Raw genomic sequence first — 57,671 nt, forward strand, 5'->3', positions numbered from 1 at the left:
GTCTGCGTAAGGTAACGCCCGACACTATCCGCATTGGCGAACGGTATGAGAATAATCGCGCAGCCCTTACCGCAATGGCTCAGGGCGCGGCGCCATTCAGCAGGTTCTGCTGCATCAATAGCAGGTCCGCAATATCCAAAGCGCCATTGCCGTCGATATCACCCAACTCCGTCTCAACAGCCGTCGGCTGGATCACGCCGTTGATCATCTGCGTCATGAGCAGTAGGTCGCCCGCGTTCACGAGGTTGTCCGGGTTGCCCCGTGGTGCAAGATCCCCTAACTTCGTGCACTCAGCACACAGCGTCCAACCCGCCGCTACAGGGTCGAAGCCGGTACCGGTGAAGTTGGTGTAGAAGTAAGTGGCCGCACCTATCGTGGTGTCAAGGCCGATAGCGTTCGTCAGGTCTGCCAGTATGAGAATTGCGTTTGAAAGATCCGCGCCCGTGAGGTCTTCTTCTGCGAGGTCTGCTCGCGTCAGGTCCACACCCCTGCCGACGATGTAGTTGTTGGCAATAGAGTATCGATACGGTAGCTTCACGCCGAGGGCACTCTTCAGCTGCCCCGAAACACCAACCAGCGTGGGCCCAAAATAGTAATCGTCCTCGTCCTCGTCCTCGGACAGGTCGGCATCGGTCAGGTCCGCCCCTGCCATTTTAGCGTTCGCCAATACCGTTCCACGCAGATCTGCCCTTATGAGGATCGCGTCGCTCAGGTCTGCGTCCATCAGTAACGCGCGCCGCAGGTCTGCGTCGGTCAGGTCTATGCTGCGCAGATCTGCGTCTCGCAGATCTGCGGGGCCCCGATTACCATCGAAATCGAATGAGAGATCCACGCCAGGGCCTACGATATAGCCGTTGACGACCGAGTATCCCGCCGGAAGCATCAGCCCCGTCGTACCAGTGAGCTCCCCCGCCGAAAGGCCAATCAGCGTCGCGCTGCTCAGGTCTACGTTGGTCAGCTCCCAACCCCAGAGGTCCGCACCGCTCAAGTCGACATCCGGGCCGGCGATGTAGCCGTTGATGAAGTGGTATTCTGGCGGCAGGTCCAGATTCCAAAAAATATCGCGGCTTAATCGCCCCGAAACGCCTGTAAGAGTGGCATCACTGAGGGCAAAGTACACGCCATCCGCGCCAGCGCCGGTCAGGTCTGCTCCCGTTAGGTCGACACCTATGCCCACGATGTAGTTGTTGGCGACCGAGTATCCATCCGGCAGCTGCAAGCCGACGGCACTGTGTAACTGTCCCGAGACGCCAAAGAGGAGAAGAGGCGGGCAGCAGGGACCATCCTCCTCCGACAGGTCGGCACCGGTCAGGTCTGCACCTGCGAGGTTCGCGTTCGTCATGTCGGCGCCGCGCAGGTCAACGTTCAGTAGGAGCGCGTCGGTCAGGTCAGCACCTATCAAGAGTGCGCCCCGCAAATCTGCGTCGGTCAGGTCTATGCTGCTCAGATCTGCGTCCCTCAGATCTGCGGGGGCCCGGTCCCCATCTAAATCGAATGAGAGATCCACGCCAGGGCCTACGATGTAGCCGTTGACGACCGAGTATCCCGCTGGAAGCATCAGCCCCGTCGTACCAGTGAGCTCCCCCGCCGAAAGGCCAATCAGCGTCGCGCTGCTCAGGTCCAGGTTGGTCAGCTCCCAACCCCAGAGGTCCGCACCGCTCAAGTCGACATCCGGGCCGGCGATGTAGCCGTTGATGAAGTGGTATTCTGGCGGCAGGTCCAGATTCCAAAAAATATCGCGGCTTAATCGCCCCGAAACGCCTGTAAGAGTGGCATCGCCGAGGCTAAAGTACACGCCATCCGCGCCAGCGCCGGTCAGGTCTGCTCCCGTTAGGTCGACACCTATGCCCACGATGTAGTTGTTGGCGACCGAGTATCCATCCGGCAGCTGCAAGCCGACGGCACTGTGTAACTGTCCCGAGACGCCAAAGAGGAGAAGAGGCGGGCAGCAGGGACCATCCTCCTCCGACAGGTCGGCACCGGTCAGGTCTGCACCTGCGAGGTTCGCGTTCGTCATGTCGGCGCCGCGCAGGTCGGCATTCACGAGGACCGCGGCGCTTAGCTCTGCACCTGTCAAGAATGCGCCCCGCAGGTCTGTATCTGTCAGGTTGGCGCCTGTCAGGTCGACACCGGGGCCCACTATGTAGTTGTTCCTGATAATGTAACCATCGGGAAGTGTCATCCCGGAAGCAGCCGACAGCTGTCCCGATACGCCGTTGAGAGTGCCTTCGGTGAGGCCTGCGAGGTCTGCATCCGAGAGATCTGCACCCGACAAGTCAGCGCCCGGTCCCACGATGTTTCCATTCACGTTGAAATCACCCGCCCGAAGCGTGTTAAAGGTAAGCGGGTCGTAACCAAGAGCCGTGTTGGCCAGCTCGGCACCGTCGAGGAGTGTGTCGCCGTCAGTATCCGGATTGTTCGGGAGGGTGCCCGCCGCCTGCTCCTGCAGATGGGTCAGAAGATCGAAGTCGGTATTCAGGGCCGATTCGTTAGTTCCGATCGGGTCGAAGCCGTATTGTAGCTCCCAGCCGTCCAGGAGGTTGTCTCCGTCTGTGTCCGGATTTTTCGGCAGGGTACCCGCCGCTTGCTCCTGCAGATTGGTCAGAAGATCGGAGTCGGTATCGAGAGCTGATTCATTAGTCCCGATGGGGTCGAAGCCGTATTGCACCTCCCATCCGTCCAGCAGGTTGTCGTTATCGGTATCATTGTCGGTCGGGTCGGTGCCGTAGACGCTGACTTCATCGCAATCGGACAAGCCATCGAAGTCGCCGGATTGGCTGGTGGCATTGGGGCCAAGCCAGACATCCTTCAGCGCGATGTCATCGCCGCCGGCGGATGACTCATTGATGCGGATTTTGGTAATACCCTCGGTCGAGACAAAACCCGCGAAAGCGCCGAACGCGCTATAGCCGGGCAGACCGCCCGTAAACAGCAAGGTGTTCCCAACGCCATACACCTGAATGTTCTCGCCCGACTCGGCCGTGTTGCCGACGATGTAGAAACCCACGGCGCGCGGAAGCCCATAGGCCGGATTGAATTGCAGCTCGAAATCGTCATTTTCGTGGTTGTTCACATCGCCCACCGAGAGCGCATTCGGCGTGAATACCAGGCCTGAGCCCTCTGTATCATTGAAGGTGAAGCCTGCGCCTGACTCCACCGTCTGCAAGTACACGCTCTGACAAAGCCCGGTCTTGTTCTTGTCAAAGCCGAGGGTCCTTCCCAGTTGCTCATTGTCCCCAACGATACCGGCGACCTGATCGGCCTCTTGGATATTGGTTTGGACAGTTTGAAACTGGATCCAGGAGCCCACTTCAGCCTCTGCTGCCGTCTTCCAGACTGAATCACTGTTGTAGTAGTCGGTTCCCGCATGCGCCGTGCTCGGCAGCATCGCCAGGCAAGCCGCCGCGACGAGCAGTCTCGATGTGGCCCAGCAAACATCCGTATAACGCAATTGAGCTTCCATTTCTTTAACTCTACTTATTAAGGCTAAGTTGGCAGTATGAGGCTATGAAAACCTGCAAGCGTCGCCGAGTCCGGCTTGGCGTCCCCGCCGCACATCATTTCCTACGCAGTCTTACTCTACTACACATTCAACATGCACCAGCGCGATATCGAAGATCTTCTTGCTGGCAGGAGAGAATTACCAATTCTTCAGGTCCCCCATAAAAAAACCCCGCAGGGCTCTCGCACTGCGGGGTTCTTATGTCACGGCATCAGGTGCCGTGGGTGTGTATCAGGCGCGTTGGCGGCGCTTAACAGCAAGCAGTCCGAAAATAGCAGAGCCGAACAGCAGGAAAGCGCCCGGAAGTGGCACGACAGCGAGTTGACCGCGAATTTCGCCACCAGCGTATTCTTCAGTGTGGACGTTGATGTAGAGGTCTCCGGCAGCCAGCGCAGCCAGAACGCTACCCAGATCATCCACAACGCCAGCAGACGTCATGCTGAACATGCCGAAGGCAGGTATCGCCAAAGACGTTCTGTCGCTCGCTACATTGATTACGATTCCGCCGTTAGAGCCGACAGGAGCTTCGTGAATATGAATGCCACCGACAGCATCGGCCTTGATCTCAAAGACGTCAATGCCGTCAACGTCGAGCATGAATTCATAGCCACCGGTGACATCATCGATAGTGAAAGTTGCAGTACCGGTCGCCGCGGAATCGTTGGGGGGTACTTCCTGCAGGCCATCCAAAGATGCGGTCGCCGTGATCATGGCTGCCATGGCAGGTGAGGTGATGACTACCAGAAGTAGTGATAAAGCGATATTACGAATCATGATGTTAGTCCTACTGATTACGTGTGCAGAACCCTGTACGCTTGGCTGTTACTGCCCCAAGCGGCCTGAATTCCCCACAAACTGTGAGCGTTGTCACATTTTAGACCATTGCGTGCTGTTGTCCAGCAGGCTGTTGTGAGTTAGGCAGAGAATGAGACAAGACGGTCCAAAAAAGAGACAAGAAAGAAGGCAGTTTTTCTAGAAGATGCCTGCGAATGATCGCTAACTTAACTACCCGACATCCATAGAATAGGATTTTGCCCAGTTAAGTCGCTGGTTTGGGTAGATTCGATGGCTGAAAACTGACAGGTGCCAACGATTTCGGTCCAATATCATTTCTTGTACTGTCTGGCTCTGCCGTCTTTTCAACTTGTGCCATCGTGATATTGAAGACCTTTTGAGTTGAACCGGCACGGCGGCGTCAGTAACCCTGATTCTGCAAGTATTCATTTGGCAGAGCGCTTTCGGTGCGTTGAGTGGAGGCAAGCCGATAGAAATTGCTCATTGTCGCTATCTATGTTTTATTTTGCGGTCTGAAAAAACCCAATAGAGTGAAGTGATGGCTGCCTCGGAAACTGTCGAACATAAAGAATTCAGAGAATACTGCAGAGCCTGGCTGCAGGAGAACCGGCCGGCTGCAACTGTTATACCGTTGCCCCAGGCAGCCTACGAGGTCACCCACGAAGATCACAAGCATTACCTGGTGGACTGGCAGGCTAAATGCTATGAGGCTGGTTTGATCGCGACCGATGTCGACAAAATCTATGGCGGCCACGGTCATTCAGGATTGCAGCAGATTGCCAGCAGCGAGGTAAGGCGCGCTAAAGTGCCATACTTTATCAATTGGATTGGCCTGGGTATGGCGGCCCCCACCTTGCTGGCGCATGGCACCGAGTCGCAGAAGCAAACCTACCTGCCGCCAATATTTTCTGCGCAAGAAATCTGGTGCCAGGGTTTCAGCGAGCCCGGAGCGGGCTCTGATCTTGTCAGCCTGCAGACCAGTGCTGTTAAAGAGGGCGATAATTGGATAGTGAATGGCAGTAAAGTCTGGACCAGCCTAGGCCAGCTCGCCAAATGGATGCTGTTGCTGGCGCGCACCGATAAGAATGACAAGTACAATGGCATTACCTATTTTGTTGCACCTATGGACATCCCCGGGGTCACCGTGCGACCGATTCACAAGATGACCGGTGAGTCTGGTTTCAATGAGGTTTTCCTTGAAGACGTGGTCATCCCCGATCACATGCGCATTGACGAGGTCGGCGCAGGCTGGAAAGTGGCCATGTCTACGCTCACCAGCGAGCGCGGTGCAGCGGCGGGGGTGGGCGCCATTGCCAGTAGTGAGTCGCCCTATGCGGCGATCGAAACACTGATTGCTCTGGCTAAGGAGAAACAACGCAATGGACGCCCGATTTGGGATGACCCGGTGTGGCGTGATCGGTTGGTCAAGCTCTACGAGCGCATTGACGCAATGTCACAGAACTACCGCCGTGCAGGTGTTAAAGAACTCAATGGCGGCGCCATGCGTATTCCGCTGCAGGGTAAGCTTAACGGCAGTGAGATAGGCCAGGACCTGCATCAGGTGGCGCTGGGCATGCTCGGTATGGAGGCCAGCCTTTACGTTGGGGATCCCAATGCGATTGACGATGGCCGCTGGGCCCTGGGCTATATGAACAGTTATACCGGTACCATCTCTGGGGGTAGCAGTGAAATTCAACGCAATATTCTGGGCGAACGCGTGCTCGGAATGCCGAAAACCAAGTAGGGAGGAGTACCTATGCCACAGCCCGCAGATTTTGGATTCGGTGAAGAGCAGGCGATGCTCAAGGATTCAGCGCGCCGTTTTATGGAAGACAAACAGCCGTTGCTGGCGCTAAGAAAAGTGATAGCGGGCACGGAAGATCCCTATTTCGGCAAGGAGCGGCCGGGCAGTTATGACAGGGAGGCGTGGAAAGAGATGGTGGCTCTGGGATGGAGCGCACTGGCGGTGCCTGAAGCTGCCGGCGGCGTGGGGATGAACCTGGTGAGCGCGGTTGCCGTTGCCGAGGAAGTGGGTCGGGCGGCCATGCCAACGCCGCTGACATCCACTTTGCAGACCATATTTGTGCTGCGAGAAGCGGCGACTGCCGCTGCAGAAAATTGGCTGCAGCAGATATCCGAAGGCAAAAGTGGCACGCTTGCCTTATACGGGAAAGACGGTTCACATGAGCTCGATCAGAGCGACGTGACGGCGGTGGACGGCCGGCTCAATGGCACGTCCTTTTACGTGCAGGATTTGCAAAAGGTCGACTTTCTGGTAGTTGCCGCCAGAGAGGGTGATACGGTCAAGTTGTATGCGCTTGAACTCAGCGCTGAAGGTGTGCAGCTCGACTTTGACCGCATTGTTGATCTAACCCGCGACCAGGGCCGGGTTACTTTCAATAATGTGGCGGCAGAATGCATTGCAGAGGACGGCGCAGCGACGTTGCAGGCAGCCCTGCCTGCTACCTTGACGCTAGTCGCCGCTGATATGGCCGGCGCCAGTGAATGGCTGCTGCAGGCAACGGCAGAGTACGCTCAGATACGCACCCAGTTCGACCGCCCCATTGGTTTTTTCCAGGCAGTGAAGCACCCGGTGGTCAATATGATGATCCTGGCAGATCAGACCCGTTCATTGGTCTACGCAGCGGCCTGCGCCTATGACACCGCGCCGGCCACCGCGCACAGGGCAGCCCATCTTGCCAAGTCCAGCGCCTCTGATACTGCGGAGTTCTGCGCCAATCGTGCCACCCAGCTGCACGGTGGTATTGGCTTTACCTGGGAGCACGATGTGCAGATTTACCACAAGCGCCTGATCCACTCTCAGCACTTGTATGGGGATGGAGTCTGGCAGCGGGAGCAAGCTTCCAAGTATCTGTGATGTTGATCTACCCAACACGAGATTACTGGCCCCTAAACACAAGCCCGGTGTCAACTCTGGCACCGCCAGGTCAGGTGACCTGGTCGCGCCGCGTGAGCAGTGTGATCGTGGAAATTACAGTTGCCACTATCAGTCCACTTTCATCTAGCATATCGAACTCAGCGGTGTATTCACTGCGTCCCTCGCTCTCCAATTGAGCTAGCAACCTGGCAATAGTGTCATCACTCAGCTGATACTCTGCAAAGACATCGGTGTAGGCCGGTTTCAAAAAATTGAGATGCATGCTCCTGACGATCGGGAAATGCCGCTGGTCATCGATAATGGTTGAGCCACACATAGCGGCACCCGCTTCGGCCAGCACCGACAGTGCGCCAAGGTACATACTACCCACGTGGTTTTCGTTACTGGCGAGCGGCATTCGCGACTTGCCGAAGCCATAGCCCACTGATTCCGCGCGAACACCACAGCGCTTCATGAATTCGATATTCTCCATACGCGACTGAAAGATCTCTATGGAAAGTTCCTGCATACCAGCGGCACTCCTCGATAAAATATGGCTCGGGCTGTTTGTACGTCAGATAACGCAGCCGCATGGCAATTAGCATGCCACACGATATCAGGGAATACGATTGGCTTAGTAGCTCAGGTTGCAATCCTCCGGTTAGGGTCACAAACTAGCAACCATAATGCCTTTCAGGTCTAAAGCCAGAGAAACCCAACGATGAAACAGAACACACTATTGACGATCGTATGCTGTCTTACAGTCGCCTTATTTGGTTGTGCGGGGCAGCGAGCCGAGGTTTCACCCAGCCAGCTGGCTGACCAGGTTTTCAGTGCCGCTGCTATTGTTACCATGGATGATGGCGCACCCGATGCGGAAATGGTGGCAGTCAAGGCGGGTAGAATTCTGGCGGTGGGTAGTCGCGAGGAAATTGCTCCCTATATCGATACTGAAACTAAGATCATTGATCTGGGTTCTGCCACTCTGGTGCCGGGTTTTATCGACCCCCATAGTCATTTTTCCCATGCGGCGGGGGCTGCAAGTTGGGCCAATATCGCTGGCGCCCCTGTGGGAACGATGGCGAGCATTGCCGACATTATAGAAGAAATGAAGTTGCAGCAGCAGCGTAATCAGTCTGGACCAGGGGAATGGGTGGTTGGCTTTGGCTACGACGCAGATACGCTCAGCGATGGCCGCCATATAAACCGCGACGACCTGGACGCAGCTTTCCCCGACAACCCGGTGCTCTTGATTCACGTCTCCTTCCACGGAGGGGTGCTCAACAGCCAGGGCTTTGCTCAAATCAACTACGATGAAAATACGCCAACGCCAGAAGGCGGTATTATTGTGCGCCGTCCAAACAGCAACGAGCCTTTGGGGCTGTTAATGGAGACCGCCTGGTTTCCGGCGATCAGCGTGTTGCCGCGGCCACAGGGTGAGGCGCGTTTCGCCAATCTTGTTAAAGCACAGCAGCACTATGCAGCCAATGGAGTCACTACCGCGCAAGATGGACTGGTAGGTTATGAAGAATTCGAGCTGCTGAAAGAGGCTGCTGCCCGCAACGATCTGTTTCTGGATTTGGTCGCGCTGGGTTCATACGCCGAGGTTCCAAAATTTGCCGCCGAGCACACTGAATACAAAGGCTACCAAAATCGACTGAAGCTCGGCGGAATCAAAATCATTAGCGACGGGTCGCCACAGGGAAAAACCGCTTTTTTTAGCGAACCGTATCTGACGGGTGGGCCCGGCGGTGAACAGAACTGGCGCGGAGAGCCCATGATGCCGGTAGAGCAATTCGATGCTGTGCTAGGTGCCGTTTACGCTGCGGATATGCAGGCTTTTGTCCATGCCAATGCGGACGCGGCGATTGATATGCTGCTGAGTGCACACCGGACTCATAAGGCCAATACGGCAGAGGATAGTCGTACCGTCGTTATTCACTCTCAGTTTGTGCGCCAGGATCAGCTACAGGCCTACGCCAAATTTGGCATGGTACCGGCCTTTTTTAGCAATCATGCCTATTACTGGGGCGATGTACATGTGGAAAATCTCGGTGTAGAACGAGCTCATTTTTTGTCTCCGATGCGGTCGGCCACGGAGTTGGGACTTCATTTTACTAATCACAGCGACTACATGGTAACCCCTCTGAACCCAATGTTTACGGTTTGGTCGGCGGTTAACCGGCTCTCCCGCAGCGGCCAGGTGATTGGCAGCAATGAGCGCGTCACACCGCTGCAGGCACTCAAGGCGATTACGCTTGACGCAGCCTTTCAGTATTTTGAAGAGGATCAAAAGGGCTCTATCACAGTTGGCAAACTGGCGGATTTTGCAGTATTGAACGCGAACCCATTGACCGTAGAGCCGATGGACATTAAGGACATTCAAGTCCTGTCTACCTACAAGGAAGGGCAACAAATATACGCTCGCTAGTCTGTCGCGGGGGTTCCCAAGTTAACCCGATGGAACACCATCTCACCAGTCACGGCGGAGGCATTTCAGAGCAGCAAACTACTTAAACTGTCAGCTTTTTTTACACTATATTCGCTATCCGCGCCAAACATCGGCGTGAGACGAGAGAACCATTTCACAGTCTGACATTTTGGCTTGCTCGCTCTATCCGAAACTGGGAACCAGATCACAGCAGGCCATTTCTGAAGCATTGAATGGGTCAGCTTTCTTTACAGTCTGCGCCAAGCCCTTCAACCGCACTATATCCCTGCCTAGGTCTTAAAGGTGCTCGTGTGCTTGGCGGGCTCAATACTGGGAACCAGGTCACGGCTTGCACCATAAGATTGGCTGGTGGCGGCTAGATTCGCAATGTGGCCCTACTCTTGCATTAGCTGGTGTGTCGACGGATTTCCAACCAGGTGGTCCGCGGTTTCACTGGCGATCCTTTACGGATTGATCAGTGCGAGTATGGAGCTTGAGTAATGTTGTTTGTTGAGAGTCTGAATAAGTGTCTTCCACGACAATGGTTGGCAGTGCTGTTACTGGCTTTACCGATTTCGGCCACTGCCATGCCCATTAATGGCGCCATTGGTTTTGGGGGATTGTTCTCAACTACTGGCGGCACGGGAGTCGAGTTTAGCGACGCCACGGGTTTGGATGTGAGTTTCGCGCTAGTCGCGGCAGCGAGCGGAGATTATCTTCCGGCGCTGGGAAGCAGTGCGACCTTTAATGCCTTGGTTTTTATTCCAACGACTACACCTATTGCGCCGCTATGGACAATCAATGTGGGCGCCATCACTTATAGCTTTAGTTTGCTGGATGTGAGTCTGATGTTTCGGGACTCAGATCAAATCAACCTGACTGGCAGCGGTTTCGTTAGCGCGACAGGGTTTGACGATACCCCAGGGCAATGGACGTTTTCTGGCGAGCAGGGCAGTAGTTTTTCCACGTTCTCTTCGATTACCGAGTCCAACGCGGTCCCAACCCCCGCCACTTTACTATTGCTGATTGCAGGTCTGGCAGGTATTGGGTTTTCTCGACGTCGCTTCGGTTGAGCGAGCCTTCGAGGCTGGCAGGTTTGACACTTTTTTAGAACCTTGCTGGGCAAAAATCTGTAAGAGCCTATGAGATTCAGGAGATGGCGCTAAGCGCACCATCGGATAACCACGCTTAGGCAACACTTAACCCATTCATGGAAAGTCATAATGAAAACTGTAAATGTAGTCAAGAAAATCAGTTCTGTTGTCCTGTCGTTGATGATGGGCGCAGGGATTTCCCTGTCGGTCTCTGCTGCACAAATAAGCGCTGGCAGCGAAATGGCCTTTTTTGGCACCTATGTCCCCACGGGCGGTACAGATTTGACCAGCGCCACTGGCCTTGCGTTTCCAGCACCGGTAACCATCGCCGCCGGTGCTAACGATTTTGCGTTCGCCGCCAGTAGTCTGGCCAGTTTTTCCGGCTTCGGTTTCAATCCGGCCACAGCGGGTCCGGTTCTCACGTTTTCCAACGGCGGCGCGTTTACGGCGGCAAATATTGTCACGGACGTACAAACCGCTCAGTCACTTGATTTGACGCTTGTCGGTACCTGGAGCCTGAATGGGTTCGACGATACAATCGGCAGCCTGATTTTTACAGCTGACGCCCTGGGCGGCTTATACACTTTTTCAGCGGCTGGTACCGTGGCCAACCCGGCAGTAGTGCCGCTTCCCGGTGCCATGCTGTTCTTTGCTTCGGCCTTGGCCGGGTTGGGGGTTTTACGTCGTCCTGCAGCTAAAACACAACGCTGAGCACGAAACCGCTTAGGCGTACTGACAAGGTAAGTTTTCAACTGCGTTAGAATCGGTGGGTGAACGCATTCAAGCGTCACCGATTGCCACCCGATATCATTTCTTGTGCCGTCTGGCGCTACCCAAGTAGTCACCATGTTGGCGCACACCATTATCGTAGTCTTAACTTCGGAGCGTTCGGTGAGCGGAGTAGGGCGGTGGCTTAAGACTCGTGCGCTAGAATCTCCTGGTTCCTCAGCGTTAGCTTTTTAGAACCATCCCAATGGCTTCATCCCAGACTCTGTGAATGTGCTGAAGGAGCGGTTCGTTCCGCCCCAAGACGATTGAATCGCGCCCCCTCTCAAATCCTTGCTGGCACTCGGCTGCAGCAACAAAATCTTCGCCGCGCAGAAGATCGTTCGCGAACTGCGCGCCTTGAGCATGAAGGGCACGCTCTTCTTCGTTAGCGGGCCCGGTTAACATGTAACTGAAATGCACGCGTGCCTCGCCCGGATGTGAGCCGGGGTCAATCCGTATCATTTGAGACGTTGCGGCCCCCTGTACCAGAACGCAACTGGGGAACAGAAAGTACACAACCGTGCCGTCGAAACAATCTGGCCATTGGTCTTCTGGTAAGTCGCGCAGCTCCTCGATCGACCGCATAGGAAAAGCCCAGCGACAATGACGCCCGAAAAGATCGAAAGATGCATTCCCCAAAGCAAACGGATGCAGTGACTGCTTGTGGAGAAAAGGAAAGTGATATCCCTCGAAGTTCACATCGACCACGAGTTTCCAATTCGCAGCGACGGGAAATTCGCGCGTCTCAAGGTGCTCGTAATTCTCAAACGGGTAAGCAAGCGCGGGGGCGACTGAGTCGAGGTGCCCGTCCACTTCAACGCCGGCTTGCAGTCCGATAGTGACTAGTCCTTTCATCTCGCTGATGGGGAGCGGTTTGAGCCCGAGCGTCGCCTCGTCAATACCATCAAAATGTTCAGCACCGGGTCGGGCAATAAGCTTGCCCGTCTGGTCGTAGCACCAGGCGTGGTAACTGCACTTGAAACGATGTGCCTCGCCCGCTCCATGTGCCACGCAGGCACCGCGATGCGCACAGGCATTGAGGAACGCCCTGAGTATATCGTCCTCGTCACGTACTAACAGCACAGGAACGTCTGCGACTGTGCGGGTTAAATAGTGACCGCGTTTAATTTCACTGCCGTAGGCGACCACATGAGGAGTTCTCGCAAAGAGCTCTCGATCTCGCTCAAAGCGCTCGGCTTCGACAAACATGCTGCTCGATAGCCGCTGCGGTGATGGAGCGCACTCGAGGTTCTTAACCGCAATGAGGTCCAGTACGCGCCTGGTTGTATCAATTGTATCTTCTCGGTTCATAGCTCTTCTTACGTCTGCATTTTTAACATCTGGGCTTCAGCCCTGTGAGGGGTACTGACCAGTTAACTGGTCAGTACCCTTTATTGGTCTACCTTTATGCTAGCCGGCGCGCTCCATGCGCAGCGGCAAGAGCAGTAAAATGGCTATCGCGAGAACGCCCGCGAACCCTTGCAGCAATAGCGTGTAGCTGCCGGTAGTGTCGACAACTCTGCCGACGATGACAAAGCTCGGCATCACAATCAGTGTGATGACCGGTCCCATCATACCCATGGCTCGCCCGAAGCTGCTGACACCGAATACCTGTGCCAGCATGGAGGCCCACACAGGAAGCATACCGCCAGCGGCCAGTCCAATTGAAGCGCAGGCCGCAAGCATGCCTGTATATTCCGGTTTGGTCGACAGCATCAGAAAGCCCACCGCCACCAAAACGTGGGCGATGCCAAGGCCAAACTTGAGGCTGAACTTGTCGGCTGCAATACCAAAAATGATTTTGCCTGTAAGACCGGCGACGGCAATGGTCATCAGCAGGCTAGAGGCTTGTCCATCGCTGCGCCCCAGGCTTGTTGCGTAAGGGGTTAGATTGGCGAGGATGGCCCCGTAGGTGGCCAGTAATAGGCCCAGGCTTGCTGCGATCAGCCAGAAAGCAGGCTGCCGCAGAATGTCCATTGTTTGCATAGCTTGCTCGTCCGGCAGGGCGGTTGGCTGTGGGCTGTCTAGCCCTTCGGCCTGCAAGCCTTTGTCTTCCGGCTTGCCGTAAATGGTCCACCACATGATAGGTATCAGGACCAGCACAATGGAGGCGGCGAAGTTTTGCAGCGCGCCGCGCCAGCCAAAGTCTGCAATCCACCATGTGAACAGGACTGGAAGCAACATGCCGCCCACAGAGGTTCCGATGGCCGAAAACCCCAGCGCTTTTCCGCGGGATGCGGTAAACCAGCGCGAGATGGCTGCATTGGCGGGCATGGGGCCTACAAATGCATTGCCCAACCCAACAAAGGCGCCAAAAATAACGCTAAACATGGTGATGCTGCTGGCCTGTGCGAGCAGCCACATACCCGCTGCATAAATGCCCGCGCCGCCGATCATCAACCAACGTACCGGGTAGCGATCTATCATGGCCCCGGCGAGAGGGCTCATAAACATACCCACGAGTGTGCACAGTGTCATGCTGTACATCACCTGTTCCAGGCTCGCCCCGAACTCATTGCGCAGGGGCATGACCAGCAGGCTGAACGTGTAGGAAAAAAACCCAATAACAAAGAGTTGGGCAACGGCAGCACCACCCACTACTTTCCAGCCAAAGAACATGTGATTTCACTCAGGTCGCCAGTTAATGTTGCAGTCTACGTTGCTCTGGATATGACGGACAGGTATTTAGCGGCCACTGGATGGATTTGCCTTGTCTCAGTTACGCAACTTGGCAGAACCGCGTGGGCAAGTCCCGAAATTGCCCTGAACTTGCCAGCAGCAAGTCGCAGCCTGATCACGCCAGAGCCATAACGGTAGCGATGCTGTAGAATGGCGCGTGACTGGCGTCGACCATTCCCTGGCATAATCAGACGTGCTGATATCCGGTTATGCCTGTACTTATTTTATCGTTGGAGATACCTGTGGCTATGAATAGTGGTGCCAATTTTCGCTGGTGTCGGTTTGCCGGCTGCATATTGTTTGCATGCGCATTAAACCCCGTAGCAGATTCAATGGCGGAGTTTGAATCTGGCGCGACCGAGCGGCCCAGGGTCGGTCTGGTGTTGGCAGGGGGCGGGGCCAAGGGCGGCGCTCATGTGGGTGTGCTCAAAGTGCTCGAGGAGATACAGGTACCCATTGATTGTATTGCCGGTACCAGTATGGGTGCCTTGGTTGGGGCGGGTTATGCCTCCGGTATTCCCGCGGCTGAGCTGGAGGAGTTTGTCACCGGTATTGATTGGAAGTTGATCGTGGGTGGGCAGGGCAGGCGCAAACTGGAGCCTATTGAACAGAAGCGCTCCGGGGTGACGTATAGTAACAATCTGGAGCTGGGCATCAAGGACGGAGCAGTCATGTTCCCCGGTGGTTTTGTCAGTACCAGTTCGATTGAGGACTTACTGCGCAGTTACGTCGCTCAGTCGCGTATGCAGCCCGATTTTGACCGACTGCCGATTCCGTTTCGAGCGGTGGCAACCGACATGGTTACCGGCGATATGGTCATTATCAAGCAGGGTGATCTCGCTACGGCTATGCGCGCGAGTATGGCCATCCCGGGTGCGTTCGCGCCGGTGATCACAGACACTCAGGTTTTGTCTGACGGTGGTATGGTGCGCAACATCCCGGTGGATGTTGCCCGCGATTTGTGTGCGGATCTGGTTATTGTGGTCAATCTGGTTGAGCCGGCAGTTGATGCATCACAGCTGCAGAGCGCCACGCAATTGGTCGGGCGCAGTATGGATGTGATGATTCGTGCCAACGAGGAACTGCAGCTGAACTCACTTGGCGCCGGCGATATTCGTATTGATGTGCATATGGGTGATATTGGAACCGCCGATTTCGAGAAAATCCCGGCCACCATACCTCTGGGCGAAGCTGCCGCTAGAGCGGTTGCCGACCAGCTAAGCGCGCTCGCGGTGCCGAAGGCACAATACCTGGCCTGGCGTGGTACGGTCACCTCAGGTCAGGAGATAAAGGCGCAACTGGCTGGTGTTCGTTTTGATGGGCTGGAGCGGGTCAATCCAGATTTTCTGGCCCAGCGCTCCCAAGTACGTGCCGGTGATACGGTTGATACGCAGGCTATTAGCGACGAAGCTCAGCGCATGTCTGCCCTTCAGGAATTTGAGTCGGTGGAGTATCGGCTGGAGGGCGACCCTGAGAATCCGACACTGGTGTGGCTGCCCAAGGAAAAGCGCGTAGGACCCAATTATCTGGAATTTGACCTCGGCTTATACGCTTCTGAAAAGGGAGACCTTGCGTTTTCTGTCTACGCTCAGCACAAGCGGACGTGGCTTAACGCGCTGGGCGCCCAATGGCGCAATGAGCTGCAGCTCGGCTACGACAGCTTTATATCTTCCCGTTTTTACCAGCCTTTGGAAGTCTCTCAGACTTTATTTGTGGAGCCACGACTGGCGTTAAGCAGGTCGACGGAGGACCTGTTCACCGATGGAGACCGGGTGGCCGTTTACCGTTTCGGGGATCTTGAAGGCGGCGCCGATCTGGGCCTCAATTTGGGCAACCTGAGCCAGGTTCGCCTCGGCTACTTGTATGCCAAGCGCGATATCAATGTTTCCACAGGTAATCCCGTTTTGCCTGAGGAGAAGGTGACAGATGCCGGTGTCCAATTCTCTTTCACCCTCGACAGCCGTGACAATTCTTTTAATCCGACCAGTGGCGTTGCTCTGGCACTGGAATTCTCGCAAAGCGATGAGTCTATGGGTGCAGATCGTGACTGGGAGCGACTGGAAGTAGGCGCGGCGACGGCCTTGCCGGTACGTAATGATGTTATCTGGTTGTCGGCGGCGGGCGGTACCAGTCTTGGTGGTGATCTGCCCGGAGATCGCTACTTCAAAATCGGCGGCCCGGGCAGTTTTCCCGGTTATCAGTTGGGAGAGGTCAGAACCGAGGAATACTGGACTGTGTCCACGAGCTATTTGTGGCAGGTGAAGGAGATTCTGTCGGTTCGCGGGCAGGCGTTGTATGCCGGTCTGGGGTTGCAGGCAGGCGAGTTTAACAACAGGCTCGATCTGGTTGATGACGGTGTTGTCTATGGTGGCTCGGTTTACTTTACCGGTCGGACTCCGGTTGGGCCTTTGACCGTTGGCGTGGGTGCCACTACGACCGACACCTACAGTCTATGGTTGGCTGTGGGTAGGCCCATTGGGCAGGGCACGATTCTGGAGCGAGGCATTTTTCGTTAGATCGCTGCCAGCAGGTCACTGTAGCGGTAGAGCCGCCCCTCGGGTATCTGTAGGCGGCAGTGATCACTGACCGTCCAAGCAGGGGTTAGCAATCTGCGCGAGTCACGAGGAGACTTAACCATATGGATTCTGCCTTAACGCCAGAGAAAGAAGCTTTACGCCCCTCGCGGGTGGATTCCGACATCATGATCCTCGATGTTCAGACTATCAAGGACCTTGAAATTTTCCACACGGATGGAGAAGGTGCGAGCCTCTTCCAGCTTTGTAATCTTGCGCAATCTGAAGGTGGTGCGAGGGCTCTGCGCAGGCGAATGGAACGTCCCTGGTCCAATGCCGCGCGTATCACCGCAACACAGGAATCCATTACCTTCATTCTCGCGCATCGGCAAGCTTTCAGGAAGCTACCCCCCGCTTATCTTGCTGGCCGAGCTGAGCATTATGCTGAAGAAATTTTGCCGAGCGTGACACAGGAAAATGTACTGGAGTTTGGCCTTGGTGCCCTTTCACTATGGGCCAATAACAACAGGCACTATTCTGCGATTGTGTACGGGGTTCAGATCTCCTGCAAACTCATTGTTGCGCTACGGAGTTTCGCTAAACAGCTCGAACTGGCATCGCCTGTTGGTGAGTTGGCGCCTCTATTGGAGGAAATGAGTGCACTGCTCGACCTTCCAAGACTGTTGCAGATTTCTGATGATGATACTGGGCGACGGCTCTGGAAGGTGCTGCGCCTTGATCAGGTGTTCAGGCTACACGAGAAGGGAACGATGGTCCGTTTGCTGCAGCTTGTCTCCGAGATCGACGCGCTCGTAGCGATGGCGGATGCTACCGACAAGAATGGATTTATTTTGCCGAATATCGAGAAGGGGCCGCTTCGAGTTCATGCCGAGGGACTGGTTCACCCATTTGTACAGAACGCAGTTGCCAATCCGGTAGAGCTTAATCAGAAGCGCCGAGTGTTGTTCCTGACTGGGCCCAACATGGCCGGTAAGACGACTTATCTGCGTGCCTTTGCCGCGGCATGTTACTTTGCGCATTTAGGCATGGGTGTGCCGGCTAGAAATTTTAGCTTTGTTCCAGCGCAACGGCTGTTTAGCTCGATTTCTCTAAGTGATGACCTGAGTAGCGGTATCAGCTATTTCCGTGCTGAAGCATTGCGAATCAGGGCTGTCGCACAAGCAGTTGCAGAAGGCTACCGGGTCGTGGCGATCATGGACGAACCTTTCAAGGGGACGAATGTGAAGGACGCATTTGATGCATCGTTAGCCGTTCTGGAACGTTTTGCGGCCAAGGAAGATTGCCTGTTTATGTTCTCATCGCATCTGATCGAACTGAGTGAGCAGCTGAGCATCACCGATGAGATTGACTGCCGTAATTTTGAAGCGGAAGAGGGTGAGGGGCGTCTTCGCTTCGACTACCTGTTGCGTAGGGGCGTTTCGACTCAGAGACTTGGTATGCGGGTATTGCACGAAGAGGGTGTATTTGACTTGCTGGATGGACATTCAAAGGGGGAGAAGAGTGAGTGATGATAAGTTGAGTCGCCCAACCGGTAGTGAAAAGCTAAGAAGTTACCGCGTGGCGCATCGCGAGCTCATTCCCGAAGCGATACGCAACACCAGCTACTATGAAAATAACCGGGCGGTTTCGCTGCGGGCCATTTCCGTGAGGCTATGGCCATTGCACAATTGAGTCAGGGTGATGACTGCGCCTTTGGCAGAGGTAGTTCGGTGTTGTAGACCACCTGTTTGAGGGCAAAGCTCGATTGTATATTTGCCACCCCTGGAATGCGCGTAAGTTTGTCGGCGAGAAAGCGTTCATAGGCTTGTAAATCAGGCGCCACGACTCGCACCAGATAATCTGAACTACCGGTCATCAGGTAACACTCCATCACTTCGGGATATGAACTAATCCGTTGCTCAAACTCCTCTAGTCCCATACGTTCCTGGCGGACTAATGACACGTTAACGAAAATGGAAATAGGCAACCCGACCGCGCTGGCGTCCACGATGCCCGCATAGCGCTTGATGACACCTTCTCTTTCCAGCGCCTTGACGCGCCGCAAGCAGGGAGAGGGCGACAGGCCGACGATTTCGGCCAGATCAATATTGCTGATGCGGGCATTGTTCTGGATGTGGTGAAGAATCTGGTAGTCTGTTCGATCTAGCTTCATTTGGCATATCAGTCTAATATTTCAGAGAATATATACTTATAATTGCTAAATGTCCCCAATCATTGGGCATATTTGCAATCGATAACTCGGCTTGATCTCTATACTAGGGGTATCTAAACAGTTTCCAGCCCCCCCTGGATCGAGTGAGTAAAAGTATGTCAGAACAGCCATTTCCGGGCTATATAGATGAGTTGGCAGAAGATCGCAATGAGTGGATCGAGTCGCTGGAAAACATCTACCGCGAATATGGAGAAGCGGGGGTGCGCGATATTCTGCGTTCCTTGCAAAACCATGTACTAACGCGCGGTATTGCGCTCAGTGAGGCAACTCTGAATACACCCTATGTAAATACCATTCCTCCCTCTGAGCAGGCGCCATACCCGGGCAATATTGCGTTGGAGAAACGGATCGAAAACATCATTCGCTGGAACGCGATGGCGATGGTGTTACAGGCGGTGGATCAAGGCAGGGGTGTCGGTGGGCATATTGCCACCTATGCGTCGGCTGCCACCATGCTGGAAGTGGGTTTTCAGCACTTCTTCAGGAGTCGCTCGGAGGACTATGGTGGTGATCTGGTGATGCCGCAGCCTCATGCCGCGCCGGGTATCTATGCGCGGGCATTTCTCGAAGGCAGATTCGACGGCAAACGCTTGGCTAATTACCGCCGTGAACTGGCAGATGGAGGTGGTTTGTCCTCCTATCCCCATCCGCGTTCCATGCCCGATTTCTGGCAGTTACCTAATGCCAGCATGGGCCTCTCCACGCCCACTGCCATCTATCAGGCGCGGTTTGCCAAGTACCTGGAAAACAGAGGGTTGAAGCCACGTACCGGGGGGAAGATATGGTGCTATGTCGGCGATGGCGAGTCCGACGAGCCGGAAGTACTGGGTACTATTAATATTGCCGCGCGGGACAAGCTCGACAATCTGGTACTGATCGTGAATTGTAACTTGCAGCGCCTGGATGGCCCGGTGCGGGGTAACGGCAAAATCATTCAGGAGTTGGAGCGTTCGTTCCGTGGCGCCGATTGGAATGTGATCAAGGTTATTTGGGGCAGCGGCTGGGATGGTTTGTTGGCCCAGGATACTGAGGGCATTCTGCGTCAACGCATGGAAGATTGTGTGGATGGAGATTACCAGCGCTATTCCATTATGGCTGGGGATGCCCAACGTGAGCATTGGGTCGACGGTGACCCGGCGCTGGAGCAGATGATGAATTCGCTGACCAACGAAGAGCTAAGAGAGATCAAGCGCGGAGGCCAGGACCCGAAGAAAATTTTTGCCGCTTACCAGCGCGCTGCAACAGCGCAGGACAAGCCCACGGTTATTCTGATTAAAACCGTAAAGGGCGACGGCATGGGTGAATCTGCTCAGGGCCGCAACACCGCTCACCAGAAGAAAAACCTCAATGCCGAAGAGCGCCTGCAACTGGCCTCGGATTATGCGATTCCATTATCAGAATCTGAAATCAAGGCAGCGGCCTTTTACCGGCCCGCCGAAGACAGTGCAGAAATGGTCTATTTACAGCAGCAGCGTGAAAACTTGGGTGGCTACCTGCCGCAACGAACTGTCGAGTGTCCGCCGCTGCAGGCGCCAAGCCTGGATACCCTCAGAACATTTCTGCAGGGCACTGGAGAGCGTGAGGCATCTACCACTATGGCAGTGGTACGAATGCTGGGGGTGTTAATGAAGGATGCTGAGCTGGGGAAATATATCGTGCCGATTGTGCCTGATGAGGCACGCACCTTTGGAATGGACGGCCTATTCAAGGTTAATGGAATTTATTCCCCCGAGGGTCAGAATTACACTCCGGTCGATGCCGAAAGTCTGCTGTCATACCGAGAGGCTACCGACGGACAGATTTTGCAGGAGGGCATTTGCGAAACCGGTGCCATGGCATCATTTTTGGCGGCGGGTACCGCCTATGCGGTGCATGGCGTGCCCACCATACCCTTTTACATATTTTATTCTATGTTCGGTTTTCAGCGCGTCGGCGATATGATTTGGTCCTGCGCCGATATGATGTGTCGTGGTTTTCTGCTGGGTGGCACTGCCGGTCGTACTACGCTTAACGGAGAAGGCCTGCAGCATCAAGATGGACACTCTCATGTGCTCGCCAGCACCGTGCCCAACCTTAAGAGCTATGACCCTGCCTTTGCCTATGAGCTGGCGATAATTGTGCGCGATGGCATTTATCGTATGTATGAACTGCAAGAGAATATTTTCTATTACCTGACAGTCTACAACGAGAACCATGTCATGCCCGCCATGGCTAGCGACACAGGCGTTGACGAGGGCGTCTTGCGCGGCGCCTATTGTTGGCAGCGCAGTACAGCGTCGGGGCCAGAAGTGCATTTGCTGGCCAGCGGTTCGATTATGCAGCAGGCTATTGCTGCGGCGCAGCATCTGCAGCAATTGGGTTACGCGGCGCATATCTGGAGCATAACCAGCTATACGGAGCTAGCTCGTGAGGCTGAAGCTTGCGAGCGCTATAACCGTTTACACCCTTTGGCGCAGCAGCAGGTGCCCTACATCCAACAATTATTTGCTGATGTTTCCGCGCCGGTTGTTGCCGTCTCTGATTATATGAAGGCATTACCTAATAGTATTGCGCGTTGGATGCCGCCGACTTATACGGTGCTTGGTACCGATGGATATGGTTTGAGCGAGTCGCGAGCAGCGTTGCGTGATCATTTTGAAATATGCCAGCGCCATATTGTGCAAGCAACGCTGGTGTCGCTGCACGAAATGGGGTCGCTGTCTGATGCTGAGTTGAAGCAAGCGATGCGCAGTCTCGACATAGATGCTGATAAACCAGACCCTGCTCTGCGTTGAAAAATCTGCGATAGATATGTCAGTACCGCTCTGAGAGATCTATGGAGGCTCGGTCTTGTAGCAGAGGTAGCGATGGTGCAATCTAGGCCTATGACTCAGAGCCTATTTTTTTTGTTGTTACATCTATTGGCGGTAGGGGCGGTTGTAGTTCGTATCCTGCTACGACCGCATCGAGAGCCGGCCGCTCGCCTTGCCTGGTTAGCGGTGGTAGGGTCTTTGCCAGTGCTTGGCGTCCTGGCCTATCTGCTGCTGGGTGAGACCAATATAGGGCGACGCAATCGCAACTCTATGGATAAAGCAATCGAGGAGCTTCCGCAGCCGATCACCGTGGATGACCCTCTCGTGCAAGTGCCTCCAAATTATATGCATTTGTTTCGTGTCGGAACATCGATCAGCGGTTTCCGGCCGGTAGCGGGCAATCACGCGGAGCTGATGGCTGACTCCAACGCTACCATCCAGCATATGGTCGCCGATATTGACGCTGCCACGGAGCAGGTTAACCTGCTGTTTTACATCTGGCTTACGGATAACAACGGCAGCAGGATGGCGGAAGCACTCAAGCGCGCGGCCGGCCGGGGAGTGACTTGTCGTGCCATGGTGGACGCTCTGGGTTCCCGTGCGTTGTTGAGATCGCGTTTGTGGCGCGAAATGGCTGAGTCTGGTGTAAAAACAGCCGTGGCGTTGCCTCTGGGTAATCCTCTGCTACGACCTCTGCAGGGCCGCATAGACCTGCGCAATCATCGCAAGATTCTGGTAATCGATGGCCGGGTGACTTTCTGCGGCAGCCAGAATTGCGCCGACCCTGAATTTCGGGTCAAGGCAAAGTACGCACCTTGGGTGGATTCAGTGATTCGTCTAACCGGGCCTGTCGTGCGCCAAAACCAGTTGCTCTTCGCCACCGACTGGATGACTTACACGGGAGAAGACCTGCATGCTCACAGTGAGCAAACAACTCCTGCGTTAGCCGGTAATACTGTAGCCCAGGTCGTGGCGAGCGGCCCGACCCTTCGGCATTCGGCAATGTCGGAGATGTTTGAGTCACTGATCTTCGGTGCCCGCGAAGAATTGGTGATTTCTACCCCCTACTATGTGCCCGACCAATCGATGCAGAGCGCTCTATGTGCTGCGGCTTATCGTGGCGTCCACACTACGCTCATATTGCCAGCGAGAAACGATTCGATTGAAGTGGCGGCCGCCAGCCGCAGTTATTATGCCGATTTGCTCGATGCGGGGGTGGAACTGCTTGAGTATGAGGGTGGCCTGTTGCACAGCAAGACATTGACCCTGGATGGCCAGATTACTCTGATTGGCTCGGCTAACATGGATCGGCGTAGCTTTGACCTGAATTATGAGAACAATATATTGCTGTATGACCCAGAGCTCACACGAACTATTCGAGAACGTCAGCAGGTTTATATAGATAGTTCGATAGTAGTGTCAAAACAGGCAGTAGAAAACTGGTCTCTCGGCCGACGATTGTGGAACAATTCAATCGCCATCTTGGGGCCGGTACTATAACGCTAGCGCCTTTAAGTGGCGTGCATTTTACGGGACCGTCAAGTTAAGTTGTGAATTTCGGTGGCAGCGGGGGACGAGCACATACAAACGCCACCGATTCTCTCCTTAGATCATCAGTGAGCGGTCGTACACTACTGTTGATTCAATCTTAGCCATGGCCGCTGTGTATGCCTTTTTCAATACAGGCAGGCACCTGGTTCGCGCTAACGACTACCGTGACCTTAGGTCGGTGCGCTTACAGAATGTGGCAGGGCGGTTGCTTGATCTTCAAGTAATGACTTCAGCGGTTTTCTGAAGTTAGTTTGGTAGTACTCCGACAGAGGGCTTGGAGAACAGGAAATAGTTTTTAAACTTCTGCCTAACATAGGCTGATGCCAGATTCTTCAGTGCCTGTCTGGAGTGCAGCCAGCCCACAGAGTAATTTAGCTCGTCAATAATGCGTGGCCTGACCTCCTTCAAACCTATGCGTTCTCCCAGTGCTAAAAGAGACGGGCGACGAAAGTAAGTTAGATGCTCCAGCGGCTGATAGGGCATAGGTGAGTAGTCACTATAGCGATTCTTTTCATGCCAGTTGATGGAATGCTTGCCTCGCTCCACCCAACGACAAAAAGGTACGCTGACCTTTAAAAATCCCGTAGGCTCGAGTACCGAAGCAAGATATTTCCCCGTCTGCAGCGGTGATGGTATGTGCTCAAAAACCTGCTCTGTATTGATAAAATGAAAGTGCTCATGAGCTATGTCTCCGTACGAGAGCATTTGGATGCCGGACTCCCGCGCCGCCTGCTGTCGATTATCCGCGAGGTCATAGCCGAAGACACGGCAGCCGCACGCCTGCATCGCGCGGGCAAATACACCCGTGCCAAGACCGTAATCCAGAACCTTCAGTTCGCGGGGATAGCGCTTGCCGGTCTGGTTTATGAGTAACTTGGTCAGGCGCATGGCTTCGCTCAGCTTATGAGTGTGTTCTGCAAAACTCTGAAATTGCCAATGCTCTCCGCTTTGGCCATTCAAATACTTGAGTTTTTGAGACGTGCCTACTGATGGCCGACCTATCCATTGTGCATAGATTTCAGCAGCGAACGCTGATGTTGGCGCAAAGCGCTGGTATATCGCCTGACAATTTTGACAGGAATCGAGTGCGTAGGGGGTATTGCCAACGCGGCTAGCCCAGTCTGCCCTGCTGAACAACTCTTCCAGTCGGTAGTACTCAAATAAAAAAGTGCAAACGTCACCGCTTGAGTAGGGTAACTCCAAAATCGCGGTTACTTTTCCGCCATCACACACCGGGCAGCTGTCTCTTTGATCGAATAAGCTCATTCATAAATGCTACAGGCTAATGGGCTACTAAGGAACAACATGTTCTGATTGAGAAGCCGAGTCGAGGTGCTGACAGGGGTTTGCGTTAGTTAGGCAGGCGCAGCGATTCCTGAAAGTTCATGCTGCCATCAGTAATCCGTTTAATCTTGGTAGGCATCTGGCTCGAGCGCAGCATTACCTGAATCTTGGAGTCATTGCGCTCAATGAGTGGAGTAGGGCGATTGTCTGGACGAAGAGGTCAGATTTCTCTGGCCCTAAAAAAAGTTAACTTGTCAGAGCCATCTTCAGGCTTACGCGGCTCCGAGTTCGAAGAGGTTCGCGGGGTGTGGACTCGCGTAGGGCGAGATTGCGTAGTTCTGGCGGATTTCTTCCACGCTGAGGTTCCATGAGTCTTCCCAGTGAATGCCTATCATGGGTGAAGTCTCGCGCCCGTGCACCCATGCGGTGAGCACGGCATCCATCAAGATTGGAAAACCGATTGCCGGACTTAAGGCAGCAACCCCCGTCATCACCGCCATCAAACTGCCCGAGTAGCTATGACCGAACTGCGCCAGCTGAAATGCAGCGATCGCGAATTCGTGAAGAACTGTTGTCTCGTATCCCGCGACTAGATGCCATAGATCATGGGTCTGCAGATTGCGCGCGTTGAGGAAGTCGAGAGGGGGTGGGAGCTTAGACAAACCGAGTGCATGACCGTCGAGCACCTCAAGATCGAATCCGTTGTCGACGATCAGGTCGTGATATTGCCTTCCTATCGAGCCGAGCGGACACGCAGCCAGGGTCGCTAGTTTGAAGCCGGGTGGAGTCGAACGCCCGGCGATCTCCTTTACTCCTGGATACTGCAACGAGGATTGCGCAAGCCGGTCTTGAAAAACCTCGTTCTGAAAACCTCCCAACCCGGCGGTTCGTTCTGTGATTGAAGCTGCGTCGAGGCTCCCCGCCACGCCGTCTTCGACTAGTGACCAGTAGGCATTCAGGAGATCATCCCTCACGGTTCCCGCTGAAAGATCGAGGGTGGAGATCGGTGTCGCCCTCACTGGTTTCTCCAGCCAACCGACGGCAAATGCGTCGAATACTTCACCAGTGCGATCCGGCGCAAGAAATCCTACATGCGCCATCATGGCCGCGACGCGTATACGTAGTTCAGCGTCGACTGCGAAGCCTCCCTTCTTTGCATCCGCAGCGAGTTGTGCGACCGCCGCTAAATCCGGTCCGTCGCTGACTTGCGAGCAGAATATTTCCTTGAGTGTTTCTGCAGTCACGCATGTTCTCCTGAATAAGCTTGCCGCGGTGCCTTCTCGATTTTTAGTATAGGACATTAGAAGATGCGTTGTGAGCACATATACTGACAGGGTACTGACAAGTTCAATTGTCAGCACCTTGACTATTAGAGCCCTGCCCTAGAAAACGAGAGCTATGGCGTATGCAATATTATTCGCGTAGCATCGAAGGGCAGTTAAAAAATTTTTAGACTAGAATGAAAAGGGACTTTCATGAGATTACTTCTGGGACGTATTCCAGCCTTGTTGGTTTGTTTGTTTGCGCTCCAACAAGCCAGTGCAGCTGCTTCCGACTTATCCCCCTATATTCAAAAGCTCGAGGACGCGGCGGAAGTTTGTGACAACAGTATGTTCTCCACTTCTGACTGCACCAAAATTTGCACCGCCTCTGCAGAACAATTTAAACAGGCCAAGACCTTCGCTGGTATTAGTGGCGACACGAAAAATGCCATTATGAATTGTGTTACCGCCATGGCAGCCAATGAGGACGGTCGTAGTTCCGAGCTGTTTAATCAAGTAGGTGCGTTACAAGCGACCCTGAGCTCCGAGTTATTCAAGTTAAAGATGGCTGGTTATGGACAGCAAGCATTAGCTAATGCAAAGGCTCCGCCCGCGCAGCCAGTCGCTCAAAAGGTTATTATCGATACCAATATCTATGACGCTAATGGGCAAGTAGACGCCGACAAAATACCGGGCCTGTATGCTGACCTGGCTCAGAACTGTCAGGGCCAGAGCAGTGCGCAGATGACAAAGCTGTGTACTTCAATGTGCCAAAATAAGAAGACCGAAGTTGTCAAATTGCTCGACGCGATCAAACAAGCTCCCAAAAATATCAGTGCCGCAAATAAAGAGCGTAATACCTACAACTTACTGCGGACGATTGAAATAGATTTAAATACTTCCTGCGGTAGTCTGTATAAAAAGCTACCTGAGGCGCAACAACCGGAGTCTTACCTGGCCCTGTTGGAGTTTGTAGGACTTATTAAAACCGGCGTTTGGCCACCTAAACCTGCCCTGAGCCTCGACCTCGCCATAGAAGAACCTGATCCAGCGGTAAAGCAGGCAGCGCAAATTGCTGATCTGACAGGTGCTAACGCGCTGAACTCCTTTAGCTTTGCCACGGCGGTAAGTTCAATCAAATCAATGCCCGATTACAAAACGCTGGAAACAGCAGCCCGGACCATCCCTTATAGCGCAGCGCAGTTACGTACAGCCTTTAATGATTTGCTGTCCAAAGAAGCCAGTTACGCCAATCAACGGCAACAATGGCAAGAAAAGGTAACGCAGGTAGGCTTGGCTGGACGGCAAAAAGATTTGTATGAAGCTGTTAATGGCTCTTGTGATATGGCGTATCTGCGCACCCACAACCAACCAACGGATTGGCAGGTTAAGATGGTGGCTACCAGGGCAGATATGTATGGGAATGTACAAAAGGCGCCCTTTGAGCAAATGCTTAGCCCCGTTCATTTGCATCGTTTCTGTTATCAAGAGCTAGCAAGTCGATTGCAGCCGCAATATGCTCAAATAGGCTCTCAAAGTGATTTGCAGACTTTTGCGGATAGCTACATAAGCCAGGCTCCGGTCGATGTTGATAGAGCAGTAGCTCGTGGTAGTGAACCAGAGCGCGTGATGAGCGAAGAGCAATGGCTACCTGCATGGCATGCTTACGCCCAAGCTCGCCGCGCCGAATTCAACAGTCGGCAAGGTAATGACAAGGATATCCAACTTTATGCTCAGCTGCTCAAAAATGAAAATTTCGAGGCATGGCTCAATGCCAACCAACAAGAAACACGAGATGCACTGAAGTTTTTCCAGGTCGCTGCTCAAAGCGCCAGGTATCAATTGCAACTGGCCAGTGCGGACAAATATCGGCTGCTCGAGTCTTCATTTCAGGGTGTCGATTATTTATACGGTCAGTATTCCAGAATAAGTAGCTCAACCAGGCCTGGTAGTAACAAGCAGCAGATTACTACACAGATAAAAATATTGGATATGGTGCAATGCGAACAAGCACCTGCATTATGGCAACAGTTTAGCCAGAATCCTCTGGCCGCTGGTCACAAGACATTGAACAATACCGGGCTGGCTCTGCAAGCCTGTTATCGTAAGGTATGGAAGGCGGGCCGAATCTTTGATTTTGAAGATTTTGAAACAGCGAAAACCATGGGTGGTCAGGTAGAGCAGCAGGTTCGAGAGCGTGGTGAGCTGCAACTCAATACCTATGCCCCCATCGATCGCGAGCAACTTAAATTGACTGGATTCAGCTACGCTGAGCTTTACGCAGCTGATCTGATGGTTCGGCAGGTAGAGCGCCTAAAAGCAAGATTTCGCGATACCTTGAATGGTGATGTGAACGCTGGTGCCGAAGACTTTACGCTTTTGGCTGCTAACGAATACCAGTTGATCACTGGTATCACTATTGATGAAAAAGACAAAGCTAAGGGCATTCTGGCCAAGCGTAATCAGGAACTAAAACAGCAGGAGCTGCTCAACAGAATCAATGGTAGCGAACAAGCCGAAACGATTTCGACTCAGGCCGCCGTATCCGGTTCCGCTATGAAAATGCAATATTATGGAAACTGTCTAAATGGCGACGCGACAAGTTCATATTACAACTGTGAATGTTTGGCAGATGCCTACGTCAAGCGGAAAAGTGACGACCCTAAGCTCACGGACTATGCTTTTGCCCAAAGCCCTGCTTATAGCCAATGTTTTGATGCTCAGGCTACTGAAAAAACCGAAACGCAGGCGTGTAAAAGTCTCAATCTCAACATCTTTGACTGCAATTGCTTTGGCAAGACCTTTGTAAGCATGTTGCAAAAGTCGGGCGTCCAGGGACTCGGCTCACGTCAAAAAAATATTGATATAAAGGCCAAAGCGTATGCGGCTTGTAATGTCGCCTTTTAAATCCGCACGGATAGCGCAGGGGAATCAATACTGCGCTGGCAGGAGCTACCAAGTTAGGCCATCAATGTGGGTAGGCATGTAGTCCGGGCAGAACACTATCGGAATCTTAGGGTTGGTGCATTCGCGGAATGGGTTAGAATTTCCACCTGCCCTAAGCCACTCCCGCCATTCTAACTCTGAGCGCGGGGTCGGTCGGATCTGTCCAGTCTTGTCGTTCCGCCCATTGCTCAAGCGAAGCGGGTCGATGCGAAAAAATACGGTTGATTTTGTCATTGTCGGCGATCAAGGGAGAAGCGGCTTGCACGTTATAGAATCGATAAAACCCCGCCATTCCATCGTAGATTGATAAGGGTTCTACTTGTGCCGAACCGGTGACCAATAAGCTCATACCGGAGGCAAATTCATCGGGTGTAAGGCTATTAAACGTAATTTTTTTCCCCATCACCTTACTCAGTCGCTCGGCAACTTGATCTCCCAGTAAAGCCTCTGGCCCACCAATCGCATAACGATCACTGGGAATATCATCTCTGGTAAGCGCTTCCACCATATAGGCGGCGACATCATCTAGACAAATCCATGAAATGAGTAAATCCGGCTTGGCGGGATAAGCAAATACCCCTTGATTAACAATCGGTGGCTTGTTCCAGCCGCGGATCATATTGTCCATGAACACTTTGGGCTCGAATATGGCATAGGGTGTTCCGCTGTTAATAATCGCCTGTTCAATATCACGGCGTCCATCATGAGCCGGATTGTCATTATCCTTGTCAGCGACAAAGCAACTGGTGTTGAAGACAATCTTCTTAACGCCATTTTCTTTTGCCGCTGCCGCGATATTATTGCCCAGCGTTTTAGCTTTTTCGCGATCAAAAACAAATGGCAGATTCGCGGCAATGGCGTCTGTATCTTGTGCTGCATTAATCATAGACTGAGCATCGTAGAGATCAGCCTGCACAGTTTCGACGTTGGCGAACTCTGTGCCCTGCAAAGCATCAGGATTGCGCAGTGCGGCGACGGGCGTCAAGCCCGCATCCAGTAGTCGCGTAATAAGAGGGTGGCCTTGATCTCCTGTTGCGCCGAGCACCAAAATTCTAGTCATTATGCATTCCCCAATTGGGCGGCAGATTTACCGGCAATATATCCAAAAGTAAGTGCCGGACCTAAAGTGCCGCCAGCGCCAGCATAAACGCTACCGGTCGGATTGCTAATCACATTGCCCGCTCCATAAAGACCCGAGATAACCTCGCCGTATACATCTAGCACCTGCGCCATACCATTTGTTCTGGCGCCACCATTGGTTCCCAGCGCGCCCATATTAATTTCAACGGCATAGAAGGGCCCGACTTCAACCGGCCCCAAGGTGGCTGCAGCGCCGGGTCGCGAGCGATCACCATAGAAACGGTCATAGGCGCTTTCGCCGCGTCCAAATTCAGGGTCCGTCGCACTTTCCGCGTGCATATTAAATGCGGAGACCGTTGCCTGCAGCTGTTCTGCATCGACTTCCAGCGCGCGAGCGAGGCTTGGCAAGTCTGCAGCTTGAACAATCCAGTCGGGCAATGGATCTCCGGGCATCACTGATGCGATAGGATAACGGCCAAGGTATTGGCTATCCATAATCAGATAGGCAGGCAGGTTATGATAATCATAAGTGGCCGGGTCAAAACTCTGGAACGCGCCGGCTAGCGCAGAATAATTATTAGCTTCGTTGCAGAATCGTTTGCCCTGGCGATTAACCATTAGGCTATGCGGCAAGGTCCGTTCGATCAGCACCGGCATCGACCGTTGCGCATCTTTTTGCGGTGCCCCATTATCTGGCCACCGTGCGCCGCTCATAGACAGTGTTGGCATCCACCAGGCACTGGTCATATTGCCGAGCCCTGCTCCCGCGCTAAGCGCCATTTTCAGACCATCGCCTGTATTGGTGGGCGGTGACGCGGGCGCAGTTAGAGGGCCACGCAAAAATGTAGTTTTTAACTCTTCATCCCATTCAAAGCCGCCGGTCGCCAAAATGACTCCCCGCTGTGCGTTGATGGTTTGATCGACTCCACCCTTGGTCACAGTCACACCGGTGATTCGACCCTCTTCACTGATTAACTTGCGTGCCCGCGTTTGAAGCAGCACGTCAATATCACGATCAAGGCAGGCTTTTAGCAAGCGTCCGATCAACGCCTGACCCCAACCGCGTAAATCACCGTCAATACGACGCTGCATTTCCTCTTGTTCGACGATGCCACTGCCTCCGCCAAGCGGCGTTTCAATGAGCATCATCCGCATCACATCGCCGCCGTTATAAATTTTGTCAGCCCAATCGCCGAGTGCAGTGAAGTCAAAAAGTGCGTTATCCAGGGCTCGCCCTCCGCCGGTTTTCGCGCCGGGGTGGTCAAGGTAATAGTCCGGATAACCATCGAGGATGTGTAGCTCCAGGGCATCCTGTGTATTCAGGAATTCAAGCGCGTTGCTACCCTGATCGACAAAGGCCTCCAGAGTCTCAGTATTCATTTCGCCATGGTCCAAAGATCTAAAATAGGCGAGTGCATCGTCACGATTGTCATCTATGCCCTTAGCTTTCATTTGTGGATTATCTGGCACCCAGACAATGCCACCTGAGATTGCAGCGGTTCCGCCAAGCTTCCCACCTTTCTCGATTACGGTGACTTTTGCGCCGCCATCGTGGGCAGCCAATGCCGCGGTCAAGCCCGCTGCGCCGGCACCGATGATAAGAACATCAGTGGTTGTAGTATTTGTCATGATTTCAGCCTTCTCCAGTGACGAATAAATATTGTCCAGTGGCTCGGACGGCTGCGATGATAGCTTTTTTCTAGCCGTAGCGTTGCAAAAAATCCCGACGCATTCGGCATCGGTATAGACAAGTTAACCAACCGATATTGGTAGAATCGGCGAGAGAATACTTACAAGCGCCACAGATTTCTGCCCGACATCGTCAGCTACGCCGTCTGGCTGTACTATTGATTTAATCTCAGCCACCGTGATAGTGAAGACCTTCTAGCTGAACGCGGCATATCTGTAACCAGAGAGTACATACGCAGATTGAAACGTAAGCACCGGGGCTACGGTGATACCTTCTACATCGATGAGGTCTTCGTCAAATCAGCCAAAGTAGTCTTACCAGGACCGTTGCCGCTTATCCAAGGTTGGTGAATGAGCTAGCTGGGCGAGCTGCGCCAGCAGGTCGCCCTGATTGGCCACACCGCAGCGGCGTCCTTTGGCAGAACCGGCAACAGGATCTCTGAACATATACCCCAGCTGGCTATCCTCTCCGCAGCCTCATTAACCAATGAACCGGGGACATCGTCATCAATGAAGCAGATGATTGCTGCTCTGGGGCTCTGCGTCAGTGATGCTCGAATACTCTCCAGCGTCGATTCCAGCGCCGCCCCGAAAAAAGGCGCGTAGAGGAAAAAGAAACACTTACCTGTGGGAAGTGGCAGTTTTTCTGCCTCACCAAGCACCACTTGAATGTTATCGCATTGCAGCTGATTGTTTTGTTTGACCCTGTGAATATTTTTTTCGGCTATCGCATGCAAATTACCGGCGAAATCAACCCCGGTAATGCTGGTGAAGGGGTATCGGGAAGCCATCAGCAACACTTTGCCCTTGCCCGAACCAAAGTCTATAAAACTGTAGTCTTTATAGTCAGCAGCTAGCACCGAAAGCAGCGCATGAAAAGTCAGCTCGGGCGTCGGTATATACCTTTCTGAGAGAGCAAAATTGCTGCTGGATGTCTGCAATTCCTTTACCGTTAGACAGCGCCAGGTGTCGACATTATGTTGACGGTCGTAACGCTGATTAATCCGATCAGATCGCATGACGCGGTAATGGTAGGCAAGTTGCCGCAGGATGCCCCGCAAACCGAGTTTTCGAGCGCGCGCCAACGGGCTCTCAACGCCAGGCCTGCGCAGAATAGAGACTAGCCGCTGGAAGTAAGAGCTTCGATCCCGCAGTTTGTTATAATTGCCTATGCTAATACCCGTTCGCGCCCGTTGGCGCCTGCTCAAGTGTAGAGAAATGACAAAGTGTCTCGTGAAGCTAAGAATAGCATGCCAGCAGCGTCCGATTTCCTGATAATTTTTGCAGCAGCGCTCTATAGATCAGGGCTTTAGTATGAGCGCCATGTTTGGCATAGTTCGGTTCGATGGCGGCCAGGTAAATCCTGCTGATATGCAATTGATGGCTGCTGCCATGGACTACCGGGGTCCCAACGGCGAGGGGTTATGGTGTGATGGCAGGGTGGGCCTTGGCCATTTGATGCTGCACACCACCGCGGAATCTTTGGGTGAAACGCTGCCCTGGCAAGACCCATTCAGTTCACTGGTCATTACTGCCGATGCTCGCATAGACAACCGCCCAGAATTATTGGCTAAACTCAATATCAGTGGAAGCTTGGCTAGTGCTACTGCGGACAGCCAACTGATTCTGTTGGCCTATCGCAAATGGGGCGAGCAATGTCTGGAACACTTACTGGGAGATTTCAGCTTCGCTATTTGGGATGAGCAGAAAAAAACTCTGTTCTGCGCCCGCGACCACATGGGGGTAAAGCCGTTTTACTATTACCACAGCGACAGCGCAGTGGTATTTTCCAGTGCCGTGGAGGGCATTCTCGCACTGGACTGGGTGCCTAAGACCCTAAACGAGCCACGCATAACTGACTACCTGTTAGGCTCATTGGAGGGTATCGACAAAACCAGCACTTTTTACCGGCATATCGCGCGTCACCCGCCAGCGCATACCCTGGAAGTGAATTATTCGGGCCGGCTGTCGCGGCGGCAATATTGGCAATTGGAGGATCGGGGTGAGCTGTATCTGGCAACAGAGACTGAGTACAACGAAGCCTTCCTCGAGCAGCTCAACCAGGCAATCCGTCCGCGCTTACGCAGCGCCGGCGACGCGGGTGTGGCACTCAGCGGCGGAATCGACTCAGGCGCCATTGTCGCTATAGCCAGGCAGCTTATGCCAACGGAATACGGCGGTAAATTACAGACATTTTCAGGCGCCTCGCGGGACGCCGCTAATTGCAGTGAGACCCGGCGACTGCTGGATGTGATCGCCCAGGGTGGGGTAGAGGCCAACACAGTGTTTCAGGACCAAATGGCTGAGTTCGAGCATGAGCTGTCGCCACTGCTGCACCATACCTGCGACCCCTTTGATAATCGTATGAGCCTATACCCAACAGTATGCGCCGCTGCCAAGCGAGCCGGCGTGCGTGTATTACTGGATGGTGTTGATGATGTGATTATGGATACGGTTGAACAGGACACGGCCTACATGCTCCGCAGTGGCAACTGGGCAGCAGTGTGGCGTGAGCACGGTGCTATTGCCAGATTGTCAGGTGGCGACAGCAGTCGTACCAGTTTACTACTTGATGATTTTCGCAGTCTGCTAATCACGCCGGCTTTGCGATCACTGTGGCGCAAGCTCAAGACGCACCCGAGTGTCGAGCAACTCATCGAAGGCACCATTCTCAATCGACAATTTGCCAGCGACACAGCTTTGCCAGAGCGGCTGGAGACTATGCGGCTCAACCAGCCAGTAAAAATGCTGAAATCATTGCGTTGCGCCAACGCTGCCGAAATCTCACAACCGTGGCTGACTGTTGCATTGGAGCGCTACGAAAGGATAGCAGCAAGACACGGCGTTGAACCCCGTCACCCCTACTGCGACAAACGTTTTGTGGAGTTCTGTCTGACGCTACCTGCCGCTCAAAGAGACTATCAAGGGTGGCCGAAAATCACCCTGCGCAGGGCGATGCAGGGCAAGCTACCCGAGGCTTCTCTGTGGCAGGCCGACGGTGAGCACCTGGGATGGAGCTTCACCCAGGCCAGACTCGCCCAATACCGCCCTCTGATAGAGTCGGTTTTACTGGGCGATATGGACGACATGGCTGACTACCTGGATATTGATAAAGTCATCAAAGCTGCGCGGGGAACTCTCTCAGGAACCCCGGCGCCAGATCAGGAAACGTTTACTTGGCAGGCGCTCTGCCTTACCCTGTGGGTTCGGCGCCAAAAATAGTGAAAAAGCGATGAAAAATCAGGAAGGCAACAGTGATGCCGTGAGCAACAGCGGCGCGAAAAAAGCCTACAGTCGGCCCACGTTGACAGAGTTCGGGCGCGTTCGGGAACTCACCACCGGCGGTACAGGCCCCAACGAAGAAGACGACATGGCGATGTCAGGCCCCGATTTTGCCCCAATGGCTTAAGTCTGGTTTTTAGCACAATGTAAGAGCAGAAATAGTATGAGCGGCTTAGCCGGCATAGTTTTCTCCACAGAACGCCACGCACAGCCCGCCGATCTCGCCCCCCTATTGGACAACATAGACTATCGTGGCCCCGATGGTGCTGATATAGCGTTAGCCGGCAATGCAGCACTGGGACATGTGATGCTGCACAGTACCCCCCAGGCTTATTACGAAAAACTGCCGTGGGCGGAGCCTGGCAGCGGGCTGGTGATCACTTGCGACGTGCGCCTCGACAACCGTAGTGAGTTGTGGGAGTCCCTCAAAGAACTACCTGCCCACTACCGCCACCAGGACTTAAAAAAGGTTCCCGACAGCCAGTTGATTGTGCATGCCTACCGCCAGTGGGGCGAACGCTGTGTGGACCACCTTTTGGGGGATTTCGCCTTTGCGATCTGGGACCAGGGAAATCAGGTGTTATTCTGCGCCCGCGACCCAATGGGTATCAAACCTTTTGTTTATCACTATAGCCCTGCGCAATTCACCTTCGCCTCGGCAGCCACTGCTATCGCCAGAGCTGGCGGTGTCCGCACCGCTTTGAATCCGGGTCGGGTTGCCGACTATCTCGAAGGCTGGCTGGAGGGTATTAACAAGACTGAGACTTTTTTTACCGATATTCATCGCTTGCCACCTGCTCATACTCTTACCCTCAAAAACGCGGCTATTTCGCTGCGCTGTTATTGGTCGCCGGACCCAACCACTGAGTTAAAATTGGGTTCCGATGCAGATTACGAGCAGGCGTTTGCGGAAGTATTTGAAAAAGCCGTCAGTAGACGTTTGCAGGGTGGTGATAGCGTCGGGGCAATGCTCAGCGGTGGCGTGGATAGCTCTACTATCGTAGGGGTTGCCCGAAACATTAGCAGGGAAAAGCGTTTGCTCACAGTCTCTGCCGTCTCTGACGATTTACAGGCGTGTCGAGAATACCAGCATATTCAGCAGGTTCTTCAGGCTGGCGGGCTAGATAACCTTACGCTGTCTCCCGCTAATATGGAGGCGATGAGAGGCCAGATCAGCACAGCGTTGAGCCGTCTGGAGGATCCTAATGACGGCCTGCTTATGCTGGCTACTGTGGTTTACCTGCAGGCCAGAACGAAGGGGTGCGTTTCGGTACTGGATGGCGTAGATGGTGATCAGATTGCCTCAGTTGCACCCACATACCCAAGTCACCTGCTGCGTCAGGGACAACTGTCTAGCGCCGCCATAGAATCATTTGGACTGAGCAGGAATTTCTACACCCAGCGCAGCGTCGCCTCAGTCTTTGGCCAATCACTGCGCACTGCACTGATACCCAATGTGCTGAGGAAATTCCGCTCTGCATGCTCACGTCCGACGCAGTTTAATCGGCTGCTGCGCAATTCTGATTTAAACGAACAATTTGCCCGCGAAATTGATTTACCGGCAAGAGCCGCGGAGATGGCCAGCCAGTTCACTGCGGGCTTTCCTGACACTATTCGAGAGGGTCACTATCGCAGGTTGATGCCCGCCTACCTTACTGTCGCAATAGAACGCTACGAGCGCGTCGCAGCGTGTTGCGGAGTAGAGCACCGAAAACCCCTGCTCGATCGGGAGGTGGTAGAATTTTGCCTGTCATTGCCCTGGGAGCAAAAAGTTCGTAACGGTTGGTCCAAGTATTCGCTGCGGCGTTTAGCGGAAACGGTCGTACCCAAAGCGGTAGCATGGCGGCGTGGCAAGGAACATGTAGGTTGGGATTTCACCACCCAGTGGGTAGCTATGCATCGCCAGCAGAACGTCAAGTTTCTGAACCGGGAAGGCGGCCGACTGGAACCGTTCTTCAATATGCAATACTTCCAGCACTATTTGCAGGAATATGAGAGTGGCAGTAACGACTACACCGATGAAATAGGCTCGCTGGTCACCCTCATTCAGTGGCTACAGAGGAATGGTTTTTAGAGGTGTGCACTCCAGACCACGCAAGCTCTGGACTTGCTACCGATGCAAACACTATCATCAGGTCAAACCACCAGAGATAAGCCACTTTGCCCTACACCAATATTTTCGGCCACCGCTCGATGGTGTTCGATAGCTACCGCAACAAGGCCTATTGTCGCGCGCTGGAGAAAGTGGTTTCACCCAGCACCACGCTGATGGACCTTGGCGCGGGGCTGGGTGTGCATGGTTTCAATGCTGCGCGCCTGGGTGCCGCCCGGGTATTGCTGGTTGAGCCTGAGCCGGTTATAGAAATTGCTCGCAAAATTGCGGCTGACAACGGCCTGGAAAACGTCCACTGCCTGGCCTCCCGGGTTGAGGATTTAGAGCTGGACGAACAGTTGGATGTGATCGTCTCGGTCTTTACCGGTAATTTCCTGCTGACAGAAGATCTCCTACCCTCATTATTCTATGCTCGCGACAAGTATCTCGCGCCGGGTGGCAGACTGATTCCAGACCGTGCGCGTATGGAGGTGGTTCCAGTCAGCGCGCCAGAGTATTACCGCAAACATATACAAAGCTGGAGCGAGTCTGCCCGCTTCTTTGCAGAGCATGAACTACCGATTGTCGACTATGACCAGGTACGTTCGTTTGCTGCCAACGCGCTTTATTTCGATTCTGCGGATATCTTCGCGACGCAGCAACTGGCGCTACCGGTGCCGCTAATGGAAATTGACTTCAATACTGCCACAGAGGCCGCCTGTGACAGTGAGATAGAAGTGAAGGTTTGCCATGACGGTGTATGCCATGGCTGGTTGGGATGGTTTCAGATGCATCTGGTGGATGAATGGCTTTCGACAGGCAGTGCCGCACAGCCCACCCACTGGCGCCAGGTATTCCTGCCGCTGGAGAACCCCATAACGCTCAAAACTGGCGAATCCCTGCGCTTCGCTCTAAAGCGCCCGGAGTTTGGCGAGTGGACCTGGACAACAGGTTATGGCGAACAAAGCCAGCGACTCAGTACTTTCCTCTCGCAGCCGTTATCGCAGAGTCGCATGCACAAGGCTTCGATGAATTACCGGCCCGAGCTCAGTGAGCACGGAACGGCGGCGAAATGGCTGTTGACGCACATGAGCGGCGAGCTATCGATGGAAGAATTGACCGAACAGGTGGTTCAGCAGTACCCATCACTATTTGCCAGTAAGGCTGAGGCACTGAAGTTTGCCCGCGCACTCGCATCGAAGTATTCCTGAATGTACCGTGTCTTTGACTGTGCCATCGAGTGTGACTTTGCTCTACCTGGAATCCCGCAAACCCAACAGAGCAAGTGTGACATACAAGTTGAGTTCGCGCCGGGCGCAGCAGATACCAGCGGGTTCGACTGGTTTCATAGCTGGCGCGAGAAAAAAGGTGATACCACTCTGGCTTGTGCCCGTAGCACCTCTCAAGACGGCGCGCTTCGCTACCTGTTACGCTTTCCGGAACTGGCGGATTTCGTCTTCTGTGCTGAAGCAGTTGATGAAACAGGCCCGCTCAAACTCCTCTACCACCCGCACCCCAACTGTGACCAGAACTCATTACGTCATTTACTTCTCGATCAGGTTATACCCCGGCTCTGGTCCCACAGCGGCCATCTGGTGATCCATGCCAGCGCAGTCAGGCTGCAAGATGGGAGAGTTGTGGCTTTCGCTGGTGAGTCGGGGTGGGGCAAGTCGACACTCGCCGCTGCTCTACAAGCAAGAGGTTGTCAGTTACTCAGTGATGATTCTATAAGCCTCAAGGTACACGAGCAGCAGGTACATCTTAAAGCCGGCTATTGCGGCCTGCGACTTCTGGGGGACTCTATTGCCACGTTGGGGCTGGGTGAATCTGACTGGAAAGCTGTTTCACATTATTCCGCGAAACGCCGTCTGCAACTTAATGCACCAGCGCAGGCGGTGGTTCTCGATACGCTCTATTTCATGACTGACCCGGCCCACAGCTCTGTATTGTGTATCGATGAAATGGCTGGTGCGGAGCTGATAACTTCACTGATTCAATACAGTTTCCTGCTGGATATACATAGCCGTGAGACCTCTTCGCAACAGTTTCGCGAGGCCGCCGCCGTGGTGCGTGCGCTGCCGGTGATGCACAGTCTGGCTTACTCCAGGGACTACTCACTGTTGCCGGATTTATGCGACGCACTGACACAGTAGAGGCGTCCTTATCTCCTCGATTCCCGCAGTTTGCCATCTTCTAGCACCAGCACCCTGTCAGCCAGAGCCAGACTTGCCGGTCTGTGAGTGATCAAAATAACAGTACGTTGCTGTAACAAATCGTGACACTCTGCGATGAAATCAGCTTCTCCGTCTGGATCGAACATAGCCGTAGCCTCATCCAGAATCAGAATCGGCGGATCTTTTAACAGCGTGCGAGCCAGTGACAGGCGTTGACGCTGCCCGCCGGATAACTTGATACCCTCATCGCCAATGACACTGTCGTACTGGTCGGGCAATGCTTCAATAAATGCACGGGCGTGAGCGGCGCTGGCGGCCGCCTCAATGTCTTTGCGGCTTGCGCCTGGCCTGGCATAGGCAATATTGTCTGCCACACTGGCGTTCAATAGCAGCACGTGTTGGGCTACCAGGCCGATCTGTTGTCTAAGGCTGGCGAGCGTCGTACTGGCAATATCATGCCCATCTACCGTGATGTTGCCGCCGTCGGGGTCGGCAAAGCGCATTAACAAATGGGCGATAGTTGATTTGCCTTCGCCGTTGCGGCCGGTTATCGCCACCGTCTCGCCGGCAGCAATGCATAGATCCAGCTTGCTCAGTAAAGGCCGGCGGCTCGAATAAGCGAAGTCGACCCGGGTAAAGCGAATTTCTCCATGCACGGCTGGCAAGCTGGTGCGACCCGCATCGCTGGGCTCCGGCGCTGTCTCGAAAAATTCAACCAGACGCTCAGCAGAGCCCAGCGTGCGTTGTAGTTGGCCATACAAATCTGCCAGGCTGCGCAGCGGGGCGCTGAGCATGCCCGCGTAAAGGATCAGGCTGACCATTGCTGCTGGCTCGAGTAAACCTTGTTCGATGTGTCGACTGCCCAGCCACAACAAGGCCAACATACCTAGCCCGGCCAGCAGGTCTATTGCCGGCGAGAGTATGGACTGCACCCAGAGCTGCCGACGCCAGATGCTGAGCAAGTCCTGATTATCGTTCTCAAACATCTCTGCTTCATGCGCTTCCCGTCGAAAGGATTTCAAAGCCGGCAGCATAGCCAGATTTTCTTCTACTCGTGCTATCAGGGTGCTGTACTGATCTATCCAGGCCCTCGACAACGGCCGTATCTGTCGACCGATTATCTTAAGCGCCAAAAAATACAAGGGCATAAAAATGATAACCATTAGTGCAATCAGGGGGTCCAGCCACACCATCATCGTAAATGCGCCGCCAAGGGTTAATCCCAGCGGTAGCAGCGGTAACAGCGAGTCGGTGACAAAGCTGCTGATGTAGTCGGCATCGTTGGTCATCAGGGTGAGCACATCGCCGCGCCGGCGCGCCTGGTGATAGGCCAAGGGCAGCGCTTGCATGTGTTCGTAAACCCGGCTGCGAAGGCGTGTGGCCATACTCTCACCAACACTGCCAATGTAGTAACCGTTGCCAAAACGTAACAGGGCGCCCAGCAGCAGCAATCCGGCCCAACCAGGGATAATCAAGGCTAGCGGATACACCGGGTCTCCCGCCGTGGCCAATATAGTGCGGGCCAACTGGCCAGCGATGAGTGGATTGGCTAGTGACAACAGGCTACCGGCCAGCAGCAGGGCGGCGCAGAGTAACAGCGCCTTACGTCCAGGAGTGACAAATTTTAATAACGGAAAAAACTGCATGAATATCCTATGCTGGTCGGTAAAAATGCAGTGGCGCCCGGGTGAGGTGATCCTGTAGCACGCTAAGCCAACAGCCTACACAAAAGTGCTGCGGTTGCGCTAGTCGTCCGTCGGTCAAGTAGTGCTAAAAGTCAGGTGTCACCGCATATATCTCCCGCAGGTTTGGCCAGGCGGCGAGACGGATGCACCCATGCACGGCTTGCAAAATAGGCTGGTGTATCAAGTAGAAGAAGTATTAGTGGGGTGTCGGCGTTAATTGTTCGTCCAGAAAATAGTCTCGGATCCTGAAATGGTGGAATACGGCTCGGGCATTGCCTGCGGTGAATACTCGCTTTGTTAGTCTTGTAGATCTTTTCCGCTCACCTGAGAAACCTGGCGCGAACAACTCCATACCAACGAATTGCTCAGTGGCTTCCTGGGCGGAGGTACGACTAACGGGAGGGTAGGGACAGCCTGTTACTACTGGCGAAGATGCGCCAGGATCTTATCGATGACGTCCTGGTCGTCAATACAAGCGATGACCCTGGCAGAGGCACCTCAGCGACCGACCTCACGCGCCATCATGCGGTTTAGCCCCCAATCACCGCAGTCGAGTTGCGCGGTGCCCGTGACACCCGCGGGCTGATGATTACGTCCATATCACAACAGTGCGTGATGTTGATCGTTCAAGGTGTCATTGGGATTTCAAAAACGACAGTAGATATTGGCATTATGTATATGCCGAACAGCATTGATGAAATCGTTGAGTTTGCTGAAACTGTGGAAGTGCCTTACAACCCGTAAGTCAAATGACCGCAATCAGCACTATGGTGAAAGACCTTTCAGTTTTTCTTACTGCTGCATGCTTTTGTCTGCATGATTTTTGTCGATAATCAATCAGCCCGGACGCTGCTTTGCGGCTGTATAAATACCTGACTCGGGTATAACTCGCTAATTCTACGTGCTACTGTTTACAAAAAAGTGGGCGTGAAATAATCATGAAACGATATGAATTTTTGATGGCTTTTCTCGCCACAGCGCTAGCCAGCCAGGCACAGGCAGGTGGATTATGGCTTAATCAATTCGGTGATTTTGCCGCCGGTCGCGCCAGCGCCGGGGCGGTCGCCGGCGTCGATGAAGCCTCAACAATTATTCACAATCCAGCCAGTTCACAACAAGCGGAAGGCAGTCAGTTGTTCGTGGCTGCTGGTATCTTCGTCACCGATATTGCCTTCGAAATCGAAGAGAGTAACCCGATCAATGGTTATGATGACGGCGGTAGTGCTGGCCTGAATGCCCCCGCTGCCGGCTTCTCTTATGTACACGATACCGGTTCCGATAATTGGAGCACTGGAGTATATATGGCAGGTCTTTCCGGCGCCGGCCTCGATTATAACGACGACTGGGTCGGGCGGTTCCAGGCCACCGGTTCTGAAGTTCTCGTGTTGACACTGGCCCCGACGATTGCCTACCAATTGACAGATAACTTGTCCGTTGGCGCAGCGGCACAGCTTTATTACGGTACCCTTGATCTGGAACTGGCCATTCCCAGTGTTCAGCCGGGAGTCGACAACGGTATAGGCAGTCTGGATGGCACCGACACTGGGTTCGGGTTTGCTCTCGGTGCAGTTTATGAAATTTCACAGCGCACGCGTCTTGGGATTAACTACCAGAGCGAGATAGAACTGGATTTCAGCGGTAACCTTAAAGTCCCGGCTGGCGGCGTCGATGTGAATTCCAACACCCATCTGACCCTGGCACAATTTGTTCGCGTCGGCCTGCACCATACCTTCAGTAATAAGATAGGACTGGATTTTACGCTGGGGTGGGATGACTGGAGCGCACTGGATCAGGTGTTCGTCGCGCTGCCCTCCCAGGGTGCTAGCCTGGATAAAAATTGGAGCGACACCTACCACTACGCTGCGGGAGTTCAATACGTGCTCAATGAAAAGTGGGGCTTAACGGCCGGTGCAGCCTATGATACAAACCCTGTAGATACCCTGGATCGGACAGCTGATCTGCCAGTCGACCGACAAATACGCTATAACATTGGCGCGCGATACGCCATGCGTGACAATCTTTCGCTGGGCGGCTATGCAAATTACACCGATCTGGGTAGCGCCAAAATCCGTACGGATTTCTGGAGCGGAGAGTATTCGAGCAATAGTGTTATTGAGCTTGGCCTGTACGCGAACTGGGCACTGTAACGAAGACGATAAACTCCCTGGCATATCACAGGTACCCGTGAATATTTCGCTTTGGAGTCGAGCACCTATCATATTCTTAAGCCTCACTATCCTGCTCCAGTAAGCCCTGTCGTTCCAGGCAGCGAATGAAGAATCAACCCCTGTGCCTGAGTTCATACACCCACCGACTCTGATCTATGAGTCAGTCCCTATAGTCGGATGCTCCAAGTATTTATCACTCTCTAATTTATAGGGAAAATGGTGGGCCAGGATGGGCTTGAACGGCAGCGGCCGACCGTCTTCGGCCTGCTGATTATGGAGAACAGGGAGAGGTGGAAGATAGCGAATTAAGCGGCAGAAAACCATTTATGGTTATTTTTGTCTACATGATGTGCCAAGCGGTCGTGTAAATGCGCACCAAGAGCTCGCACCAAGAGCTCGCACTATGCGCATTATCGGTGCGCAGCCACGGCCAGACTGTGATTCAGAAGACTGCATGGTTTAAGTGAATCCATGCAAAGCCGGGATAGAACGATATATAGACACTTTGGCATAGTTATTGCTGCTCTGTTCTTTAAGCAGGTGCAGTTACTAGCGCGCACTATTTCAGTGTCTGCATCATCCACTACCTGATTTTCGGAAAATCGAGCAATGCAGAATTCCATCATTGAGTCCCGGGACCTTAATCTGGTTTCGGCCGAGCTTGACCTGTTACACGCAGAAATCTGCCGCGCCGCTGAGAAACCGTTAGCCGAAGCGCGAGCGCTGCCCGCACAGGCATTCACCGATCAGGCGCACTTCGTCTGGGAACGAGAAACCATTCTTAAGCGGCAGTGGCTCAGTATTGCCCATGTGTCACAGCTCAAGAACCCGGGCGATTATGTCAATCTGGAATTACTGGGTGAACGGCTAAGCGTCGTAAACAGTGGCGATGGCGTTATAAAAGTGCTGTCCCGTGTTTGTGCCCATCGTGGCATGGATGTTATGCCGCCTGAATATGGTCATGAGAGTGAGGGCAATTGTCATCAGTATCGCTGTCCCTATCATCACTGGGTCTACGGCATTGATGGAAAATTGAAAGGTGCACCGTTGATGAAGGAACACCAAGAGGTGGCGAGTAAAAGTCTGCAACTGTTCGAATTTAACAGCGCCGTGTGGCAAGGCTTCGTGTTCATTAATTTCAGTGGCGATGCCCAAGCCATTGATGAACAATTCTCTGGACTGGATAAATATCTAAGTCGTTGGCAAATAGCCGACCTTACTATGGTGGGCGATATTGCCTGGGATTGCCCCTTTAACTGGAAGGTGCTGGTAGAAAACTTTATGGAGCCCTATCACCATGTCGGCGCTCACCACACTCTGTTTCAGCCGATAATGCCTGCACAAGGGTGTTGGACCGACGAGGAGGGTGAGCATTTTCAAGTGTGTCATTTGCCGCTTTCAGAACCGTTACAACAAAAAGTAAAAGGCGGTGAGCCTCAATTATTAAGCTTTATGCCCATGCCAGCATTAGTAGAATCCGATTTCCTTGAGTGGACGGTCTATCTAGCCGCACCCAGCACGCTGCTGTTTGTCGCTGCAGACCGGGTTTATTGGTATCGCCTGGAGCCGATCTCTGCGGAGCGTATGCAAATACGCACCACCATGTTGGTGCACCCGGATTCAGCGAACGCTGAAAATTACCCCCAAACCCTCGCCGATGAAATAGAACTAATGCGTAAGTTTCATCTGGAGGACATGGAAATGTGTGGTGCCGTGCAATCTGGTTTGGCTTCGGCCGCTTATCGGCCCGGCCCGCTTAACCCTCTGGAGCAGCCCATCTGGTTATTTCAACGGTATTTGGCACGGCAGATTAAACGTGCCAAAGGCGCATAGTTTCACTGCTCGCTAAACGCTCTTCTTTGCATCGCCTGACTTGATATCCCGAAGTTCATGGGCAAGGCCCTCTGTCTGACTGCTGGGCCCAATGCTCAGGCTGTGCCATATCGGGCATTGCAACAGCGCCGAAAAACACCTGCACCAAAAAAGTACGCACTGCGGCAACTGTTGGTGCATGAACGCCTGTGGCAGTCAGTCACTAGCGTCCCGGGATCCGTGTAAAACCTCGATAAATCCATATAAAACAACAAGATAAATATATACATACATCTTGGCATAGTTATTGCTCTTATCAATTGTAACAACGCTAGCAAGGCCAAAGCATGATATTACAAACGTTCAAAACTCTGTGGGGACACACCGGTAGCGTAGAGGCAGCAGCCGTGCTGGCTAAGGCTGCCAATTTTTCGGGGCTTGAGGCTCCAGCAAAGCACGCCGACAAGGATTATCTGGCCGCACTTGAAAGCGCGCTGAATAATCATGGACTCGAGTGGATACAGGAAGTTTGCACTGCGGGCTCTTATGTTCCGAGGCGCCAGGCCAGTGTCAGTGAGCACCTGGCAGACCTGGAAGCACAAATCCTGATGGGCAAGACACTGCAGCCTAAATTTATCAACGTGATGGGCGGGTGTGATGCATGGCCCATAGCGACCAGTGTCGAATTTTTTAAAGCGGCCATGGATATCGCAGATAAGCACGGCGTCCTGTGTTCCTTTGAAACCCATCGCGGTCGCAGCTTTTTCAGCCCCTGGAATACCGCTGCTGTGTTGCAGCAGCTCCCTGACATAAGAATCACCTGTGACTTCAGTCACTGGGTTGTTGTAAGCGAGCGGCTTATGGACAGTGAATGGGATGTCATTGAATTGGCCGCGCAACATGCGCACCACGTGCATAGTCGGGTGGGCTATGACCAGGGGCCACAGGTGCCGCATCCGGGTGCCCCTGAGTATGCCGAGGCGCTGGCGAGCCATCAGCGTTGTTGGGAGGAGATATGGTCTGCACAAATGTCTCGGGGTTATACCGAGACCACCATGACGCCTGAATTCGGTCCCGACGGATACCTGCACCACCTGCCATTTACCAATGCGCCGATTGCTGATCTCTGGGACCTCAATTGCTGGATCGGAGCTACCGAGCAGAAACATTTTGTAGCCTGGTCGCAAGCAGCAGCACAACAACAAGAGGTTCGACATGCTTAACACGTTCAAGTTGCGTGACCCCGCGGGTGCACGCTACACCGTGATGGTATTGCTTTATATCACCAGCGCTTACATCGGCGGTTGGATTGGCATTTTTCAAGATAATGTAGGGTTCAATACGTTGGGTGTCATTGCTTTGGCGCACAGTATGTTGATAGCCGCGTACCTGTTGCATGACTGTGGCCATAACGCCGTGTTTCTGTCGACTCAAGGCAACGCCCATTTGGGCAAGGTGCTTAACTGGATCGTGGGCAGTAGCTATGGCCGTTACGAAGACATCCGTTACAAACACATGCGTCATCATGTTGATAACTACGACCCTGTTGTGTGGGATTACCGCAGTTTTCTTAAACGCCATCCCACCATAGAGACTTTGGTAAAGGCCGCCGAGTGGGCCTATATCCCCGCGATTGAAATCATGATGCACACCATGTTGGTGATTGCGCCCTGGTGTATAGAATCCAAACGTGAGCAGCGCTACCGCGTGTTAAGGGTTGTCCTGGTGCGCGGTGGCTTACTAACCACAGCACTATTGATAAGTCCGGTCGCTTTCTGTTTGTACGTACTGGCGCAACTACTGTTACTCAGCGCTTTACGTTTCATGGATTGTTACCAACACAATTACGAGGTCATCTTCAATCTTGATGAAGAGGGGGTGCAGTTTCCCCATAAAGGCGACGCAGAGTATGAGCAGAGCCATACCTATAGCAATCTGTTATCCAATAGATTCCCGTGCCTTAACTTGCTGGTGCTGAATTTCTGTTATCACAATGCGCACCACGTTAAACCCACTCTGGGTTGGTATCGGCTGCCGACACTGCACAAAACACTGCATCCGTCTGTCGACGCGCAGACCCTGGATTTCTGGACCCAGGCCCGGTCATTTCATAGGCACCGTATAGCCCGCATACAGGCGGAAGATTATGGTGACGACGAGGTCAAGCAGTCACTTCAGGAAGGTAGAGCCGTCGGCGTCGATGGGCTTAGCTTTCTTACTGCGTTTTAGAGGCCGATGATGGATACCACCGCACAAGCATCCAGCCACGTCTTGCGGCTTAGAGCACTGGTTGGCTCCAAGGTCGTGCTGGGCAGTCTGGGCTGGACTCTGTTTATCGGCGGCTGGTGGTTTGCAGCGCAGGCAGAAATTGCTCCCGCACGACTCTTCCCGGGGCCAGATAAGGTGTTTATCAGTCTCTACGAACTACTCACCGAGAAGGATTTCGCCCAGGATATATGGGCGAGTGTTAAACGCATTCTACTGAGTTTCTTTATCGCGGTGTCTATAGCACTGCCTTTTGGTTTGTTAATGGGAGCTTATCGCCCTGTTGATCGACTCATCGGTCCTCTGGCCAGCGCGTTTCGCTACTTACCCGCGCCGGCATTTATCCCTCTGTTACTGATGTGGTTGGGCACGGGCGACGAACAGAAAATAGCGCTGCTGGTACTGGGTGTACTGTTCTTTCTGATTATTATGATCGCCGATGTTACCCGCCAAGTGCCGCGGGTCTATACCGAAACAGCCCGCACGCTGGGCTTACGGCAGCCGCAAATATTAGCCTCTGTGATTCTGAGAGCCAGCCTGCCAGGTTATGTCGATGTGTTTCGGCAGTTACTCGCCGTAAGTTGGACCTACCTGATTATTGCCGAGATCGTGGCAGCAACTGACGGCATTGGAGCCATGATGATGCGCGCCAAACGCTTTGTTCACATCGACGACATCATGGCAGGAATTTTAGTAATAGGCCTGCTGGGCCTGTTGTTTGATGCACTGTTCAAAGCACTGCACCGTTTTACTTTTCGTTACCTCGAACCCCAATAGTGGGATTCAAAAACCAAGGAGATCCATCATGAATTACCTTCGATCAATGGTTGCCATTCTGGCACTCGCGCTGCCCTGGAGTGCGCATAGTGCAGAGCCGGTAAAGCTGTCGCTGTTTTCCTGGCCCGGCTACGGGTTCTGGTTTATAGCCAAAGAAAAAGGTCTGGCCGAGGGCCTGGAACTGGATATCAGTATTATTGAAGACCCTTACCAAAGTTTTGGCTTGATGACTGCTGGAGAGCTCCACGCCACCTCCAGTACCGCAGAATATGGTCCCATTGCTGCTGACAAAGACGTCGGTATCAAACTCGTAACCTATACCAACCCCTCCTATGGCACAGACAAAATTATACTTGCCCCAGGCATTACCAGTGCAAAGCAGCTTAAGGGAAAAACGGTTGCGGTACTCGAAGGCGGCTTAACCCAGATATTTATGGCTGAGTGGTTGACCGATAATGGCGTTGGTATCGACGAGGTTAATTTCACTAACTTGATTATGGATGACGCGGTAGGGGCAATGGTTGGTGGCACGGCCGCCGCCGCTGAATTCTGGGAACCGTTTGGCTCTCAAGTCCTTGAAGCTATGCCAGGCGCGACAGTGGCAGCAGATTCTACCGAAGAGAAATACATTACCACCGCTATGTTGGGCGATGCGATGTATATGAGCACGGCATTTCTGGAGCAGCGGCCGGAGGATGCGGCAAAGCTTACGCGTGCTTACTTCAATGCGGTTGAGTTCTGGAAAACCAACACCGCAGAGGCCAACCAAATTATCGCCGACGGCTTAAAGTTTTCTGTGGCAGATGTTGAGCAGGTACTGGGTAGTACCGGTGAAATACTTAAGGGCGGCATCTTTGTCTTTGATCGTGAACAGGCGGCAATCTTCATGGGTCTGAAGCCGGGTAAATTACCATTGAACATTGCTGCTGACGGCATGAAGGCGCACTGGGACGTTACCACTGACTGGTGGCTCAAGTTCGGCTTTGTCGACAAGGCTATGCCTATGGCGGCCGGCGTGGACACCACACCACTTGCTGCAGCCATTTCCAAGTAAGAGAGCCGCGATAGACAAGTAACAGAGAAGTGAGAAAAAATGAGTAAGTCACAAAGCGGTGGACTCGCGGTCTCGGGCGTCAGCAAGACATTTATGTTGCGCTCGGGGCAGGCTGTGAAGGCGCTGGATGATATCAACTTCGAGCTTCAGGAAAACTCGGTCGGGGTCCTGTTGGGCCCCTCTGGCTGCGGCAAATCAACACTGCTGCGAATCATAGCCGGGCTGGAAACCCAGGAGCAGGGTGATATCTCTGTAGCCGGAAAACCAATCCATGGCCCCGGTGTGGATCGTGGAATGGTTTTTCAAAATTATAGTTCCTTCCCATGGCTAACGGTGGAGGACAACGTTGCGTTTGGACTAAAAGCTCGAGGCGAATCGTTGAGTTTGGCAGAGGGCGTCGTCGACCACTTTATCCGAGCGGTTAATTTGGATGGTTTTGAGAAGGCTTATCCGCATCAGCTGTCGGGAGGTATGCAGCAGCGGGTCGCCATTGCCCGTAGTCTGGCGAGCAATCCGGCCGTGCTGCTAATGGATGAGCCCTTTGGAGCCCTGGATCCGGAAACGCGCTGGCAGATGCAAAGTCTCCTGCTCGACATTGTAAAAAAAGAATGCACAACGGTATTGATGGTCTCCCACGACATAGAAGAGGCGCTTTACTTAGGCGACGTCGTATTCTTCATGGGGACGCGGCCGGGGCGTATTCTGGAAACAATCCGACCGGGATTTGAAAAGAGTAGCGCCGATCGCGACGCTATTTTGGATGTACCCGAATACCGTGAACTGGAACGGGATATCAGGCAGATGATGCGATCACAGTCAATCGACTGTGAGCATTAAGCGTAGAAATTCACCGACAAAGAAATCGAGATTGTTGTCGAGGTCGGTGATTCTCGAATCGAACAACCAGCTGTAGGTAATGCCCATCAGGTAGGCGTACATCGAGAGTGCAACCGTGTCACAGGAGGTTGCAGGCACTGTTGTTGCATGCTGTCGATAACTGGCCACCCAACCCGAGAAAGTCGCGATCAGAGAGGCGGTTAACGCTCGCTCGCGCGCCAGGGTGCTTGATACTGCTTCGGTGAACTCAGTTTTATTGAGAAAGATCTCAAAGGATTGCCGAAAATAGCTGTCATCCACTAGTAATAGAAGCCACCGGCGAGAGAATTCATCCGCAGCCGTCTCTGGGTCGCTGCTGCCCTGATACCTGTCTACCAGCTGCTCAAGCGGCACCTGTGAGTAGGCAAGAATCTCCTCGAACAACTCTTCCTTGTTGGCAAAATGCCAGTAGATGGGCCCCCGCGAACAACCGGCTTCCTCGGCTATCAGACGCAGGGTGGTGCCGCTGTAGCCGCGTTGCCCAAATAACTTGAGCGCGGCATCCACGAGGCTTTGCCGCGTCTTGGCGGCGTCTTCCTTGGTTCGTCTCATGGGCAGTAAAGCCTGTGTAAAAAGTTCAGTCTAGTGATTCACGGCGCAAAGGCAACCTCCGCCTTAAACGGAGATTGCGCTTGACGGTCGTCTGAAATTTATCCGAAGAGCCGCAGATAACGCTGCATTTCCCAGTCCGATACCGTGTTGTGATAACTGTCCCATTCAGCGCGCTTGAAGTCGACAAAGGCTTTGTGCATCGCTGGACCCAGCACGTCATAGGCCAGTGAGTCTTCAGCTATCGCGTCAGTGGCCTCCGATAAGGTCCTGGGCAGACATTCGATGCCTTGGTCGGAGATTTCTTTATCGCTGTATTGATACATGTTTTCCCGGTGCGGCATACCGGGGTCTATCCCTTGCTCAATACCTTCCAGCCCAGCAGCCAGCATTAGTGCTGCACCCAAATAGGGATTGCAGGCAATATCCGGCGCCCGGCATTCTACTCGCGCCCCTGAACTGGGAATCCGTAGCATATTCGTGCGGTTGTTATTCCCATAGCAGCAGAACACCGGCGCCCAGGTGGAGCCGGACATACTGCCCTGGCGAACCAGGCGCTTATAACTGTTGACCGTTGGCGCTACCACGGCACTGATAGCCTTGGCATGGCGCAACACGCCACCGATAAACTGGTAGGCCAGCTCTGAGACTCCGCAAGCGTAGCGATCGTCTGCCGGCGTTACCGCAAATAGGTTCTCACCACTGTCGAGGTTGGCAAGCGACATATTGTAATGGGCACCACTGCCGGTGCGGTCGGCGAAAGGTTTGGGCATAAAGCTGGCGAAAGCACCATGCTTGCGCGCGATCTCATTAGCCAGCAGCCTGAAGTAAATAAGACGATCTGCCATGTTCAGGGCATCGGTATAATTGAAATCAATTTCAAATTGCCCGTTAGCGTCTTCATGGTCAAAGGAGTAAACGCCCCAGCCCATGCCATTCAGCGCCTGCACTAGTTCGTCAATAATGCCCATGTTGTCCATCATGCTGGGCACGTCGTAGCAGGGCTTATCCAACGTATCTCGGTCACTGAATGGCTTGAGCTGACCGTCTGCGGTTTCGCGCAAAATAAAGAACTCGGTTTCAATGCCCAGATTAAAGGTAAAGCCCATGGCCGCCGCTTTATCCAGCTGGCGTTTCAAAATATTGCGTGAGCATGCCTCAAAAGGTTTACCGTCCAGATACAGGTCACTGGCAAACCACGCCAGCTCCGGGTTCCACTGGCACTGTTGTATGGATGACATGTCCGGCATAGCCGCCACTTCGTTATCGGAGATATCCTGCGGAACGCCATCCAGAGCGGCACCGGTAAACAACTCGGAGCCAGCGAACATCTGTTTAAAATGGTCCACCGGAACAAATTTGCCTTTACTGGCGCCGTGTATATCAACATAGCTCGCAAGGCCGTATTTAATGCCTTGTTCCAGGCATTGTTTTTGCAACTGATCAATTTTCATGGGCTCTCCTTAAATGGGAATGGTTCTTGCTGTCTATTAATTACTATCCAATAAACATGCCAACATGCATATTTATTTTCAGTGGTCCACATGAGAGGGTTAACTATTTGATATCTATAGAAAAGTGGCAAGAATATGAGTTCGATCTGGGAAACTTTCCGCTGCAAAGTGGAGAAGTCCTGAGCAACGGCAAACTCCACTACCACCAATTTGGTGCGCTGAATGCACCAAAAAGTAACCTGATACTTATGCCTACCTACTATGGCGGCTGCGGTATCGATAACTACCCCTGGGTTGATGACCCTTCGAGCCCGCTGCATGGCGGGGATTATTGCGTCATCATTCCCTGCATGTTTGGTGCCGGTGAGTCCAGTTCTCCCAGTAACACCGGCGTTGCTCAGGCCGGCGCGGATTTCCCGACGCTCAGCCTGGTTGACAACGTGCGGGCCCAGCGCGAGCTCATTAAGTGCCGGTTTGCTGATGCCATACCGTGTCTGGTGATGGGTTGGTCGATGGGCGGCATGCAGGCCTTGCAGTGGGCGCAGCTATATCCCGAGCGCGTGGGTAGCCTGCTGGCAATCTGCGCTACGGCAAAGTGCTACCCACACAATCGAGTCTTTCTGGACGGGGTGGCGAGCGCATTAATGGCGGATGCTGAGTTTGCCGACGGTCATTACACGGCTGCGCCCGAGCGTGGTTTGACGGCCTTCGCCAAGGTCTATGCCGGCTGGGCTTACAGTCAGGCCTTTTTTCGGGATGCCTTGTATCGTGAGTTGGGATTTGAATCTATCGATGAACTGCTAAGTTTTTGGGTAGAGGATCATCTCAATCAGGATGCGAACAATCTCCTCGTTCAGTTGAACACCTGGAGAAACACGGATTCAACCAGCATCGGTCACGCTGGCGAAGTTACCTTGCAAAAATTGCGTTGCCCGGGTGTGCTTATGCCGTCCAGTAGCGACCTCTATTTCACCGCGGCAGACGCAGCACGGGACGCCGCAAAGTTAGGCGCCCAGCTCAAGATTCTGGAGTCTGACTTTGGGCATATTGCGGGCGGGCCGGGGCGCTTGGCAGACGAGACGCAGGAGATTTTTAAGACTATGGAAGTCTTGCTGCAGTGATGACCGTCGCATAATTCTAAGGTTAGAGCTGACGCGGTATTGCACAACAGTCAGCTATACCCTCTGAGAAGTTAATTTGTCGATGCCCCCTGGGCGTTAGTTTGCTGTCACTATCTCAGATTATCCTGGCTCGATGCTTCACCACGCTGCGCTGAATGAAAGCCCTATCGTATGCTTTTCACCCGACTGAGGGCCGTTGAGATCCCTATACAACGGCACACTGTAAAGCAATTCGACATGCTGAATTCTGTTTTGGATGGGAATTCGGATGCCAAATTTCAGGTCAACCTGATGCCCACCAAAACGATCAGGGTCTACTACTGGAGCAGGATATGGATATGGTCCCGGGACCGACAAATCCGAGTCCATTCCGTTAATCTTCCCACTATACCAATAGGACAAATGCGCAGATGGCTGAAACCATTCCAGCGTAGTCAGCCGCGCCCATCCTGACAGTGAGAAATTGTTACCCAGAGTATAATCTCTATCGTTTTCTCCGAGGCGCAACTTGCCTCTCAAATCAGAACCCCAGTCGTAACCGGCTTGCTTTTTCGCGAAAGAAATAAATCCCGGGACATCGTAGGTTCCCGAGCCGAGTTGCATCGTATACGGTAACTGCTGATCACCAGGAGCTCGCGGTGTGTCGCCCTTCTCGTCTATAGAACCGGTAGGAATACTAAGACCAAACCCTGCTCGCCAGTTGCCCCCGTCACTCTTGGATAACTGATAGGAGCCCATAATGGTAATATCACCAAGGCCATCAGACTTGATCACAAACTCATCATACCCAGGAACAATACTGATATGGTCCGTGCTCTGCTTAATGTAAGGGGCAACAACACTCAATGATACGGCGTCGGTTAGACTATAGCCGACTCGAACAGCATGCACCTCCTGATCAATATGTGTTGGAACAACAGGGTAATTTTTTGAGCTACGCGGCTCTAGACCAGGGTTCCAGAGAACGTCCTGGTTTGACACTTTCGAGTCTCCATCGTAGTAGTCATCAAAAGTGGATTTTTGAAAATTGTATGCAAAACTCCACCGAGATGATTTCCCCGCACTACTAGTGGCAAATACATCAACATGCACGGCAAAAAGCTCTTCAATACTGAGGTCCAGCAGATCTGCGGGTACCGTTTGCCCATGAGCAGGCCCTGCAATGTAAACAGAAACTGCGATCACCAATATTTTTCTCTGTATCATTTCAACATTACCCTGTCAGTAGTGGCCGCATCAGGCAGCCATTTTTCGAGAATTTTTAGAAAGTCCTTGCTTCGAAGCGGTTTGCTTAGATAATCATCCATTCCTTCACTAAGAAAACTTTGCTTGTCTTCTTCAAGCGCATAGGCCGTTAAGGCTATTATTGGGACCTTCCTTGCACCAGGGTCGCCGCTTAATATCGCGCTTATTTCTGCGGCAGCCTCGACGCCGTCCATATTGGGCATTTGTATATCCATTAATATAAGGTCAAAAATATTACCGGACTTAACCGCTTCCACGGCCTCCAAACCGTCTGAGGCGATTGTGACTTTTAGGCCATAATTGGATAGCACAGTGGAGATAATGAACTGGTTCGCCTCACTATCTTCGGCAAGCAAGATGTTCGCGTGAAACTGTGGAGATATCCGCGCTATATCGGGCTCAGTGCCTGCATCGAATGCGTGCACCTTGACTGGCTGTGGTTGTAAACCATTTGCCGTAACCATTGGAATTTTGAACCAGAAACTGGACCCATGACCTTCAGTGCTGGTGAAACCCACCTCGCCGTTCATTAGTAATACCAGGTGGCGGACGATTGCAAGACCAAGCCCGGTTCCGGAGAATCGCTTTGTACGCCCTGGGTCGACCTGAACAAACTCATCAAAAATTCGGCTCTGCATGTCCTGAGGAATGCCTACCCCGCTATCTGTGATTCTGAAATACAGGCACTGATTTTCTTCAGTAAGTGAATATTTCGAAACAGTTAAATCAACTGAGCCTGCGAGCGTATACTTAATTGCATTGCCGAGAAGGTTTACAAGAATCTGTCGCAACCTGCCCGCATCAAATAGCAGCTCATCGGGCACGTCGGAATCAACTTGAATAGAAAGATCCAACTGCTGCTTGCCAGCTTCCAGAGTGAAGAAGTCCTCTAATTCCAAAATCATCGTCCGCAGACTATTAGGCTTCGGCACAATGGAAAATTTGCCAGCATCAATTTTTGACACATCGAGTACGTCATCTATCAAGGTGAGCAGCGTATCGGCGGACGTTTCAATCGTACCCGCGAGTTTGCTAGCCAACTCAGAGAGACGCTCTTGCTTGAGAAGATCCACAGCACCTAGCACTCCATTCATTGGCGTGCGTATTTCGTGACTCATATTTGCAAGGAAGGCGGATTTAGCCCGTGCCGATTGTTCCGCTGCCTCACGCGCTATGGTGAGCTGTGCTACTGATTTTTCAAGCTTCTGGTCTCTTTCTTCGATGTGTCCCAGCATCGCGTTGAAGGATTCTGCAACCAAACCAAGCTCATTTTCATCGTCAATGCGAGCGCGAAGAGAGTAGTTGCCCTCCCGGGAAATGCATCTCATCGTCTCGCTTAGCTCTGCGAGCGGGCTGGCTATCACTTGTCGAAGTTGTCTCGCAAAATACAAGGAGACCAGTAACACAATAAACAGAATGGCTATACCTTGCAGGGCAAGGGTCAGCATGGACTTGTAGACATACTCCAGAGTCGTGAATAGCCGAACAGTGCCCGCATAGTCGCCCCCAATGTAAATGGGTGTCATCACCAGCACGCCATCAATAGATAATTCGGTACGTTCAAGTTGATTCGTCAGTGAATGCGGCGATTGGCTCTCGATTGACTCAATTATCCGCTGATGAGCTTCGCGCTTGCTTTTATAGCTTGCAAAAACCTCTCCGTCGGAAGAAATTATGCTGATGAACGCCAAATCAGGCACTGTGCTGAATGTCTCGAGAATTTCCACCGCTGATTTTTGGTCGTTAAAGGCTACCGATCCTCGCGTTGTTTGAGCAACTACTTTCCCCATATTCTGCGCGACTCTGATCAACGATTCCTTCTGTTCCAGGAATTGAAGCACACCAAAAGCAAGTAATCCCCACAGCACCGCAAAGGCAGTAGTGAGCATGATTGCGTTCAGAATCTTTGAGCCTGTCGAGGCATTTGACGATGTATTGATCATGTCTACTCCTGCGTACCCTTTGTACCCACTTGCGTCGTCAGCTGCAGGAGGCGTGAATCCACTTTGAAACCGTGAGAATTAATTACCGCTCGGTTTAGAATGACCCGAATTCTGGTGTCCACTAGTGCTAACTCAATCATCCCCCCATCGACCGCGTAATTGGTAATATCACTGACTATCAGAGTATTCGAAATGTCTCTTGCAGCGCTTATTCCTACTATAAGACTCTCAGCATCTTTCCCGACGAAAGCAAGATCACATTGCACGTCAATATCCGGGTTACGGAAGAAACTGATTCTGGTTTTGCGTTCAGACATCTGCGCACTCGCAAGCAGCGTTTCTATGGAATCTGCCACTGCGTCAGCGCTGAAGGCACAAATGGTATTTTCTGCATCATCACCGTAGTTTGGCCAGGTAATAAAGTTAGGGAAATTCAAAATAAATGCCGCCTTTAAATGGTAATCGGCGTAGCGCTGATCTGAGGCATACGCTGCCGGCAATAGCCCCCCCGATAAAGTCGCCAGCAGTGCGACAGCAAATGTTCCAGATAATCTACGATAACCCGTTATTGCCAGGACTAATCTACAGAAAAATAGAACGCCGACTTTTAGCGCCTTCATAGAAGAGCCTGATAAGCAGGACATATGGCGCTCACCACTTTGTGCTTCTGCAAATGCAACGTTCGATGTTTGATTTTTAAATCCTGGAATAGAGTATTTTTTTGTAGAACTTGCATTAAGTCGGCGCCAGGTTTTTATTCGTCAGGTAGCTCGCGAGAATAGTTTCTAGCTTAACCGTATCGATTGGTTTGCCTAAAAGCCCATCGAAGACACTCATCTGGTCGCCTCTATTTCTGTTCATTAGTGCACTGGCGCTTAACGCCACAATGGGCGTATCCAAACCGCTCGCTTTAATGCATCGTGCGGCTTCTATACCGTTCATTACGGGCATATTGATATCCATGAGCACCAGGTCGTATGACGAATTCATACAAGCGTCGACAGCCTGCTGGCCATCGGCAACCAGCATATGGGATAGCCCATAGTTATCCAGCATCATCCCTATCAAAAGTTGGTTGGTTATCGAGTCCTCTGCTACCAGCACGTGGCCGCGGTATTGCGGACGTTCAACCTCGGCTTCGATGGCGCCATTGGATTCAGGTAAAAGATCGTGAATGAACTCCTCACACTCATTGGGCAACTTAAATTTCAGTGAGAACTCACTGCCGGTACTGACTGGCCGATAGCTCAATACTCCACCAAGCAAGAGCGTCAGTTCCCTGCTGATGTAGAGTCCCAGACCGATTCCTGTATTGCCGTAATGGCCAGCTAACTTCGCTTGAGAAAATCGCTCAAATATTTGATCCTGAAAGTCAGCCGCAATGCCTATTCCAGTGTCTCTGACAATAAATTCTATCGTGTTGTCACGCTGTTCGTATTTGACTGCGACGTTTACATATCCCTGCGGGGTAAACTTGAGGGCATTATCAATAACGTTTACTAAAACCTGAGACAGACGAAAACCGTCAGTATGGATATACTTCGGCAGTGGAAACTCCGGGCTAATTGTCAGTTCCAGGCCACGATCTCGGGCTATCTGGCTCTCCGTAGCTACTATATTCGTCAGTAGCTGCGCCAGATCAGTGTCTTTGGATTGTAGCCTCAAAGACCGGCCTTG

Annotated in this window: 42 protein-coding genes and 2 pseudogenes (1 of these 44 cut by a window edge); 26 read left to right on the forward strand and 18 right to left on the reverse strand. The window is 53.0% G+C overall.

Features of this window, described 5'->3' with window-relative positions; translation table 11 throughout:
- Positions 1–79: 79 nt before the first annotated feature.
- Together EYC98_RS07685 and EYC98_RS07690 are read right to left on the reverse strand one after the other, a co-directional pair.
- On the reverse strand, positions 80–3,463 hold the full coding sequence (locus tag EYC98_RS07685) for a pentapeptide repeat-containing protein (protein ID WP_279244735.1): 3,384 nt from the start codon (positions 3,461–3,463) through the stop codon (positions 80–82).
- Between the two features lie 270 nt (positions 3,464–3,733).
- Positions 3,734–4,276, reverse strand: coding sequence for a CHRD domain-containing protein (locus tag EYC98_RS07690; RefSeq protein ID WP_279244736.1), 543 nt, complete (start codon positions 4,274–4,276; stop codon positions 3,734–3,736).
- A gap of 559 nt (positions 4,277–4,835) precedes the next feature.
- On the opposite strand from EYC98_RS07690, the gene EYC98_RS07695 reads away from it, so the two are divergent.
- Positions 4,836–6,041, forward strand: a complete 1,206-nt coding sequence (locus EYC98_RS07695; RefSeq protein ID WP_279244737.1) for an acyl-CoA dehydrogenase family protein — start codon at positions 4,836–4,838, stop codon at positions 6,039–6,041.
- Positions 6,042–6,053: 12 nt separating this feature from the next.
- Positions 6,054–7,175: an acyl-CoA dehydrogenase family protein gene (locus tag EYC98_RS07700; RefSeq protein WP_279244738.1), complete on the forward strand. Its 1,122-nt coding sequence runs from the start codon at positions 6,054–6,056 to the stop codon at positions 7,173–7,175.
- A gap of 70 nt (positions 7,176–7,245) precedes the next feature.
- Here the strand turns inward: EYC98_RS07700 and EYC98_RS07705 are convergent, their stop codons facing one another.
- The gene (locus EYC98_RS07705) at positions 7,246–7,704 is read right to left on the reverse strand and encodes a PaaI family thioesterase (protein ID WP_279244739.1); all 459 of its coding nucleotides are present in this window, start codon (positions 7,702–7,704) and stop codon (positions 7,246–7,248) included.
- 192 nt (positions 7,705–7,896) lie between these two features.
- Between EYC98_RS07705 and EYC98_RS07710 the strand changes: the two genes are divergently transcribed.
- From EYC98_RS07710 to EYC98_RS07720, 3 genes are all read left to right on the forward strand, one after another.
- On the forward strand, positions 7,897–9,606 hold the full coding sequence (locus EYC98_RS07710) for an amidohydrolase (protein WP_279244740.1): 1,710 nt from the start codon (positions 7,897–7,899) through the stop codon (positions 9,604–9,606).
- Positions 9,607–10,106: 500 nt separating this feature from the next.
- The gene (locus EYC98_RS07715; RefSeq protein WP_279244741.1) at positions 10,107–10,679 is read left to right on the forward strand and encodes a PEP-CTERM sorting domain-containing protein; all 573 of its coding nucleotides are present in this window, start codon (positions 10,107–10,109) and stop codon (positions 10,677–10,679) included.
- A gap of 150 nt (positions 10,680–10,829) precedes the next feature.
- Positions 10,830–11,411, forward strand: coding sequence for a hypothetical protein (locus tag EYC98_RS07720; RefSeq protein ID WP_279244742.1), 582 nt, complete (start codon positions 10,830–10,832; stop codon positions 11,409–11,411).
- A gap of 240 nt (positions 11,412–11,651) precedes the next feature.
- Here EYC98_RS07720 and EYC98_RS07725 read toward each other — a convergent pair whose 3' ends face one another.
- Positions 11,652–12,779 carry an aromatic ring-hydroxylating oxygenase subunit alpha gene (locus tag EYC98_RS07725; RefSeq protein ID WP_279244743.1) on the reverse strand — a complete coding sequence of 376 codons (1,128 nt, stop codon included), beginning with the start codon at positions 12,777–12,779 and terminating at the stop codon, positions 11,652–11,654.
- 99 nt (positions 12,780–12,878) lie between these two features.
- Positions 12,879–14,087, reverse strand: a complete 1,209-nt coding sequence (locus EYC98_RS07730) for an MFS transporter (protein ID WP_279244744.1) — start codon at positions 14,085–14,087, stop codon at positions 12,879–12,881.
- Between the two features lie 392 nt (positions 14,088–14,479).
- On the opposite strand from EYC98_RS07730, the gene EYC98_RS07735 reads away from it, so the two are divergent.
- The 3 genes and pseudogenes from EYC98_RS07735 to EYC98_RS21730 form a co-directional block, all read left to right on the forward strand.
- Positions 14,480–16,663, forward strand: coding sequence for a patatin-like phospholipase family protein (locus EYC98_RS07735; RefSeq protein WP_279244745.1), 2,184 nt, complete (start codon positions 14,480–14,482; stop codon positions 16,661–16,663).
- Between the two features lie 122 nt (positions 16,664–16,785).
- The gene (locus EYC98_RS07740) at positions 16,786–18,189 is read left to right on the forward strand and encodes a MutS-related protein (protein ID WP_279244746.1); all 1,404 of its coding nucleotides are present in this window, start codon (positions 16,786–16,788) and stop codon (positions 18,187–18,189) included.
- Positions 18,190–18,214: 25 nt separating this feature from the next.
- Positions 18,215–18,304 (forward strand): annotated as a pseudogene (locus EYC98_RS21730) (IS6 family transposase); the annotation flags it as partial.
- Positions 18,305–18,353: 49 nt separating this feature from the next.
- Here the strand turns inward: EYC98_RS21730 and EYC98_RS07750 are convergent.
- Positions 18,354–18,833, reverse strand: a complete 480-nt coding sequence (locus EYC98_RS07750; protein ID WP_279244748.1) for an Lrp/AsnC family transcriptional regulator — start codon at positions 18,831–18,833, stop codon at positions 18,354–18,356.
- Between the two features lie 155 nt (positions 18,834–18,988).
- Between EYC98_RS07750 and aceE the strand changes: the two genes are divergently transcribed.
- Both aceE and cls read left to right on the forward strand, forming a co-directional pair.
- Entirely contained in the window at positions 18,989–21,667 is a 2,679-nt protein-coding gene (aceE, locus tag EYC98_RS07755; protein ID WP_279244749.1) for a pyruvate dehydrogenase (acetyl-transferring), homodimeric type, read from the forward strand.
- Between the two features lie 90 nt (positions 21,668–21,757).
- The gene (gene cls, locus EYC98_RS07760; RefSeq protein WP_279244750.1) at positions 21,758–23,185 is read left to right on the forward strand and encodes a cardiolipin synthase; all 1,428 of its coding nucleotides are present in this window, start codon (positions 21,758–21,760) and stop codon (positions 23,183–23,185) included.
- A gap of 297 nt (positions 23,186–23,482) precedes the next feature.
- Here the strand turns inward: cls and EYC98_RS07765 are convergent, their stop codons facing one another.
- Positions 23,483–24,502: a class I SAM-dependent methyltransferase gene (locus EYC98_RS07765; protein ID WP_279244751.1), complete on the reverse strand. Its 1,020-nt coding sequence runs from the start codon at positions 24,500–24,502 to the stop codon at positions 23,483–23,485.
- A gap of 290 nt (positions 24,503–24,792) precedes the next feature.
- On the reverse strand, positions 24,793–25,764 hold the full coding sequence (locus EYC98_RS07770; RefSeq protein ID WP_279244752.1) for a Coq4 family protein: 972 nt from the start codon (positions 25,762–25,764) through the stop codon (positions 24,793–24,795).
- Between the two features lie 231 nt (positions 25,765–25,995).
- Between EYC98_RS07770 and EYC98_RS07775 the strand changes: the two genes are divergently transcribed.
- A complete protein-coding gene (locus EYC98_RS07775) occupies positions 25,996–28,689 on the forward strand; it encodes a hypothetical protein (RefSeq protein ID WP_279244753.1) in 2,694 nt (897 codons plus the stop codon).
- Between the two features lie 151 nt (positions 28,690–28,840).
- On the opposite strand, the gene EYC98_RS07780 is transcribed toward EYC98_RS07775, so the two are convergent.
- Positions 28,841–29,788 (reverse strand): SDR family oxidoreductase, encoded by a 948-nt coding sequence (locus tag EYC98_RS07780; protein ID WP_279244754.1) that lies wholly within the window; start codon positions 29,786–29,788, stop codon positions 28,841–28,843.
- A complete protein-coding gene (locus tag EYC98_RS07785; protein WP_279244755.1) occupies positions 29,788–31,437 on the reverse strand; it encodes an FAD-dependent oxidoreductase in 1,650 nt (549 codons plus the stop codon). The genes EYC98_RS07780 and EYC98_RS07785 overlap by 1 nt, the downstream gene beginning before the upstream one ends.
- A gap of 180 nt (positions 31,438–31,617) precedes the next feature.
- On the opposite strand from EYC98_RS07785, the pseudogene EYC98_RS21735 reads away from it, so the two are divergent.
- Positions 31,618–31,797: pseudogene (locus tag EYC98_RS21735) on the forward strand (IS6 family transposase); the annotation flags it as partial.
- A 56-nt stretch (positions 31,798–31,853) separates the two neighbouring features.
- Here the strand turns inward: EYC98_RS21735 and EYC98_RS07795 are convergent.
- The gene (locus EYC98_RS07795; RefSeq protein ID WP_279244756.1) at positions 31,854–32,516 is read right to left on the reverse strand and encodes a class I SAM-dependent methyltransferase; all 663 of its coding nucleotides are present in this window, start codon (positions 32,514–32,516) and stop codon (positions 31,854–31,856) included.
- A gap of 295 nt (positions 32,517–32,811) precedes the next feature.
- Here EYC98_RS07795 and EYC98_RS07800 point away from each other — a divergent pair, with 295 nt between their 5' ends.
- From EYC98_RS07800 to EYC98_RS07820, 5 genes are all read left to right on the forward strand, one after another.
- The gene (locus EYC98_RS07800) at positions 32,812–34,719 is read left to right on the forward strand and encodes an asparagine synthase-related protein (protein ID WP_279244757.1); all 1,908 of its coding nucleotides are present in this window, start codon (positions 32,812–32,814) and stop codon (positions 34,717–34,719) included.
- 10 nt (positions 34,720–34,729) lie between these two features.
- Positions 34,730–34,906, forward strand: a complete 177-nt coding sequence (locus EYC98_RS07805; RefSeq protein ID WP_279244758.1) for a lasso RiPP family leader peptide-containing protein — start codon at positions 34,730–34,732, stop codon at positions 34,904–34,906.
- A gap of 36 nt (positions 34,907–34,942) precedes the next feature.
- Complete coding sequence (locus EYC98_RS07810) at positions 34,943–36,853, forward strand: asparagine synthase-related protein (protein WP_279244759.1); 1,911 nt, start codon at positions 34,943–34,945, stop codon at positions 36,851–36,853.
- 86 nt (positions 36,854–36,939) lie between these two features.
- Positions 36,940–38,082 carry a methyltransferase domain-containing protein gene (locus EYC98_RS07815; protein WP_279244760.1) on the forward strand — a complete coding sequence of 381 codons (1,143 nt, stop codon included), beginning with the start codon at positions 36,940–36,942 and terminating at the stop codon, positions 38,080–38,082.
- The gene (locus EYC98_RS07820; protein WP_279244761.1) at positions 38,083–39,024 is read left to right on the forward strand and encodes a hypothetical protein; all 942 of its coding nucleotides are present in this window, start codon (positions 38,083–38,085) and stop codon (positions 39,022–39,024) included. It abuts the gene before it with no gap.
- A gap of 8 nt (positions 39,025–39,032) precedes the next feature.
- Here EYC98_RS07820 and EYC98_RS07825 read toward each other — a convergent pair whose 3' ends face one another.
- On the reverse strand, positions 39,033–40,691 hold the full coding sequence (locus EYC98_RS07825) for an ABC transporter ATP-binding protein (RefSeq protein WP_279244762.1): 1,659 nt from the start codon (positions 40,689–40,691) through the stop codon (positions 39,033–39,035).
- A 654-nt stretch (positions 40,692–41,345) separates the two neighbouring features.
- Here EYC98_RS07825 and EYC98_RS07830 point away from each other — a divergent pair.
- From EYC98_RS07830 to EYC98_RS07865, 8 genes are all read left to right on the forward strand, one after another.
- A complete protein-coding gene (locus tag EYC98_RS07830; RefSeq protein ID WP_279244763.1) occupies positions 41,346–41,474 on the forward strand; it encodes a hypothetical protein in 129 nt (42 codons plus the stop codon).
- 194 nt (positions 41,475–41,668) lie between these two features.
- On the forward strand, positions 41,669–42,877 hold the full coding sequence (locus EYC98_RS07835; protein ID WP_279244764.1) for an OmpP1/FadL family transporter: 1,209 nt from the start codon (positions 41,669–41,671) through the stop codon (positions 42,875–42,877).
- A 630-nt stretch (positions 42,878–43,507) separates the two neighbouring features.
- Positions 43,508–44,731 carry an aromatic ring-hydroxylating oxygenase subunit alpha gene (locus EYC98_RS07840; RefSeq protein WP_279244765.1) on the forward strand — a complete coding sequence of 408 codons (1,224 nt, stop codon included), beginning with the start codon at positions 43,508–43,510 and terminating at the stop codon, positions 44,729–44,731.
- Between the two features lie 326 nt (positions 44,732–45,057).
- Positions 45,058–45,933 carry a sugar phosphate isomerase/epimerase family protein gene (locus tag EYC98_RS07845; RefSeq protein WP_279244766.1) on the forward strand — a complete coding sequence of 292 codons (876 nt, stop codon included), beginning with the start codon at positions 45,058–45,060 and terminating at the stop codon, positions 45,931–45,933.
- Positions 45,926–46,939 carry a fatty acid desaturase gene (locus EYC98_RS07850; RefSeq protein ID WP_279244767.1) on the forward strand — a complete coding sequence of 338 codons (1,014 nt, stop codon included), beginning with the start codon at positions 45,926–45,928 and terminating at the stop codon, positions 46,937–46,939. Before EYC98_RS07845 ends, EYC98_RS07850 begins: the two co-directional genes overlap by 8 nt.
- 6 nt (positions 46,940–46,945) lie before the next feature.
- The gene (locus tag EYC98_RS07855) at positions 46,946–47,752 is read left to right on the forward strand and encodes an ABC transporter permease (protein ID WP_279244768.1); all 807 of its coding nucleotides are present in this window, start codon (positions 46,946–46,948) and stop codon (positions 47,750–47,752) included.
- Positions 47,753–47,780: 28 nt separating this feature from the next.
- The gene (locus EYC98_RS07860) at positions 47,781–48,806 is read left to right on the forward strand and encodes an ABC transporter substrate-binding protein (RefSeq protein ID WP_279244769.1); all 1,026 of its coding nucleotides are present in this window, start codon (positions 47,781–47,783) and stop codon (positions 48,804–48,806) included.
- Between the two features lie 39 nt (positions 48,807–48,845).
- Positions 48,846–49,643 (forward strand): ABC transporter ATP-binding protein, encoded by a 798-nt coding sequence (locus tag EYC98_RS07865; RefSeq protein WP_279244770.1) that lies wholly within the window; start codon positions 48,846–48,848, stop codon positions 49,641–49,643.
- On the opposite strand, the gene EYC98_RS07870 is transcribed toward EYC98_RS07865, so the two are convergent.
- Positions 49,623–50,234, reverse strand: a complete 612-nt coding sequence (locus tag EYC98_RS07870) for a TetR family transcriptional regulator (RefSeq protein WP_279244771.1) — start codon at positions 50,232–50,234, stop codon at positions 49,623–49,625. The two genes, EYC98_RS07865 and EYC98_RS07870, sit on opposite strands and share 21 nt — an antisense overlap.
- A 98-nt stretch (positions 50,235–50,332) precedes the next feature.
- The gene (glnT, locus tag EYC98_RS07875; RefSeq protein WP_279244772.1) at positions 50,333–51,685 is read right to left on the reverse strand and encodes a type III glutamate--ammonia ligase; all 1,353 of its coding nucleotides are present in this window, start codon (positions 51,683–51,685) and stop codon (positions 50,333–50,335) included.
- 107 nt (positions 51,686–51,792) lie between these two features.
- On the opposite strand from glnT, the gene EYC98_RS07880 reads away from it, so the two are divergent.
- Complete coding sequence (locus EYC98_RS07880) at positions 51,793–52,806, forward strand: alpha/beta fold hydrolase (protein WP_279244773.1); 1,014 nt, start codon at positions 51,793–51,795, stop codon at positions 52,804–52,806.
- A gap of 138 nt (positions 52,807–52,944) precedes the next feature.
- Here EYC98_RS07880 and EYC98_RS07885 read toward each other — a convergent pair whose 3' ends face one another.
- From EYC98_RS07885 to EYC98_RS07900, 4 genes are all read right to left on the reverse strand, one after another.
- Positions 52,945–54,012 carry a transporter family protein gene (locus EYC98_RS07885; protein WP_279244774.1) on the reverse strand — a complete coding sequence of 356 codons (1,068 nt, stop codon included), beginning with the start codon at positions 54,010–54,012 and terminating at the stop codon, positions 52,945–52,947.
- Entirely contained in the window at positions 54,009–55,994 is a 1,986-nt protein-coding gene (locus EYC98_RS07890) for an ATP-binding protein (protein ID WP_279244775.1), read from the reverse strand. The genes EYC98_RS07885 and EYC98_RS07890 overlap by 4 nt, the downstream gene beginning before the upstream one ends.
- A 2-nt stretch (positions 55,995–55,996) precedes the next feature.
- A complete protein-coding gene (locus tag EYC98_RS07895) occupies positions 55,997–56,614 on the reverse strand; it encodes a YfiR family protein (RefSeq protein ID WP_279244776.1) in 618 nt (205 codons plus the stop codon).
- 115 nt (positions 56,615–56,729) lie between these two features.
- Positions 56,730–57,671 carry the 3' portion of a hybrid sensor histidine kinase/response regulator gene (locus tag EYC98_RS07900; protein ID WP_279244777.1) on the reverse strand. The gene runs 549 nt beyond the window's last position, so the window shows 942 of its 1,491 coding nt (coding positions 550–1,491); its start codon lies off the right edge, out of view; its stop codon occupies positions 56,730–56,732.

Source organism: Candidatus Litorirhabdus singularis (assembly GCF_026262625.1).
In the GTDB taxonomy this organism is placed as follows: domain Bacteria; phylum Pseudomonadota; class Gammaproteobacteria; order Pseudomonadales; family Halieaceae; genus Litorirhabdus; species Litorirhabdus singularis.

Coding starts and splice junctions, on each gene's coding strand:
- EYC98_RS07780 (WP_279244754.1), bottom strand. CDS start 29,788: ATGACTAGAATTTTGGTGCTCGGCGCAACAGGAGATCAAGGCCACCCT.
- EYC98_RS07725 (WP_279244743.1), bottom strand. CDS start 12,779: ATGAACCGAGAAGATACAATTGATACAACCAGGCGCGTACTGGACCTC.
- EYC98_RS07750 (WP_279244748.1), bottom strand. CDS start 18,833: ATGAAGCTAGATCGAACAGACTACCAGATTCTTCACCACATCCAGAAC.
- EYC98_RS07765 (WP_279244751.1), bottom strand. CDS start 24,502: ATGAGCTTATTCGATCAAAGAGACAGCTGCCCGGTGTGTGATGGCGGA.
- aceE (WP_279244749.1), top strand. CDS start 18,989: ATGTCAGAACAGCCATTTCCGGGCTATATAGATGAGTTGGCAGAAGAT.
- EYC98_RS07705 (WP_279244739.1), bottom strand. CDS start 7,704: ATGCAGGAACTTTCCATAGAGATCTTTCAGTCGCGTATGGAGAATATC.
- EYC98_RS07690 (WP_279244736.1), bottom strand. CDS start 4,276: ATGATTCGTAATATCGCTTTATCACTACTTCTGGTAGTCATCACCTCA.
- EYC98_RS07695 (WP_279244737.1), top strand. CDS start 4,836: ATGGCTGCCTCGGAAACTGTCGAACATAAAGAATTCAGAGAATACTGC.
- EYC98_RS07795 (WP_279244756.1), bottom strand. CDS start 32,516: ATGCGATCTGATCGGATTAATCAGCGTTACGACCGTCAACATAATGTC.
- cls (WP_279244750.1), top strand. CDS start 21,758: ATGACTCAGAGCCTATTTTTTTTGTTGTTACATCTATTGGCGGTAGGG.
- EYC98_RS07830 (WP_279244763.1), top strand. CDS start 41,346: ATGTTGATCGTTCAAGGTGTCATTGGGATTTCAAAAACGACAGTAGAT.
- EYC98_RS07865 (WP_279244770.1), top strand. CDS start 48,846: ATGAGTAAGTCACAAAGCGGTGGACTCGCGGTCTCGGGCGTCAGCAAG.
- EYC98_RS07775 (WP_279244753.1), top strand. CDS start 25,996: ATGAGATTACTTCTGGGACGTATTCCAGCCTTGTTGGTTTGTTTGTTT.
- EYC98_RS07685 (WP_279244735.1), bottom strand. CDS start 3,463: ATGGAAGCTCAATTGCGTTATACGGATGTTTGCTGGGCCACATCGAGA.
- EYC98_RS07710 (WP_279244740.1), top strand. CDS start 7,897: ATGAAACAGAACACACTATTGACGATCGTATGCTGTCTTACAGTCGCC.
- EYC98_RS07890 (WP_279244775.1), bottom strand. CDS start 55,994: ATGATCAATACATCGTCAAATGCCTCGACAGGCTCAAAGATTCTGAAC.
- EYC98_RS07885 (WP_279244774.1), bottom strand. CDS start 54,012: ATGATACAGAGAAAAATATTGGTGATCGCAGTTTCTGTTTACATTGCA.
- EYC98_RS07855 (WP_279244768.1), top strand. CDS start 46,946: ATGATGGATACCACCGCACAAGCATCCAGCCACGTCTTGCGGCTTAGA.
- EYC98_RS07730 (WP_279244744.1), bottom strand. CDS start 14,087: ATGTTCTTTGGCTGGAAAGTAGTGGGTGGTGCTGCCGTTGCCCAACTC.
- EYC98_RS07835 (WP_279244764.1), top strand. CDS start 41,669: ATGAAACGATATGAATTTTTGATGGCTTTTCTCGCCACAGCGCTAGCC.
- EYC98_RS07810 (WP_279244759.1), top strand. CDS start 34,943: ATGAGCGGCTTAGCCGGCATAGTTTTCTCCACAGAACGCCACGCACAG.
- EYC98_RS07850 (WP_279244767.1), top strand. CDS start 45,926: ATGCTTAACACGTTCAAGTTGCGTGACCCCGCGGGTGCACGCTACACC.
- EYC98_RS07800 (WP_279244757.1), top strand. CDS start 32,812: ATGAGCGCCATGTTTGGCATAGTTCGGTTCGATGGCGGCCAGGTAAAT.
- EYC98_RS07805 (WP_279244758.1), top strand. CDS start 34,730: ATGAAAAATCAGGAAGGCAACAGTGATGCCGTGAGCAACAGCGGCGCG.
- EYC98_RS07870 (WP_279244771.1), bottom strand. CDS start 50,234: ATGAGACGAACCAAGGAAGACGCCGCCAAGACGCGGCAAAGCCTCGTG.
- EYC98_RS07735 (WP_279244745.1), top strand. CDS start 14,480: ATGGCGGAGTTTGAATCTGGCGCGACCGAGCGGCCCAGGGTCGGTCTG.
- EYC98_RS07860 (WP_279244769.1), top strand. CDS start 47,781: ATGAATTACCTTCGATCAATGGTTGCCATTCTGGCACTCGCGCTGCCC.
- EYC98_RS07820 (WP_279244761.1), top strand. CDS start 38,083: ATGTACCGTGTCTTTGACTGTGCCATCGAGTGTGACTTTGCTCTACCT.
- EYC98_RS07740 (WP_279244746.1), top strand. CDS start 16,786: ATGGATTCTGCCTTAACGCCAGAGAAAGAAGCTTTACGCCCCTCGCGG.
- EYC98_RS07700 (WP_279244738.1), top strand. CDS start 6,054: ATGCCACAGCCCGCAGATTTTGGATTCGGTGAAGAGCAGGCGATGCTC.
- EYC98_RS07895 (WP_279244776.1), bottom strand. CDS start 56,614: ATGAAGGCGCTAAAAGTCGGCGTTCTATTTTTCTGTAGATTAGTCCTG.
- EYC98_RS07715 (WP_279244741.1), top strand. CDS start 10,107: ATGTTGTTTGTTGAGAGTCTGAATAAGTGTCTTCCACGACAATGGTTG.
- EYC98_RS07825 (WP_279244762.1), bottom strand. CDS start 40,691: ATGCAGTTTTTTCCGTTATTAAAATTTGTCACTCCTGGACGTAAGGCG.
- EYC98_RS07840 (WP_279244765.1), top strand. CDS start 43,508: ATGCAGAATTCCATCATTGAGTCCCGGGACCTTAATCTGGTTTCGGCC.
- EYC98_RS07845 (WP_279244766.1), top strand. CDS start 45,058: ATGATATTACAAACGTTCAAAACTCTGTGGGGACACACCGGTAGCGTA.
- EYC98_RS07720 (WP_279244742.1), top strand. CDS start 10,830: ATGAAAACTGTAAATGTAGTCAAGAAAATCAGTTCTGTTGTCCTGTCG.
- glnT (WP_279244772.1), bottom strand. CDS start 51,685: ATGAAAATTGATCAGTTGCAAAAACAATGCCTGGAACAAGGCATTAAA.
- EYC98_RS07785 (WP_279244755.1), bottom strand. CDS start 31,437: ATGACAAATACTACAACCACTGATGTTCTTATCATCGGTGCCGGCGCA.